Origin of the sequence: Achromobacter sp. ACM02 (assembly GCF_014851605.1) — a bacterium.
Classification (GTDB): Bacteria; Pseudomonadota; Gammaproteobacteria; order Burkholderiales; family Burkholderiaceae_B; genus Achromobacter; species Achromobacter aegrifaciens.
This window is the reverse complement of the sequence record NZ_JACUZY010000002.1, coordinates 677290-734960: the sequence shown is the minus strand read 5'-3', so window position 1 is coordinate 734960 and position 57671 is coordinate 677290. Positions and strand designations below refer to the sequence as shown.

General features: G+C 64.1%; 48 protein-coding genes and 2 pseudogenes (2 of these 50 only partly in view). 19 read left to right on the top strand and 31 right to left on the bottom strand.

Annotated features, from left to right (window positions below; all coding sequences use genetic code 11):
- The 5 genes from IB258_RS08225 to IB258_RS08205 all read right to left on the bottom strand — a co-directional run.
- Positions 1–1509, bottom strand: the 5' portion of a protein-coding gene (locus tag IB258_RS08225; RefSeq protein WP_192352416.1) for a VRR-NUC domain-containing protein. Its footprint begins 135 nt before the window's first position; 1509 of the gene's 1644 nt are visible here — the first part of the coding sequence; it begins with the start codon at positions 1507–1509; its stop codon lies beyond the left edge, outside the window.
- 69 nt (positions 1510–1578) lie between these two features.
- On the bottom strand, positions 1579–2091 hold the full coding sequence (locus tag IB258_RS08220; RefSeq protein WP_125472158.1) for an ATP-binding protein: 513 nt from the start codon (positions 2089–2091) through the stop codon (positions 1579–1581).
- A 271-nt stretch (positions 2092–2362) separates the two neighbouring features.
- Positions 2363–3676 (bottom strand): cytochrome c, encoded by a 1314-nt coding sequence (locus IB258_RS08215; RefSeq protein WP_175181305.1) that lies wholly within the window; start codon positions 3674–3676, stop codon positions 2363–2365.
- A gap of 12 nt (positions 3677–3688) precedes the next feature.
- Positions 3689–5464, bottom strand: a complete 1776-nt coding sequence (locus tag IB258_RS08210) for a GMC family oxidoreductase (RefSeq protein ID WP_054456372.1) — start codon at positions 5462–5464, stop codon at positions 3689–3691.
- Between the two features lie 3 nt (positions 5465–5467).
- On the bottom strand, positions 5468–6181 hold the full coding sequence (locus tag IB258_RS08205) for a gluconate 2-dehydrogenase subunit 3 family protein (protein WP_054456371.1): 714 nt from the start codon (positions 6179–6181) through the stop codon (positions 5468–5470).
- Between the two features lie 279 nt (positions 6182–6460).
- Between IB258_RS08205 and IB258_RS08200 the strand changes: the two genes are divergently transcribed.
- The 4 genes from IB258_RS08200 to IB258_RS08185 all read left to right on the top strand — a co-directional run bounded on the left by IB258_RS08200 (position 6461) and on the right by IB258_RS08185 (position 8934).
- On the top strand, positions 6461–7027 hold the full coding sequence (locus tag IB258_RS08200) for a hypothetical protein (protein WP_192352415.1): 567 nt from the start codon (positions 6461–6463) through the stop codon (positions 7025–7027).
- Positions 7028–7196: 169 nt separating this feature from the next.
- Positions 7197–7793, top strand: a complete 597-nt coding sequence (locus IB258_RS08195; protein ID WP_192352414.1) for a hypothetical protein — start codon at positions 7197–7199, stop codon at positions 7791–7793.
- A complete protein-coding gene (locus IB258_RS08190; RefSeq protein ID WP_175181309.1) occupies positions 7790–8371 on the top strand; it encodes a hypothetical protein in 582 nt (193 codons plus the stop codon). The genes IB258_RS08195 and IB258_RS08190 overlap by 4 nt, the downstream gene beginning before the upstream one ends.
- Complete coding sequence (locus tag IB258_RS08185; protein ID WP_192328245.1) at positions 8368–8934, top strand: hypothetical protein; 567 nt, start codon at positions 8368–8370, stop codon at positions 8932–8934. The genes IB258_RS08190 and IB258_RS08185 overlap by 4 nt, the downstream gene beginning before the upstream one ends.
- 1 nt (position 8935) lies before the next feature.
- Here the strand turns inward: IB258_RS08185 and IB258_RS08180 are convergent, their stop codons facing one another.
- Positions 8936–10210, bottom strand: coding sequence for a hypothetical protein (locus tag IB258_RS08180; protein WP_192352413.1), 1275 nt, complete (start codon positions 10208–10210; stop codon positions 8936–8938).
- Between the two features lie 107 nt (positions 10211–10317).
- Here IB258_RS08180 and IB258_RS08175 point away from each other — a divergent pair, with 107 nt between their 5' ends.
- Entirely contained in the window at positions 10318–10773 is a 456-nt protein-coding gene (locus IB258_RS08175; RefSeq protein WP_175161441.1) for a GNAT family N-acetyltransferase, read from the top strand.
- Here IB258_RS08175 and IB258_RS08170 read toward each other — a convergent pair.
- Both IB258_RS08170 and IB258_RS08165 read right to left on the bottom strand, forming a co-directional pair.
- A complete protein-coding gene (locus IB258_RS08170) occupies positions 10766–12379 on the bottom strand; it encodes an ATP-binding cassette domain-containing protein (protein ID WP_192352412.1) in 1614 nt (537 codons plus the stop codon). The genes IB258_RS08175 and IB258_RS08170 overlap by 8 nt on opposite strands.
- Before the next feature lie 137 nt (positions 12380–12516).
- A complete protein-coding gene (locus IB258_RS08165; RefSeq protein WP_054456360.1) occupies positions 12517–13407 on the bottom strand; it encodes a LysR family transcriptional regulator in 891 nt (296 codons plus the stop codon).
- Between the two features lie 184 nt (positions 13408–13591).
- Here IB258_RS08165 and IB258_RS08160 point away from each other — a divergent pair, with 184 nt between their 5' ends.
- The 7 genes from IB258_RS08160 to IB258_RS08130 are packed head-to-tail and all read left to right on the top strand — an operon-like array spanning position 13592 to position 22017.
- Complete coding sequence (locus IB258_RS08160) at positions 13592–14536, top strand: ABC transporter permease (RefSeq protein WP_054456359.1); 945 nt, start codon at positions 13592–13594, stop codon at positions 14534–14536.
- Positions 14537–14542: 6 nt separating this feature from the next.
- Positions 14543–15400, top strand: a complete 858-nt coding sequence (locus IB258_RS08155) for an ABC transporter permease (RefSeq protein WP_054456358.1) — start codon at positions 14543–14545, stop codon at positions 15398–15400.
- 1 nt (position 15401) lies between these two features.
- Positions 15402–17057, top strand: a complete 1656-nt coding sequence (locus tag IB258_RS08150) for an ABC transporter ATP-binding protein (RefSeq protein ID WP_054456357.1) — start codon at positions 15402–15404, stop codon at positions 17055–17057.
- Between the two features lie 31 nt (positions 17058–17088).
- Positions 17089–18219: a C45 family peptidase gene (locus IB258_RS08145; RefSeq protein WP_119451374.1), complete on the top strand. Its 1131-nt coding sequence runs from the start codon at positions 17089–17091 to the stop codon at positions 18217–18219.
- 40 nt (positions 18220–18259) lie between these two features.
- Positions 18260–19813, top strand: coding sequence for an ABC transporter substrate-binding protein (locus IB258_RS08140; protein WP_192352411.1), 1554 nt, complete (start codon positions 18260–18262; stop codon positions 19811–19813).
- A gap of 10 nt (positions 19814–19823) precedes the next feature.
- Positions 19824–20864 (top strand): CapA family protein, encoded by a 1041-nt coding sequence (locus IB258_RS08135; protein ID WP_192352410.1) that lies wholly within the window; start codon positions 19824–19826, stop codon positions 20862–20864.
- Between the two features lie 28 nt (positions 20865–20892).
- Complete coding sequence (locus IB258_RS08130) at positions 20893–22017, top strand: C45 family peptidase (protein ID WP_192352409.1); 1125 nt, start codon at positions 20893–20895, stop codon at positions 22015–22017.
- A 134-nt stretch (positions 22018–22151) separates the two neighbouring features.
- Here IB258_RS08130 and IB258_RS08125 read toward each other — a convergent pair whose 3' ends face one another.
- The 5 genes from IB258_RS08125 to IB258_RS08110 form a co-directional block, all read right to left on the bottom strand.
- The gene (locus IB258_RS08125) at positions 22152–22676 is read right to left on the bottom strand and encodes an AlpA family transcriptional regulator (protein ID WP_175161449.1); all 525 of its coding nucleotides are present in this window, start codon (positions 22674–22676) and stop codon (positions 22152–22154) included.
- A 4-nt stretch (positions 22677–22680) separates the two neighbouring features.
- Positions 22681–22956 (bottom strand): hypothetical protein, encoded by a 276-nt coding sequence (locus IB258_RS30350; protein ID WP_082401177.1) that lies wholly within the window; start codon positions 22954–22956, stop codon positions 22681–22683.
- A gap of 255 nt (positions 22957–23211) precedes the next feature.
- Entirely contained in the window at positions 23212–23625 is a 414-nt protein-coding gene (locus IB258_RS08120) for a PaaI family thioesterase (RefSeq protein ID WP_054456351.1), read from the bottom strand.
- Positions 23626–23667: 42 nt separating this feature from the next.
- A complete protein-coding gene (locus tag IB258_RS08115; RefSeq protein ID WP_192352408.1) occupies positions 23668–24882 on the bottom strand; it encodes a multidrug effflux MFS transporter in 1215 nt (404 codons plus the stop codon).
- Positions 24883–24885: 3 nt separating this feature from the next.
- Positions 24886–25686: an SDR family oxidoreductase gene (locus IB258_RS08110; protein ID WP_175213555.1), complete on the bottom strand. Its 801-nt coding sequence runs from the start codon at positions 25684–25686 to the stop codon at positions 24886–24888.
- A gap of 136 nt (positions 25687–25822) precedes the next feature.
- Here IB258_RS08110 and IB258_RS08105 point away from each other — a divergent pair, with 136 nt between their 5' ends.
- Together IB258_RS08105 and IB258_RS08100 are read left to right on the top strand one after the other, a co-directional pair.
- Complete coding sequence (locus IB258_RS08105; protein WP_054456348.1) at positions 25823–26776, top strand: GlxA family transcriptional regulator; 954 nt, start codon at positions 25823–25825, stop codon at positions 26774–26776.
- 90 nt (positions 26777–26866) lie between these two features.
- Positions 26867–28480, top strand: coding sequence for an NAD(P)/FAD-dependent oxidoreductase (locus tag IB258_RS08100; RefSeq protein WP_192352407.1), 1614 nt, complete (start codon positions 26867–26869; stop codon positions 28478–28480).
- Positions 28481–28543: 63 nt separating this feature from the next.
- On the opposite strand, the gene IB258_RS08095 is transcribed toward IB258_RS08100, so the two are convergent.
- The 5 genes and pseudogenes from IB258_RS08095 to IB258_RS08080 form a co-directional block, all read right to left on the bottom strand.
- Positions 28544–28891, bottom strand: coding sequence for a hypothetical protein (locus tag IB258_RS08095; RefSeq protein WP_054456346.1), 348 nt, complete (start codon positions 28889–28891; stop codon positions 28544–28546).
- 84 nt (positions 28892–28975) lie between these two features.
- Positions 28976–29080 (bottom strand): annotated as a pseudogene (locus tag IB258_RS30345) (VOC family protein); the annotation flags it as partial.
- A gap of 17 nt (positions 29081–29097) precedes the next feature.
- A complete protein-coding gene (locus IB258_RS08090; RefSeq protein ID WP_192352406.1) occupies positions 29098–30306 on the bottom strand; it encodes a hypothetical protein in 1209 nt (402 codons plus the stop codon).
- A gap of 59 nt (positions 30307–30365) precedes the next feature.
- Positions 30366–31373, bottom strand: coding sequence for a hypothetical protein (locus tag IB258_RS08085; protein WP_192352405.1), 1008 nt, complete (start codon positions 31371–31373; stop codon positions 30366–30368).
- Between the two features lie 23 nt (positions 31374–31396).
- Complete coding sequence (locus tag IB258_RS08080) at positions 31397–32002, bottom strand: hypothetical protein (protein ID WP_192352404.1); 606 nt, start codon at positions 32000–32002, stop codon at positions 31397–31399.
- Positions 32003–32138: 136 nt separating this feature from the next.
- On the opposite strand from IB258_RS08080, the gene IB258_RS08075 reads away from it, so the two are divergent.
- The gene (locus tag IB258_RS08075; RefSeq protein WP_192352403.1) at positions 32139–32936 is read left to right on the top strand and encodes an aminoglycoside adenylyltransferase family protein; all 798 of its coding nucleotides are present in this window, start codon (positions 32139–32141) and stop codon (positions 32934–32936) included.
- Between the two features lie 60 nt (positions 32937–32996).
- On the opposite strand, the gene IB258_RS08070 is transcribed toward IB258_RS08075, so the two are convergent.
- Genes IB258_RS08070 through IB258_RS08050 form a run of 5 tightly spaced genes read right to left on the bottom strand, consistent with a single transcriptional unit; the run spans position 32997 to position 38064 of the window.
- A complete protein-coding gene (locus IB258_RS08070) occupies positions 32997–33716 on the bottom strand; it encodes a GntR family transcriptional regulator (protein WP_054456341.1) in 720 nt (239 codons plus the stop codon).
- Positions 33713–35380 carry a GMC family oxidoreductase gene (locus IB258_RS08065; protein WP_192352402.1) on the bottom strand — a complete coding sequence of 556 codons (1668 nt, stop codon included), beginning with the start codon at positions 35378–35380 and terminating at the stop codon, positions 33713–33715. The genes IB258_RS08070 and IB258_RS08065 overlap by 4 nt, the downstream gene beginning before the upstream one ends.
- Positions 35377–36375 (bottom strand): ABC transporter substrate-binding protein, encoded by a 999-nt coding sequence (locus IB258_RS08060; protein WP_054456339.1) that lies wholly within the window; start codon positions 36373–36375, stop codon positions 35377–35379. Before IB258_RS08060 ends, IB258_RS08065 begins: the two co-directional genes overlap by 4 nt.
- A gap of 34 nt (positions 36376–36409) precedes the next feature.
- On the bottom strand, positions 36410–37267 hold the full coding sequence (locus IB258_RS08055; protein ID WP_125472951.1) for an ABC transporter ATP-binding protein: 858 nt from the start codon (positions 37265–37267) through the stop codon (positions 36410–36412).
- Positions 37268–37296: 29 nt separating this feature from the next.
- Positions 37297–38064: an ABC transporter permease gene (locus IB258_RS08050; protein WP_054456338.1), complete on the bottom strand. Its 768-nt coding sequence runs from the start codon at positions 38062–38064 to the stop codon at positions 37297–37299.
- Positions 38065–38145: 81 nt separating this feature from the next.
- Between IB258_RS08050 and IB258_RS08045 the strand changes: the two genes are divergently transcribed.
- A complete protein-coding gene (locus IB258_RS08045; RefSeq protein ID WP_192352401.1) occupies positions 38146–39312 on the top strand; it encodes a mandelate racemase/muconate lactonizing enzyme family protein in 1167 nt (388 codons plus the stop codon).
- Positions 39313–39369: 57 nt separating this feature from the next.
- On the opposite strand, the gene IB258_RS08040 is transcribed toward IB258_RS08045, so the two are convergent.
- Entirely contained in the window at positions 39370–40284 is a 915-nt protein-coding gene (locus IB258_RS08040) for a LysR family transcriptional regulator (RefSeq protein ID WP_192328285.1), read from the bottom strand.
- Between the two features lie 226 nt (positions 40285–40510).
- Between IB258_RS08040 and IB258_RS08035 the strand changes: the two genes are divergently transcribed.
- Positions 40511–41722: an MFS transporter gene (locus IB258_RS08035; protein WP_192352400.1), complete on the top strand. Its 1212-nt coding sequence runs from the start codon at positions 40511–40513 to the stop codon at positions 41720–41722.
- Between the two features lie 303 nt (positions 41723–42025).
- Here the strand turns inward: IB258_RS08035 and IB258_RS08030 are convergent, their stop codons facing one another.
- From IB258_RS08030 to guaB, 7 genes and pseudogenes are all read right to left on the bottom strand, one after another.
- On the bottom strand, positions 42026–43804 hold the full coding sequence (locus IB258_RS08030; protein WP_192352399.1) for a hypothetical protein: 1779 nt from the start codon (positions 43802–43804) through the stop codon (positions 42026–42028).
- Between the two features lie 121 nt (positions 43805–43925).
- Positions 43926–47048, bottom strand: a complete 3123-nt coding sequence (locus tag IB258_RS08025; RefSeq protein ID WP_192352398.1) for a hypothetical protein — start codon at positions 47046–47048, stop codon at positions 43926–43928.
- A 9-nt stretch (positions 47049–47057) separates the two neighbouring features.
- Entirely contained in the window at positions 47058–50066 is a 3009-nt protein-coding gene (locus tag IB258_RS08020) for a DEAD/DEAH box helicase (protein ID WP_192352397.1), read from the bottom strand.
- An 88-nt stretch (positions 50067–50154) separates the two neighbouring features.
- Positions 50155–50316, bottom strand: a pseudogene (locus IB258_RS30595) (PIN domain-containing protein); the annotation flags it as partial.
- Positions 50316–51608 carry a tyrosine-type recombinase/integrase gene (locus tag IB258_RS08015; protein ID WP_192352396.1) on the bottom strand — a complete coding sequence of 431 codons (1293 nt, stop codon included), beginning with the start codon at positions 51606–51608 and terminating at the stop codon, positions 50316–50318. The pseudogene IB258_RS30595 and the gene IB258_RS08015, both read right to left, overlap by 1 nt.
- A 326-nt stretch (positions 51609–51934) precedes the next feature.
- Entirely contained in the window at positions 51935–53527 is a 1593-nt protein-coding gene (guaA, locus tag IB258_RS08010) for a glutamine-hydrolyzing GMP synthase (protein ID WP_119451346.1), read from the bottom strand.
- A gap of 118 nt (positions 53528–53645) precedes the next feature.
- Positions 53646–55106, bottom strand: coding sequence for an IMP dehydrogenase (guaB, locus tag IB258_RS08005; RefSeq protein ID WP_054456333.1), 1461 nt, complete (start codon positions 55104–55106; stop codon positions 53646–53648).
- A 378-nt stretch (positions 55107–55484) separates the two neighbouring features.
- On the opposite strand from guaB, the gene IB258_RS08000 reads away from it, so the two are divergent.
- Both IB258_RS08000 and IB258_RS07995 read left to right on the top strand, forming a co-directional pair.
- A complete protein-coding gene (locus IB258_RS08000; RefSeq protein ID WP_054456332.1) occupies positions 55485–56654 on the top strand; it encodes an acyltransferase in 1170 nt (389 codons plus the stop codon).
- Between the two features lie 462 nt (positions 56655–57116).
- Positions 57117–57671, top strand: the beginning of a protein-coding gene (locus IB258_RS07995) for an acyltransferase family protein (protein WP_054456331.1). Its footprint extends 1413 nt past the window's final position; the window shows 555 of its 1968 coding nt (coding positions 1–555); it begins with the start codon at positions 57117–57119; its stop codon lies off the right edge, out of view.

Genomic DNA, 57671 nt, shown 5'->3' with positions numbered 1-57671 from the left:
GCGCTCGGCCGGCCAGAAGCGGATCAGGTCCGGCAAGCCGGAGCGGTTGGTCTTGACGTCGCGCAGCAGGCGTTCGAAGTACAGCTTCAAGTGGGCGGCAGGCAGGCAGTCCAGCGCCTGCGTCAGCAGGTCCTCGGACAGGGAGCCCCAGAAAACAAAGGGCGATTGCAGTCCGGATTTTTCGGCGTAGCGTTGCAGGATCAGGTCGCGGTAGCCCGGCGTGTCCAGCTGCGCCAGGCATTGCGCAAAGAGCGCCGCGCGGCGCTCATGGAAATCCGGCGCGTCCAGGTCCGCCGGACCGCGCTGGAACGGATGGAAGAAAGCGCCCGGCAAGGGCGCGAACACCGCGGGCCAGCACAGCAGTCCGAACAGCGAATTGATCAGCGCGTTTTCCACGTAGTGCACGGGTGCGTCGTCCCGATGCAGGTGATCGCGGGTGACGAATTCCACCGAAGTTCGCTCTGCCGGGCGCGCCAGCGTCAGATCGGTGCGCAGCAAGGCGGGAGCCGAATCGCGCGCCGGAGCGCCCTGCCCCGCGCCGCGATACAGCCGCGGAAGCATGCGCGCCAGGCGCTGGCTTTCCTCTTCGCTTTCAGGTTGGGCCTGCGCCTGCAGAGCCAGGGCCAACGCGTCGCCGTGCCGCGCCATGCGTTCATACACGCGGATGCGGCGATGGCGCGCGCCAGGATATGCGCAGGCCTCGTACACGCGCTGCGCGGTGTCCCAGTCCTGCGACCGCTCGCAGGACTGCCCGATGCGCAACAGCACTTTGGCGCGACGCTTTTCGAGCCAGGGGTTGGCGCTGGCGCAGGCCTGCACGGCCTGCATCAGCGCATCGGCATCCGCCCCCTCATCCAGCGCGACGCGGCAGGCGTGCAGCGCCAGATAGCAGTCCACGTCGTCGCGCGTCTGGAAGGCGCGCGACGAGGCATCGAACGGCACGGTCTCGTACTGGAATACGCCCAGGTCGGCCAGCACGAACTCCGACCAGTCCTGGTGCAGATTGCCGAAGAACATCAGGCGGAATCGCTCACAGACATCCGATACGGCCACGCGCCAGACTGGCTCGTCCGCTGCAGGATTCCAGTCCGCATAGGGCCGCGCATCCGCGCACGCGACGCGCACGGCCTCCAGCAGATCGCCCTTGCGCGGGGCGGACTTGGCCGGCACCTGCGCAAACATGCGATTCAGCTCCGGCTTGGTATGCAGGCCGAAGAGTTCATCCAGCGTCATCGGCGCCTGCGCGTCCAGCCAGCCCAATTGCAGCAGCGGCCCGGCGGCGGCCTCGGCCGCGCCGATCTCCTCGTAGGTCAGCCGGCTGGCGCGGAACCATGGCCCGCGCCGCATCAGCATGCGCACCATCAGGGCCTGGGATGCCTGCGGCAAGGCCGGAAATTCCGCCATGAAGCGGCGCTCGGCGTCGTCCAGCAGGTCGGCGTAGCGGTCGCCCACCCACGTCAGCGCGCGCTGGAAGTTGTGCAGATAGTAGTAACGGTAGGCGGGGAACATCGGCCGGGCCGGAAGACTGGATATTTATCCAGCAATCATAGCAGGCGCGCCCGGCCGGCGTCCCTCTCTTCAGGCTTGCCCGTGGCGCACCAGATTGAACCCTTCGTCTTCGTCCGGCTCGACGAAGTACGCCGTGATCATGTCGAACTGTTCGTCCGTGGTGGTGTAAGGGTGCGTGCCCGAGGCATTGCGCGCGCGCAGCCTGGCCTTGCAGACCTCATCGGGCAGATCCAGAAAATGCAGCTGATGGGCGCAGCCGGCCTCTTGCGCCACTTGGCGCAGCCATTCACGGCTGCGCCGCGTGTTGGCCGGGAAGTCCAGCACCACCGACAAGCCCGCCCGGACCAGCGCCGCCACGTGGCTGCCCATGGCATTGCGCAGGCGGCTGGCGCAGCGGGCGTAGTCGGTCAGGTCCACGATTTCTCCGGGATACAGCGCCGCCAGCCAGCTGTCCTCGCTGAGCAGGATGGTGCCGGGCCGCGCGGCCAAGGCTTGCGCCAGCGTGGATTTGCCGGCGCCGATCTTGCCGCACAGAAAGTGCAGCATGGGCGTGGCGGCGGCGGAAGGTTCTGTGGACATCATGAAGTGCTCTCCTGGAAAAAACTGCGGCAGGAGGCGGGCCAACAAAAAACCCGCCTCTGGCGGGTTTATGTAGCGATGTACCGACGCGCGCTAACCCACCATGACCTTGATGGTGGTAATAATCAAAGCGAACGGGGTCAGGGATCGGCGCATGTGGTGAAGCTTGCGCCCGGCATCGGCTCTTGTCAAATTCCGCGGAAAAAACAGCGCCGGCAAGCCCTGCAGCTTGCCGGCGCCGTGTTGCATCACGCTGCGCGATGCCGCGGGGACCTCAACGCGCGGGCTGCGGCGCCGCCCCCACGTCCTTGCGCACCTTGGCCACGTCGGCGGCGGTGACGGCCGCCCCCTGGTTGCCCCAGCTGGACCGCACGAACGTCACCACATCGGCGACTTCCTTGTCGGTCATGCGCCAGTCGAAGCCCGGCATCGCGTAGGCAGTGGGCGCCGCCGCGGTGGCCGGCATCTGCGCGCCCTTGAGCACGATGTGGATCAGGGACGCGGGGTCCGCCGAATTCACCGTCGAGCTCAACGCCAGCTGCGGGAAGGTTTCCGCATAGCCCTTGCCGGTACTGCGGTGGCAGGCCGCGCAATTGTTGAGGAAGGCCATGGCGCCGTCGCCCTTGTCCTTGCCCGTGCGCAGCGCCTGCGCCACGGACTCGTTGTAGGCCAGCGGCTTGGTGGCGTCCTTGTTCACCGGCGGCAGGCTCTTCAGATAGGCCGCGATGGCGTTCAGGTCGGCATCGGACAGGTGCTGCGTGCTGTCGCCCACCACCTGCGCCATGCCGCCAAAAGCCGCGGAATGGCCGTTGCGACCGGACTTCAGGAAGGCCACGATGTCCGCCTGGCTCCAACTGCCCAGGCCGTCGGTCGTGTCGCCGCGCAGGTTCTTGGCCAGCCAGCCTTCGACCACGCCGCCGGACAGGAAGGCCGAGCCGTCCGCCTCGGTCAGCGCCTTCTCCTGCAAGGCGACGCCGCGCGGCGTGTGGCAGGTGCTGCAATGGCCCAGGCCTTCGACCAGGTACTGGCCGCGCAGGAGCGCGGCGCGGTCGGCGCCCTGGGTATCGGCGGTCACGGGGGCCGTGGCCACGTCGGGCGCAAACATCCAGCGCCACACGCCCAGCGGCCAGCGCATCGACAAGGGCCAGATGATGTCCGTGTCCTTGTTCTCCTGCCTGACCGGCTCCACGCCATGCATGAAGTAGGCGTACAAGGCCTTCACGTCCTCGGGCGTGACCTTGGCGTAGGCGGTGTACGGCATCGCCGGATACAGCGAGTGCCCGTCCTTGGCCACGCCATGGCGCACGGCCCGGTCGAAGTCCTCGTAGGAATAGCCGCCGATGCCGGTGTCCTTGTCGGGCGTGATGTTGGTGGAATAGATCATGCCCAGCGGCGAATCGATGCCCAGGCCGCCTGCAAACGGCTTGCCGTCCTTGGCCGTGTGGCAGGCGATGCAGTCGCCGGCGCGCGACAGGTACTCGCCCTGCTTGATCATCTGGGCGTCGGCGGCGGCCGGCGTGCCGTCCGCGGCGAACGCGGCGCTGGCCACCAGGGCGGAGATGGCCGCAACAATGGTCTGCTTAATCATTGTGCCGTCTCCTTAAGCCTGGACCAGCGGGCCGGGGTTCTTCAGATACAGGTCGCGGATCGCTTGCGCCGACCAATAGGCCAGCGCCCCGACCAGGCCGGTGGGGTTGTAGCCCATGTTCTGCGGGAACACGCAGGCGCCCATCACGAACAGGTTGGGCACGTCCCAGCTCTGCAGGTACTTGTTGACCACGCTTTCCTTGGGGTTGGTGCCCATGATGGCGCCGCCCGTGTTGTGCGTGCTCTGGTAGACCCGCGTGTCGTAGCGCGCGCCCTTCTTGCGCACTCCCACGGCGTACTTTTCGGGCTTCATGGCCTTGGCCACTTCTTCCATGCGCTTGCCCATGTAGCCCAGCATGTCGAACTCGTTGTCGTGCCAATCGAAGGTCATGCGTAGCAGCGGCTGGCCAAAGCTGTCCTTGTAGGTCGGGTCCAGCGACAGATAGGCGTCGCGGTACGACATCACCGAACCGGAAATGCCTATGGACATGTGGCGCTGGTAGGCGTCCTGTACGCCGGCCTTCCAGCCCGTGCCCCAGCTGGGCGTGCCCGGCATGGTGGGCGTCTGCTTGATGGGACGGCCGCCGTAGCGCACGTGGCGGATGCTGGCGCCGCCCAGGAAGCCCAGCGGGCCGTGGTCGAACTGGTCGCCGTTCAGGTCGTCCATGCCCACGCCGCCCGCGCCCGTGCCCACGAAGGGATTGAGCTGGGTGCCCTTGGGCAGCAGCACGCTGACCGCGCCGTTCATCTGGTACGCGTAGTTCTTGCCGACCACGCCTTCATTGGTCTTGGGATCGTAGGGCTTGCCGATGCCGGACAGCAGCAGCAGGCGCACGTTGTGCATCTGGTAGGCCGACAGGATCACCAGGTCCGCCGGCTGCTCCACTTCGCGGCCTTGCGCATCGATGTAGGTCACGCCCACGGCCTTCTTGCCGCTCGAGTCCAGGTTGACCTTGATCACGTGCGAGTGCGTGCGCAGCTCGAAGTTGGGCTTCTTCAGCAGCACCGGCAGGATGGTGGTCTGCGGCGAAGCTTTCGAGTACATGTAGCAGCCGTAGTTCTCGCAGAAACCGCAGAAATTACAGGGGCCGAGACGCACGCCATAAGGGTTGGTGTACGGACCCGAAGCATTGGCCGCGGGCGCCGGATAGGGGTGGAAACCGACCTCGCGCGCCGCCTTGTCGAACAACTGGGCGCCGTAGGTGGTGGTCAGGGGCGGCAGCGGAAATTCCTTGCTGCGCTTGCCTTCCAGCGGATTGCCGCCTTCGACGATCTGGCCGTTCAGGTTGCCGGCCTTGCCGGAGGTGCCGCATACGTACTCGAACTTCGTGAAGTACGGCTCCAGCTCGTCGTAGGTCACGCCGAAATCCTGGATGGTCATGCCTTCAGGGATGAAGTTCTTGCCGTAGCGCGTTTCATACCGGGTGCGCAGCTCCAGTTCTTCGGGCAGCACACGGTAGTGCATGCCATTCCAGTGGAAGCCCGCGCCGCCCACGCCCGTGCCCAGCAGGAACGAGCCGTTCTGGCGGTACGGCACGGCCACGTCGTCCACGCCATGGCGGATGGTCACGGTTTCCTTGGACAGGTCCTGGAACAGCTTGCCGCGCACGGAGTACGCCAGCTCATCCGCAACCTTGGGATACTCGGCGTCCTTGGGCGTGTCCTGCATCGCGCCGCGCTCCAGCGCCAGTACATGCAAGCCGGCCTCGGTCAGCTCCTGGCCGAGGATCGCCCCGGTCCAGCCGAACCCGACCAGCACCGCATCGACTTTGTCTTTCTTGATCGCCATGGCTTAACCCTTCTCCCCAGAGATCGACACGGGGCCGTAGGGATACTTCGCGTTGGGCTGGTCGGCCCAGTCCATGAAGTCCGCGCGCGCGCCCGGGAAACCCACCATCTTCCAACCCACCATGTTCTTGTTGCCGCCATACATCGGATCGGCGAAGAAGCCTTCCTTGGTGTTGGAAAGCAGGAAGCTGAAGAACGTCGTGGCAGGCACGGTTTCGAACTTGATCTTGCCGCCCTGCAGGTCCTTCAGGATCTGCTCCTGCAGCGGCTTGTCCAGTTCGGCGTAGGCCTTGCCGTGCGTCTTCACGCACCAGGCGTCACAGGCCTCGATGCCGTGGCGGTAGACCTCGCGGGGATTCTGGTTCAGCTGGTAGCCCAGTTCCGGCACCTGGTCGGTGTGGAACGGACCTTGCATGTACCAGAGCTTGCCGTGGCCGAACGGGGTTTCCATCTGGCGGTCGATGAACTCCGGCACGCCGGCCTCGATGGCGCCGGGACCGTACTGGTCTGCGGGAATCAGATGATCCACCGCGGCCACGATGAAGGCCCATTCGGCCTTGGTGAAATAGGTGGGTTCGTAGGGCTTGGCCGCGCGCGCTGCGGCGCTATCCGGCTCGTTGGTACAGCCGGTGGTCATTGCGCCCACCGCCAGCGTCGACGCCGGCACAATGGCCAACGCCTGCAGGAACCGCCTGCGCGGCTTTGCGTCTTCTGTCATAGACATCTCCGTGAATACTCCAAGTTGTCCTAGCTACCGAACATGAACCTGGGAACACGAACCGCCGAGCTAGTGACAACACGCTCTTCGCTTGCAGAAAATCGACCCGATCCCCACGACATGGAGCTTGGGAAAGGGTGCGCACATTATGCGCTTTTTAGGCCATCTGATACGCTCAGATGACCATATCAGATCGATTTTCTTGACATGAAAATAAGTTTTGCATTAAGGACAAAGTAAGTGCCTTTGCACTAGACCCGCATGACAACGGACCCACGCATGAACGAAAAAACCAAGACCTGGCGCAGCACCACGACGACGCGCAGCTGGAGCGCCGCGAAGGACCTCACGCCTGAACAGCGCGCCAACATCGAAGAGTTGCTGGACGGCGGAATGGACGGCGCCACGGTCAACGAGACCTGGAGCTATGCCGGCATCGAAAACGGCGAGTCCTTCAAGGTCGAGATCAAGAATGGCGCGGTCACGGTCAATGGCCGCAAATACGACAGCCTGGACGAAGTGCCGCGCGCCGAACGCGAACGCATCGAGGCATTGCGCGCCGGCCAGGGCGATGGCGGCCTGTGGGACATGCTGCGCAATGCCGGCGTGGACGTGGAAAATCTCGCGCCGGGATTGAAGCCGCAGGGCGCGAAGCCGGAGTTCGTGATCGAGACCGATGAGCCGACGCCGACCCGCGCCCCGACGGCAACGGTCCAATCGGACCCGAACGCGGGCCTCCCTCCGGGCGCCGTGCCGGCCAAGGGCGGCGGCCTGCGCAGGACGCTGCTGATCGGCGTCGCGATCGGCCTGGGCTGGTGGGTGGCGCGGGCGCTGAACCTGTTCTGAAGCGCCCGGGACTGCGCAACGCGCCCGGCGAATTGTTTCAAAACTTGGCCGGCGCACGCAGCATTGCCGCCCCCGACATGCATGGAAACATAAGGACAAAACCCGCCAGGAGCGACACGCCTACGATCTGGGATTCCCGATGCGCGCGGCCTGCGCGCCTGGAGTCCGGATGCGCGTACTGCACTCGCTCAGAGCCCGTGTCGCAGCCAGCCTAGCAGGCATAGGCTCTCTGGTCGCTGCGGCCAGCGTGGCGATTTACGGCGCCTACGGCAAGCTCAACCGCGTGTCCGAACCCGTGTATGGCGCCGATATCTCGATCCAGACCGGCCAGTGGCAGGTGGTGCCGCGCCGGGCCTGGACCGCCTCCACGCCCAAGGTCTACGGCGTGCCGCTCAAGCCCGGCGCCACGGCGCTGGTGGTCGAGGCCGACCTCACCAACCGCACCGCCGAATCGAGCGCCGACTATCTCGGACTGCTGCGCTGGAATGCGCCGTTGGGTTCGGCTGCCGGCAAGCCCATGGTGGTCGGCCTGCGCGACTCCCAGCAAATGCCTTATCTGCAGCCCGGCCTGCCCGAGCGCATGGCCTTCGTCTGGATGCTGCCCCCCGCGGCCGCGGTTCCCATGCGCACCGCGCTCGCGGTGCAGAGCAAGATCTACAAGCCCGTCGACAACCTGTATGGCGCGCCGGGCTGGTTCAATCCCGCGAACGTGGGCCGGATCGAGTTGCCGATAGCCCCGGGCGGCGCGCCGGAGTCGGCCCCATGAGCGCGCGGCTGGGCACCCTGCTGCTGGTGCTGGCCGCCGCGCTGGCCCTGTACGCCATGCAGCGCACCACGCCCCGCTACATGGCGCTGACCGGCCCCATCACGGCAAGCGGCGCCATGGGACAGACGGTGAGCGCCAGGCTGTTCGACGTCACTGTGGAGCGCGTGCAGTTCGCGCAGCAGCTGAACTACAAGAGCCTGAGCGCCACGCAGACGCGCACGACGGGCGGCGTCTGGGCCATCGTCTGGCTGCGCCTGGCGGCACGGGACACGTCGGCCACGGTCGGCGAAGCCGCCTGGCTCGGACCCGGCGGCCTGGCCTACCGCCATACGGACCGCCTTGCCCTCGCGCGCAACCAGCCGCCCCACGCCTTGGAACCGGGCCTGCCGCGCACCGTGCGGCTGGTGTTCGAGATCCGGCCGGATCAGGCGCGCGGCGCCACGCTGCTGCTGTCCGCGCGCTATGACCCGCGCCTGGATTCGCAGGTGCGCATTACGCTGGACGACGTCCCGCTGGACGCCTCCGGCCGGCCCATCGCCGCCGCCAACCATGATCTGGAACAGGAGGCCGCCCCATGAACGATGCGGCCGCAAGCGAACGCCGCTGGCGCCGCCGCAGCCTGTGGCTGCTTCCTGTGCTGCTCGCGCTGACGCTGTACTGGAGCGGTCGCGACAGCGTGGCCCGCTGGCTCGCAGGCCGTGAATTGCAGCCGCGCGAAATCGCGGCGGGCGCGCAGGCGCCGCTGGGCGGCGCGCAATGGCAGCTGCGGCAATTCGCGGTACTGGAACCACCTGCCGGCAGGGGTTGGCAGCCCGGCTCGCGCGCCGCGCTGGCTGCTTTCTCCGTGCAGGTGCAATCTGCCGATCTGCCCACGCGCTGGCGCGGCTGCCGTATTGCGCTGCACGACGCGCAGGGACGCACCTGGCTGCCCGCCATCGCCCCGGCGCTGCGCCTGCCGCGCGGCACCGCACGCGGTTGCGTGGCCGCGGCCCACAGCGGCGCCGCACCCGGCGCCAGCGTCGAAATCATGGAAGCCTTCATGGTGCCCGCCGACGCAGCCGCGCCCTGGTCTATCACCGTCTCCATGGACGCCGAACGGCCTGCCTACCTGCGCTTCGCGCCGCCGGAGCCTGCCGGCTGACTCACGCTGCTGGCGCGGGCGCCGCGCTGCGCATCTTCCAGGGTGCGTAAGCGCATTCCAGCACGGCCGCAAGAAAGCAGATGCGCACGGGTTCGATCAGCAGGCCGGTGGAAGAATCGCGGAAGGGGCTGCCGAACAGCAGCGAAACGCCATGCGCCAGCACCTGCCAGGTATCCAGGTCGTGCGGACCGATCAGGCGCGCCGCGCCGTACCACAGCCACGCGGCGCCCCAGTCGATCAGGCGGTAGCCCACGATGAGCGTAACCAGCAGCAGCGCGCTGCTGTGAAAGGCCAGCCGCACGCCGCTGGCCAGCGGCAGATAGCGCTTGCGGTAGCCGGCCACGAAATGCTCGACGAAATCGCGCAGAAAACGCGGCACGGCGCGGTAGCGATCGCCCAGCCGTTGCAGCCGTTCATAGCGCCTGAGATCGGCATCGTCGCGCACGTCATAGCCATAGACCAGTGCGGCCATCACCAGCCATATCACCGGCAACAAGGCATAGAAGAACAGGCTGAGCAGCGCGGCGCCCAGGCCGCGCCCCTGCGCCTCCACGGGTGTCATGCCCGCCGCCCAGGCATTCGTGACGGGCGTCAGCATGTTCATCAGGGACTGCAACAACGCCTCCAGGCCACGCCGGTCGGCCAGCCACTGCCACGCCTGGTCCTTCCAGCGGCTGATGACGTACAAGCCGATCAGCACCCAGTTGGTTTCGCACAGCACCACCAGCCATTGCCAGCGCCCCTTGCCCGTGCGGTCGCGCGCCGTCACCGCCGCCTTGCGCACCAGCCAGGAAATCGCCACCGACACCAGCAGCCAGCGGGAATCCAGCGCGTCCAGCACATTGCCGTGCTCGCCCAGCGGATCCAGCCCATAAGCAAGGCGCGAGTATTGCCGCACGATGTCGCCCAGGAAACCCCAGGCGGCGTAGTAGGCGAAGAACGGCAACAAGGCCACGGTCAGCGCCCGCCCCAGACGTCCGTTGCTGCCGCCGGCCTCCGCCTGTCCGGCGCGCGCCGCTTCCTGTGCGCTTCGCAAGGCTGGCAGACCCGGTAACAGCACCAGGAACATGGCGACAGTGGTGACCAGCTGCGCCAGGGCCACCAGCGTAAGCACGGCCAGGCCGGCCAGATGGTTGGCGAAGCCGGTCTGCGCGGCCACCCACAGCAGCACATCGCGGGCCAGCGTGCCTGCCAGCACCAGCGCCATCAATTGCGGCCAGAACCGCAGCCACAGCCGGCCGGTGAGCGCCCATGGCGCGAGTACGGACTCGAGCATGCCTACACCCTGCAGTGCGCGGATTGAAGCGGACGATGTTAATGCCGCCCGGACGCGCGGAGTGTTACCGCTCGCCACGATTGCGCACAGGGTGTCAATATACGGATATGAGCACATTGACATTCCGCCCCGCCACCGCCGACGACGTCCCCGCCTGCCTGACGATCCGCGGCCAGACGAGAGAGAACGCATTTTCCGTGGAGGAACTGCACGCATTGGGCATCACCGAGGACAGCTGGGCCGCTGGCGTGCGCTCGGGTGACCTGCCCGGCTTCGTCGCCTGCGCGCACGGCCGGGTGACAGGCTACTGCTTCGGCGACCGCGAGACCGGCGAAATCGTGGTGCTGGCGCTGCTGCCCGAAAGCGAGAACCAAGGCGCGGGCAAGACGCTGCTGCAACTGGTGGTCCGCCATCTGGCCAGCCTGGGACACGAACGCCTGTTCCTGGCATGCGCCAGCGATCCCGCCGTGCGCTCCCATGGCTTCTACCGCCACTTGGGGTGGACGCCCACCGGGGAGCGCGACGAGGCCGGCGACGACATCCTGGAACTGTCGATCAGATAGTTTCCAGGCGCCAGCCTTCCCTGCCCGCAACCAGCCGGTGCGTCAGGTCCAGACGCTCCATGAACGCGTCGTCATGGGACACCACGACCAAGGCGCCCCGGTAGGCGCGCAGCATCGCCTCCAATGCCTGCATCGAATGCAGATCCAGGTGATTGCTGGGTTCATCCAGCAACAGCAATTGCGCGGGCGGGTCGGCGTACAGCGCGCAGGCCAGCGCGGCCTTCAGGCGCTCTCCCCCGCTGAGCTCGCCGCTGGGCGCCGCGATCTTGCGCGCGTCCAGCCCCAGTTGGGCCAGGCGCGTGCGCAAGTCGGCTTGCGTCGCGCTGCGATTGGCCGCCTGCAACTGCTCCAGCACCGGCCGCTGCGGCGCCAGCATGGCCAATCCCTGGTCCAGATACACGGCCTTTGCCGCGACCCGGCAGGTTCCGCCCGGTGCCTGCAGCTGTCCCGCCAGCACCTTGAGCAAGGTCGACTTGCCGCAACCATTCGGACCGACCACGCCCACCCGTTGCTGCCCGCCCAGCGCAAGGTCGATGCGGCGCGTGGCGGCCGGAACAAACGGCAGCTCCACTGCATCCAGTTCGGCGACGCGCCGCTGCGCCGGCATCGCGGCGGGCGGCGCATGCAGCACGATGGCGTCCTGGTCGTCGACCTGCGCGGCCGCCTCGCGCACGCGCAAGGCAAGCCGCTCGCTGGCCGCCGCATGCTGGTGGCGCAGCTTGCCCGCGGAAGTTTCACTGCGCGCCTTCTGCCGGCCCAGCAGGATCTTGGCCTGATTGGCGTCGCGTGCCTGACGGTTGCCGCGCGCCTGGCGGCGTTCCTGGCGTTCGTGCTGTTCGCGCAGGGCCTGTTCCTCGCGTTGGCGCTCATGCTTGCGCTGCTCCAGCAGCGACAGCGCATTGCTCCGTTCCTCTTCCTTGCGCTGCGCGTAAAAGCTGTAGCCGCCCCCGTACCCGCGCAGTCCTAGCGTCGACAATTCCACGATGCGCTGCATCGCCTCCAGCAATTGCCGGTCGTGGCTGATCACCAGCAAACCGCGCGGCCAGCGTTGCAGCTGCTCGGCCAGGGCCTGCCGGTTCGGCCTGTCCAGATGGTTGGTGGGTTCGTCCAGGATCAGGAAGTCGGCGTCCGACAGCAACGCGCCGATCAAGGCGACACGCATGGCCTCGCCGCCGCTGAGCGCGGCGGCCGGCGTCGCCGCATCCAGATGGCCCAGGCCGCAGCGTTCCAGCTCCTGCTGCAACGCGAGGCGCGCCCCCCAGCGCTCGCCCACGATGTCGAAGTCCTCGGCGGCGGCGCTGCCCGCTTCGATGCGCTCCAGCGCAGCCAGCGTGGCCTGCATGCCCGCCAGGCCGCCCACGGTTTCCGCCACGTCGGGCGCCGCCTGCTGGGCCAGGTAATGCACGCTGCCCGAGCGCAGGCAGCGGCCGCGGGCCGGCGGCAGCTGCCCGGCAAGAATGCGGGCCAGCACGCTCTTGCCCACGCCATTGCGGCCTACCAGCCCGGTAGGCCGCAGGTCGAACTGTTCGTCGAGACCGGAGAATAGCGTTCTGCCGTCCGGCAGAACATAAGACACGCCTTCCAGCGCGATATAGGGATTCGTCATGTGCAATTCCAAGGATGCCAAGAACTCCCCCTGCTCTTTGGGGGTGGGTGGAGACTGGCCGTCGCGTAGACGGCGGCATCAGTGGCGCATGGCGAATGACTCCTGGTGAGGTGATGAATACCGCATTGTAATGGGGATCACCGCCTGACCTGGGCATCCTGCTCGATCGTGGCGAGCAGAACGCGCCTGAGGGCGCTGGTCAGGTGGCTGCGCGCCTCGTTCTCGAACAGCCCGACGGTGCGCTGCGCGGAGGGATCATCGAAGTAAGCCACGCGCAGCCGCGGATCCTCCTCCCAATGCGCCGCGCGCGTCAGCGGAACAATGGTCACGCCGACATCCTGGTGCACCAGTTCAACCATGGTCCGCAGCGAATTGATTTCCAGGTACTCGCCAAACTTCAGGTGATTCCTGCGGACGAAGGCATCGATCAGCGCCCCCGTGTGCGTGTCGCGCGAAGGCCGCAGGAAGAGCCGCCGCGCCATCAGGCTGGCCACGTCCGCCTTGCCCGCCGCCTGACGGTTGGCGATGAACACAAAGGGTTCTGTGTAGAGCGGCGTCCATTGCGTGCCCGAAGGCAGCTTGTGGGCATTTTTGACCGCCAGCGCCGCGTCCAGCTCCCCTGCCCGCACGCGCAGCGACAGGTCGCCGGAAAAACTGATCACCGGCTGCACGTTCAGCTTGGGATGCGAGTCCCGCAGGGTCAGTACGGCGCGCGCAAGGAACGCCATGGACGTGCCCACCGACCCCACATCGATGGAACCCACCAGCTCGTCGCCGGCCGGGCCGTCGCGCAGGTCGTCGTACACCGCCAGCAGTTGCTCCGCGCGCGGCAACAGCCGGTGTCCGCCTTCGCTCAGCGACACGATCTTGCCGCTGCGGTCGAACAGGGTGACGCCCAAGTCGTCTTCCAGCGCGCGCATCTGCAGGCTGACCGCGGCCGGCGTCAGCGACACCCGTTCCGACGCCGCGGCGAAAGACCCGCTGCGCGCCACGGCGACGAAGGTGCGGAAGAAGCGGATCGAGCTCATCGGGTGGGCGCCATATCGGTAAGAAGAACTTTATATATCACAAAGTAATTTTAGTTTTACTTCTTTATGACAGGACGTCAAAGTTACGTCGTCCCGCAGCCGAGCTGGCATAGCGGCCCCGTCAACCGTATCGTCACCATCGCGCTGCCGCGGCAGGCGCCGGGACGTGAGCTACGAGCCCCCTATGCTTCGCTTCGCACTCTCGCGCATCGGAATGGCCATACCGACACTGCTGATCGTGTCCGTCGCCGTTTTCGTGCTGATCCGCATGATCCCGGGCGATCCGGCCCAACTGCTGCTGGGCGACCTTGCCGACCCCGCCAGCCTGGAAGAACTGCGCCAGCGCATGGGCCTGGACCTATCCTGGCCCGCGCAATTCGCCTTGTGGTTCGGCGACCTGCTGCAGGGCGACCTGGGGAAATCCATTACCACCGGCCAGGCCGTGCTGTCCCTGGTCTGGGACCGCTTCCTGGTCAGCGCCCCCATCGTGCTGGCCGCCGTGGCGGCCGCCGCCCTGGTCGCGGTGCCGGCCGGCATCATCGCCGCCTGGCGCCAGAATCGTGCCACCGATATCGCGCTGGTCGGCATGGCCACGCTGCTGGTTTCCATCCCCACCTTCTGGCTGGGCCTGCTGCTGTTGCTGCTGCTGGGACTGAAGCTGGAATGGCTGCCGGTCGTGGGCTACGTGTCGGTGTCGGAGGACGCGGTCGCCGGCCTGCTGTACCTGGCCATGCCCATCCTGACGCTGTTCCTGCACGAGATCGGCGTGCTGATGCGCATGGCGCGCGCCAGCGCCCTGGAGGTCCTGCGCCTGGATTACGTAACCCATGCCCGCGCCAAGGGCCTGAGCGAGCGCGCGGTACTGACCCATCACGTATTCAAGAATTCCTTCGGCCCCACCTGGACCCTGATCGGCCTGGTGCTCGGCAATCTGCTGGGCGGCATCGCGGTGGTCGAGACCGTGTTCACCATACCCGGCCTGGGCCGCCTGCTGGTCGATTCCATCTTCGCCCGCGACTACCCGGTGATCCAGGGTTGCCTGCTGTTCGTCGCGGTCATCTACGTGCTGGTCAACCTGTTCGTCGACCTGCTCTATCCCGCCTTCGATCCCCGCGTTGGAGCGGAGTAAACCGCCATGCAACTGACTACAGCCATCAATCCCGTGAAACCGCGGCGCCGCCGCCTGCCCGCCAATGCGGCCATCGGCGGGGTCATCATCGCCATCGTCGTGGGCGCCGCCCTCATCGGCGCCGTCTGGACCCCGCGCGACCCGCTGGGCATCAGCTTCGCGTCCCGGCTCAAGCCGCCAGGCGCCCAGTTCTGGCTGGGCACCGATGAATTCGGCCGCGACGTGCTCAGCCGCCTGATGGTGGGCGCCTCGACCAGCGTCTGGATCAGCCTCTTGACCGTTTCGTTCTCCATCGTGCTGGGCACCGCCATCGGCGTGCTGACCGGCTTCGTGCGCGGCTGGACCGACCGCATCATCATGGCCTTCAACAACGCCCTGCTGGCCTTTCCCGGCCTGCTGCTGGCGCTGGGCCTGCTGGCGGTGGTAGGCGCCAACAAGTACGGCATCATCCTGGCGCTGGGGCTGGCCTATACGCCTTCGGTGACGCGGATCGTGCGCGGCACGGTGCTGTCGCTACGCGAGAAGGAGTTCATCGAATCCTCGCGCGTGCTGGGCAATTCCGAGCTCTACACAATGTTCCGCCACGTGCTGCCCAACTGCGTCGCGCCGCTGACGGTTCTGGCGACTTCCATGTTCGGCTGGGTCATCCTGGCCGAAAGCGCCCTGTCCTTCCTGGGACTGGGCGTGCCGCCTCCCGCGCCGACCTGGGGCAACATGCTGGCCTCGGCCCGTCCGTTCATGGCGCAGGCGACGTATCTCAGCATCTTCCCCGGCATCTGCATTTCGCTCACGCTGCTGGGCATCAACCTGCTGGGCGACGCCGTGCGCGACCGCCTGGATCCGCGCATGCGTACGGGTGAATGACATGACGACCAAGCATATGGACGCCGGCGCGACGCTGGCAGAGGTGAACGGCCTGACGCTGACCGTGGGCGCGGGCGGCCGGGAAATCGTCAAGCGGGTCAGCTTCTCCATCAAGCCCGGGGAACTGGTCGGCATCGTCGGCGAATCGGGCAGCGGCAAGACCCAGGCGGCGCGCGCCTTGCTGGGCCTGACGCCGCCGCCGCTGGTGCGCGCGGCGGGCTCGATAACATTCGAAGGCAAGTCGCTGACCGACGCCCGCCCCGCCACCCTGCGCAAGCTGCGCGGAGCGCGCATCGGCATGGTCTTCCAGGAGCCGATGACCTCGCTCAATCCTTCCATGAAGATCGGCCGCCAGCTCGATGAAGGTCTGGCGCTGCACCGCAAGGACCTGTCCGCCGCCGCCCGCAAGCAGCGGATACTGGAGATGCTGGCGCGCGTCGGCCTGCGCGACCCCGCGGCTGCGCTGGACGCCTGGCCCCATGAATTCTCCGGCGGCATGCGCCAGCGCATGATGCTGGCCGCCGTCATGCTGCTGGAACCCGCCTTGCTGGTGGCCGACGAACCCACCACGGCATTGGACGCCGTGGTGCAGCGCGACGTGCTGGAACTGATGCTGGAGCTGACCCGCGCCCGCAATACGGCCGTGCTGATGATCAGCCACGACCTGCCCATGGTCGCCAAGTACACCGAGCGCATGATCGTGATGCGCCACGGCGAGATCGTGGAAACAGGCACCACCCAGCAGATCCTGGACCGTCCCGCGCATCCGTACACGCGGCAATTGCTGGCGGCCATGCCCATGCGCGGCCCCGCCCGTCCCATTCCGACCGAGGCGCCCATCGTCGACGTGCGCCAGCTGCTGGTGGACTACGCCGGCCGCCAGCGGCTGTTCGGCCGCACCCAGGCCAAGCGCGCCCTGCACGGCATCGACCTGCAGATCCGGCCGCGCGAGGTGGTGGCGGTGGTGGGCGGATCGGGTTCCGGCAAGACCACGCTGGGCCGGGCCATCGCGGGGCTGCTGGCCCCCACGGACGGCGGCATCTACTTCCGCGGCAAGCCCATTGCGCAGACGGGCGCCGCCTGGAACGACTACCGCCTGAACTGCCAGATGGTGTTCCAGGATCCCTATTCCTCCTTGAATCCGCGCATGACGGTCGGCGAGCTCACGGCCGAAGGCTTGCGCCAGGTGGACGGCATGACGGCGGCGCAGAAGGCCGAACGCGTCCAGACCGTGCTGACCGAGGTCGGGCTGGGCCCGGAGTACGCCAGGCGCTACCCGCATGAATTGTCCGGCGGCCAGCGCCAGCGCGTGGCGATAGCCCGCGCCATCGTACGGCGCCCCGCCTTCGTGATCGCGGACGAGCCGGTTTCGGCACTGGACGTGACCGTGCGTGCGCAGGTGCTCAAGCTGTTTGCCGAATTGCAGCAACGCCACGGCTTTTCCTGTCTGTTCATCAGCCACGACCTGGGCGTGGTCGAGCAGGTGGCAGACCGCGTGGTCGTGATGCAGGACGGCCAGATCGTCGAACAGGGCCTGCGCGACCAGATCTTCGACGCGCCCCAGCATCCCTACACGCGCAAACTGCTGTCGGCCATTCCGGCCCTGGAGGCCAACGACAGCGGCGGCGTACGCCTGAAATGGCGGTTCGACCAATGACGCCCGCAGCCCCCCAGGCATAGGAACAGACATGGAAGCGCAAGCCTACTTTCCGCTGGTCGAGGTGGCCGGCACGCCTTACCAGCGCGGACTGCAGCACGGACGCCTGGCCGCCGCGCGCGTGCGGCGCAGCGCCGGGATCTACGCCCGTGCGCTGCAAGAGCTGCGGTACTCGCCCGCGGACCTGCGCCGGCTCATCGCGAACTTCTCGCGCGCCGTCGAGGATTTCGAGCCTGCCTACCTGGACGAGATGCGCGGCATCGCCGAGGGCGCCGGCGTTTCCTTCGAAGACGTGCTGATGATCAACGCCCGCACCGAGATCGTGGCCCAGGCCCGGCGCGCGCAGCTTGCCGGTTCTGCCGCGGTGGCAAGCGACGAATGCACCGGCGCTGCCATCCTGCCTGCCCGCAGCGCCAACGGCAGCTTCCTGCAAGGCCAGAACTGGGACAACCGCCAGGACTGCGCCGACACCATCATCATCCTGCGCGTGCTGCGCGACGACGGCCCCGACGTGCTTACCTTCGTTGAAGCCGGCGGCCTGGCGCGCTATGGCATGAACTCGGCCGGGTTGACCCTGAACGGCAACGGCATGTCCTCCAGCCGCGACTACCAGCAGGACGGCGTACCCCTGCCGCTGGTGCGCCGCAAGGCCCTGGAACAAGAGCACTACGCGCTGGCCCTGCAGATCGTCACCGGCACGCCTAAAGCGTGTTCGTGCAACCTGATCCTGGGCACGCAACTGGGCCTGGCGCTGAGCCTGGAATGCGCGCCCGACGAGACCTTCCTGGTCTATCCCGAGGACGGCCTGCTGGTCCACGCCAACCATTGGACCAGCCCCGTGGCGCTGGGCAAGCTGAAAGAGACGGGCATCGCCAGCTCGCCGGAAAGCCTCTACCGCGACCAGCGCGTGCGCCAGCGCCTGTCCGCCGCGGGCAACAAGCTCGGCGTGCAGGACCTGAAGGCCGCCTTCGCCGATACCCACGCCACTCCCTTTTCCGTCTGCCGGCCGGGGCGCGTCAGCGCCCAGGGCTATGCATCCTGCACCACCGCGACGCTGATCATGGAACCCGCGGCTGGCGTGCTGGAGGTCGCGCGCATGCCCTGGCAGGGCGCCACCTACGCCCGCTATACGGTGGAACGCGGATCCTCCCCTTCCTTCTGAACGTCTTCCGGCTGCAAACCGCTCACAACAAGGACCCATCATGAAACGACCTCTGTATGCGTACACCGCCCTGGCCGCCCTCCTGACGGCCGCCGCGCCCGCAATCGGCGCCACCGTGCTGCGCGCCCACCAGGACGCGGACATCCGCAGCAGCGATCCGGGCGTCAACCGCGACGCCAATACCGATGGGGTGATCCTGCACGTGGTTGAAGGACTGGTCGGCTACAACGCGAAGGGCCAGCCCGCCCCCTTGCTGGCCGAGAAGATCGACGTATCCGAAGACGGCAAGACCTACACCTTCCACCTGCGCCAGGGCGTGACCTTCCACAACGGCGCGCCCCTGACCGCGGACGATGTGGTCTGGAGCTGGAATCGCTACATGGATCCCAAGACGGGCTGGCGCTGCCTGACCGACTTCGATGGCCGCATCGGCCTGAAGGTGGAAAGCGCCGCCGCCACCGATCCCGCCACCGTCGTGTTCAAGCTGGACCGGGCCGCGCCGCTGTTTCTCGATTCGCTGGCGCGCAGCGATTGCGGCATGACGGCCATCACCCATCGCGACTCCGTCAAGCCCGATGGCACCTGGGACAAGCCCATCGGCACCGGCCCGTTCCGCTTCGCGGAGTGGCGCCGCCGCGAATACGTGAGCCTGACGCGCTTCGAGAACTACGCCAACCGGCCGGGCAAGCCCGACGGCTATGTGGGTTCCAAGCGCCCGCTGGTCGACGAAGTGCGCTTTGTCGTGATCTCCGACCCGGCGACGGCCAAGACCGCCCTGGCCAGCGGGGCTATCGACGTGATGTCCAAGGTGCCGTATTCAGAGGTCGCTGAATTGGCGCAGAACAAGGCCATCAGCACCAATGTCTCGCCCCAGTTGGCGCCTTCCACGCTGACGATCCAGACGCGCGACAAGCTGCTGTCCAATCCCTATCTGCGCCAGGCCATCGCCGCGGCGCTGAACTACAAGGAACTGGTGGCCGGCGTGACCTACGGCCTGACCGAGCCCAACAACTCGCTCGTCCCCGTAGCTTCGCCCTACTATGGCGAAGCCGAAAAGCAGGGGTTCGTCTACGACCTGGCGCGCGCCAAGGCGCTGCTCGCCAAGGCCGGCTACAAGGGCGAGAAAATCGTCATTTCGACCAACAAGCGCAATCTGCCGAACTACGACGCGGCCGTGATCACACAGGCAATGCTGCAGCAGGCCGGAATCAACGCCGACATCGAGGTGCTGGAATGGGGCGCCCAGCAGGACAAGTGGCAGAAAGGCAATTACCAGATGATGTCGTTCTCGTACTCCAGCCGCATGGACCCCGCCCTGAACTTCGAGGCCGTCACCGGCGACAAGAGTTCCCAGCCGCGCAAGCTGTGGGACGACCCCGCTGCCCGCGCGCTGCTGGAAAAGGCCACCAACGCCACGGCGCCCGCCGAACGGCAGGCCTTGCTGGATCAACTGCACCGGCTGATGCTGGAGCAGGTCCCCATCATTCCCCTGTTCAATACCTTGAGCACGGGCGCATACCGCAAGAACGTCCAGGGCTTCGAATCGTCGATCTTCGGCGCGCCGCTGCTCTGGGAAGTCTCGAAGGCCGACTAGGAACGCCACCATGAATCAAACCCTGTATCTGCTGGGCGACATCAACCTCAAGGGTGTGGATGACGCCAGCGGCCTGTTCGACCGCGTCAGCCAGCCGCTGCGGCAAGCGGACCTGGTGTTCGCCAACCTGGAATGCTGCCTGTACGACCTGCCCGAGCACGCCCAGGAGCGGCGCGGCTTCTATACCTCCCCCCGCCACGCGCAGGTCCTGCGCGACGCCGGCCTGCAGGCGGTGGGCAACGCCAACAATGTCAACATCGGCCATGAAGCGGTGCTGTCCTCGCTGGCGGCCTTGCGGAACGCTTCCCTGTCCAGCGTGGGCGCCGGTGCGAACGCCAGTGCCGCCCGCGCTCCGCTGATCGAGGTACGCGACGGCGTGCGCTACGGCTTCCTGCAGCGCACCGCCGTGTACTGGCCGGACAACCATGAAGCCACCGCGCACCATGCCGGCGTCGCCATCATCCGCGGCCATACCGCCTACCGGCCGCGGCTGGAAATGCAGGCGGCGCGCACGCGCCCCGGCGTGCCGCCCGAAGTGCTGACCTGTGCCGATCCGGAGTCGCTCGCGCAATTCCGGGCCGACGTGGCGGCGCTGCGGGAACAGGCGGACGTCGTGATCGCCTCGCTGCACTGGGGCTACCGGCGCGAGGTGCTGCAGTACCAGCGCGAGTACGCGCATGCGGCCGTCGAGGCCGGCGCCGACATCGTGCTGGGACATGGCCCCCACATGATCCTGCCGATCGAACTGCATCGCGGCAGGCCCATTCTTTATGGCAGCGGCAATTTCTCCTTCCAGGTCGCCCACCAGGCGGACGCGCATACGGAGTGGACCGGCATGACGGTTCGCGTCGACATCCGCGACAAGCGCCCCGCCGCCATGCAGTTCCGTTTCGTGCAGCGCAACGACGCCAACCAGACCGTATTCCTGCCCGCGTCCGACGTGGCCCAAGAACGCGACCTGCTGATCCGCGCATCCGCCGCGCTGGGCGCGGACCTGCACGCCGACGGCGATGCCCTGCTGCTGGACCTGACCGGCCACACCGCCTCCTGAACATCCGTCTCCCCCATTTGATGCTCCCATGAAATACGCCCCGTTTCCCCTAGTCTCGATCTCCGGCGCCCCCTTTGAACGCGGCGTGCAGTACGGCCGCGCCGTGCCCGAACGCATTGCCCGCAGCGCGCGGCACTATCGCGGCGAACTCGACAAGATCGGCACTTCCATGGCCGCCCAGGCTGCCCTGATCAAGGAGTTCGCAGACCAGATCCAGAAGTTCGACCCCGCGCATACCGAAGAAATGCGCGGCATCGCGCAAGGCGCGGGCTGCGCCTTCGACGACGTAGCCCTGATCAACGCCCGCACCGAAGTCATCGCCAAAGCGCGGCTGCTGGCCAAGATGGGCAACCTGGACCCCGCCGAGGGCGAATGCACCGCCGCCCTGGTCATGCCCGGGCGCAGCGCGACAGGCACGCTGATCCATGCGCACAACTGGGACTGGGAACCCGACGCCTGCGACAGCACCATCGTGCTGCGCGCCACCCTGGAAAGCGGCATCACCTTCCTGACGCTGGTGGAGGCCGGCGGCCTGGCGCGGCACGGCTTCAACTCGGCCGGCATCGGCCTGACCGGCAACTATCTCAGCAGCGACCGCGACTACACGCAGTCCGGCGTGCCGCTGAGCAGCGTGCGGCGCGCGGTGCTCTGCCAGCAGCACGTCGCCATCGCCATGCAGCTGATCGCCGCCACGCCCAAGGCCTGCTCCAGCAACATGATCGTCAGCCAGAACGGCTGGGTGATCGACTTCGAATGCGCGCCCGACGAGAGCTTCACCTTGCTGCCGCAGGACGGCCTCTTGACCCATTCCAACCATTTCATGAGCGAAGTCGCGCTGGGCAAGCTGCGCGAAGCGGGCCTGAAGAATGCCGTGGACACCTATTACCGGGCCTGGCGCGTGCGCCAGTTGCTGGACGCCTGCGGCCCCCGGATCACGGTGCCAGACGTGCGGCGCGCCCTGGCGGACGACTGGGCCACGCCCTATTCCGTCTGCCGCCCGCCGCGCGGCACGCTGACTGGAGGCCGCTCGGCCACCGTCGCCACCCTGGTGCTGGACACCGCAGGACTCACAATGGATATCGCCGCCATGCCGTCGTTCGGGCAGTTCTTCACCCGCTATGGCCTGGAGGGCGAGGCCTATCCGATCGACTGAACGGGTTGGGCCATGAGCGCATGTTTTTCATGCGCATCGCCGGCGCGAAGGAATATTGCCGGGGCCCGCCTTGCAAATCCTGGACGAGATCGGGACGCTGGCGCGGGCAAGCGCTCTCAAAATGCGCAGGACCGTCATCCCACCAGCGCTTCCAGTTCCTTGGAGGCAGAACGCGAAACGCGCTGCCCTTCCTTTGCCGCGTTGACCTGCAAGGCCACGCGCGCCACGTCCATGACTTGTTCGACCTGCGGATAGCCGCCCTTGGCCTGCAACCAGGCCAGCACGTCCGCCAGGTGCCAGATCGAGGTACTGCCCTCATGGACCGGCAGCGGAAAGCTGTCTGGATACGCCAGCATCAGTTTGCGCATGTTCTGGCGCGAGACGCCGACGATCTCGGCCACATCAGTCAGGCCCACCAGATCGGGTGCGGCCTCGATCAGCTTGGCGGTTGGAACCGCGCGCCTGACGTCTGCCAGCGCCGAGCGCATGGCGGATTCCGCGCTTTCAGCCTCGCGGGTGAACTCCAGCGCGATGCGTCCCGGCAGCCCGGTGCCGACCAGGGCATCGTCGCAACCGGCCGCACCCAGGCGTTCGACCAACGCATCCATGTCATGGTCGCCGTCGGCAAGCTGGTACTTCAAGGTGAAGGTGTATTCCATCGCACTACTCCCATGCGCCGCCGTCAGCCCTAGGCAAGTGGCGGTGCGCAGTACAGTTATTTACGACGCGCAGCAAGGCGCGCGCATGATTGCCGGGGTTCTTCGGGGTGCTCCAGATGCTGGTGATGCAGAATTCGCCGCAGCGGCAGTCCGCCAGATTGCTGGGGCAATAGATCCGCCCCCATGCGTGGCTACCGCCAACTTCCACACGCCAGCCGCATTCTTCGGCATGGTGCAGTGCTGCCTCGACCTCTTTTTTGGGATGGGACGGACGAGCCATCATTGGTATCCAGTATGAAGACATAAGAATAGGTTGTCAATAGACAACCAAGCCACAGCTTCAGGGGATGCCAACAGCGTCGGGCGTCGTGAACGAACGGCGTTCTTTGCGCCATGGCCGCCGGCCCTGAAAGCCGACATTGCAGCTTATCGAGGGCGCTCGCGGGAACCAAGGCGGAATCCGTCTGAGAAACGGACGAAAAGGCTGGAATGGCTTGCGGGTTCTACCATCGCGGCCCATCACCGGGCCGCGCGCTCACCAAAGGATGATCTGCGAACAACGGAACAGCGACAGCTTGCGGCCGCTTGCGTCGACCACGGTCGCCGACCAGACCTGGGTCGTGCGCCCCATGTGCTCCGCCACCGCCTCTACGGTCAGCACGCCTTCCCGGGCGGTGCCCAGGAAGTTCGATTTCAGCTCCAGCGTGGTGAAGCCCTTGGCCCCTTCGGGCAGATGCGCCAGGGTGGCGTAACCGGCGCAGGTATCGGCCAGCATCACCTGCGAGGCTGCGTGCAGATAACCGTTGGGCGCCATCATCCACGGCGCCACCGTCATTTCCATGGACATGCGCCCTTCCTCGATTGACAGCGGCCGCACGCCGAAGGTGTCAGGCAACGTGCCGCGTTGCCGTTCGAAGAGACTTTCTATGGTTTCGGGAGAGCGCAGCATTGCGTTTGTCCTTTGTACAGGTTGTCGAGAATCAGGAAAGTACTACCGCTGGCGCTTGCCCGCCATCAACGCAGCGCACGCAAGCACAGAAGCGCCAGCCAACACCCCGCCCAATATCAGCGTGGGGCTGCCGCCCGCCAGGCTGGCCAACGCCGTCATGCCACCCGCGCAAGCCATCTGCAGGCCGCCCAGCAGCGCGGACGCCAGCCCGGCCTGCCGGCTGAAGGGTCCCAGCGCCAGCGCAGTGCCCAGCGGATTGACCAGTCCCATGCCGAACAGATACAGCGCCACGGCGGCCGTGAACTGCGACAGGCCGCTATCTTCGCCGCCCGCCAGCAAGGTCAGCGCGCCCGCCAGCGCCACCGCGCAGCCAGATCGCGCCACCCTGGCCGCGCCAAAGCGGTGAGCCAGGCGCGGCGCCAGCATGCCGGCGGCGAACACCACAAACACCGTGCAGGCGAAGAACAATCCCAACTGCAGCGCGCTCAGACCGAGGCGCCCCATGAGCATGGCTGGCGTGGCTGCAAAAATGGCATACAGACCGCCGATGACCACGCTCACGGCAGACGCCGGACCGATGAACCGGACATCCCGCGCCAAGTCCGCATAGCCGCGCAGCACGGCAGCGGGCGTCGCCGCAGCGCGCCGGTCGGCCGGATGCGTCTCCCCCACCGTCGCCACATAGGCCAGCGCCAGAACAAGCCCCAGCACCGCGACCAGCGCAAAGCTCGCGCGCCAGCCCGGCCCGTACTCCATCGCGCTGCCCAGCAGAGGCGAAAAGCCCGGCGCGGCGGCCATGGCCACCATGGTCAAGGCCAGGGTGCGCGATAGCGCTTCGCCTTCGAACAGGTCGCGCGCGATGGCCCGCGACAGCACCGAGGCCGCGCATACGCCCAGCGCCTGCACCACCCTGCCCGCCACCAGCAGCGGCAAGGTCGACGCCCACACGCAGACCAGGCTGCCAGCGATGAACAGGACCAGTCCACCCACCACCGGAGCGCGCCGTCCCCAGCGGTCCGACAGCGGCCCGACGAACAATTGCCCGATGGCGAAGGCCAGGAAAAAGCTCGACAGCACCAGTCCCATATCGCGGGCGTCCACGCCCAGTTCGGTTGCCATGCTGGGAAACGCCGGCAGGATAATGTTGGTGGACAGCGCGCCCAAGGCCGCCATGCCGGCAAGCACGGCCAGCAGGCGCCCGGTCAGGCGCGCAGGCGCCGCACTGCCCGGCGCCGCAGCGGAGATGGCGGTGTCCATGGTTCAGACCGCGGCCGTGTAGCGTTGTGCAACGGCGCTGCTGGACAGATGGGGCGCCATGGCCAGGCGCGCGGCCTCGTAGGCGTCCCATTCCTCGCCAGCATGCAGCGAGGGAATGGTGACCTTCTCGCCGCGCGCGAAGCCCAGCAAGGCGGCGTCGACCAGGTCTTCGGCGCGCATCACGATGCGCTGGTCCAATGTTTCCACCGGCCGCCCGCCGATGGCCCAGAAGTCCGTGGCCGTGGCGCCGGGCAGCACAGCCTGGACCTGCACGCCAGTCCCGGCCAGCTCGTGTTGCAGCGACTGGCTGAACGCCAGCACGAATGCCTTGCTGCCGCCATAGACGCCATTAAGGACTTCGGGCGCAAGCGCCACGACGGAAGCGATATTGATGATGGCGCCCCGGCCTCGCGCGACAAAGCCCGGAACCGCCGCATAGGTCAGCCGCATCGGCGCGGTGACGTTCAGGTCGACCATGCGCGTCATCTGCTCCACGTCGCTTTGCAGCAGCGGCGTATGCGTGCCGATGCCGGCGTTGTTCACCAGCAAGGTAATGCTGGCGTCCTGGCGCAGCTGCTCTTCGACGCGGGCCAGCGACGCGCGGTCGCCCAGGTCCGCCGCCAATACCTCCACCGCGCGGCCGCTGCGGGTGCTGATGACGCTGGCCAGCGCGTTCAGGCGTTCGCGGTTGCGCGCGACCAGGATCAGGTCGTAGCCCTGCTGCGCGAGCTTTTCCGCGTACAGCGCGCCGATGCCGCTGGATGCGCCCGTAACGAGGGCAGTGCCGGGTTGGGTTTGTGCCATGGTGAGACTCCGTAGGGGTGATTGCGATGGAAGCCATATTGCGGCTTGCAGCCCATGGCGTAAATGACGTATATAGTCATAAATAAGGACATTGACGCAGGACATACGCGGGGCCATAGCCCGCAAGGACGCTCCCATGCACCGCATCGGTTACATACTTCCCGAAGGCTTCCAGATCATCGGCCTGGGCACGCAGGCCGTGTTCGAACTCGCCAATGTGGTGGCGCGCGAGCCCTTCTACGCGGTGGAGAGCTACGCCCTGGATGGCGCGGTGCGCGCCTCGGCTGGCCTGACGGTACAGGCCCGTCCGCTCACCGTCCGCAGCCAGGCCGACACCTGGCTGGTGGCCGGCGTGCTTTCGCCCCTGTCCAGGCCCGTCGCGCCCGAACTCCCCCGGCTGCTGGAAAAACTCGCGCCCCGCTCGCGCCGCGTCGCCGGCCTGTGCACCGGCGCGTTCCTGCTGGCCGACGCCGGCCTGCTGGACGACCGGCGCGCCACCACGCACTGGTACTGGGCCGACGCCTTGCAGCAGCGCCATCCGCGCGCGCGGGTCGAGGCCGACCGCATCTACATCGCCGACGGGACGGTCTGGACCTCCGCCGGCATGACCGCGGAAATGGACCTGGCCTTGGCGCTGGTGGAAAAAGACCTGGGCGCGGATATCGCGCGCGCGGTGGCGCACCGGCTGGTCATGCATCAGCGCCGCTCGGGCGGCCAGTCGCAGCACTCGGAAATGCTCAGGCTCGCGCCCAAGTCCGACCGCATCCAGCAGGCGCTGGAACATGCCCGCCGCAACCTCGCCCGCCCCTTGAGCGTGGAGGATCTGGCCCAGGCCGCCAGCCTGAGCCCGCGCCAGTTCAGCCGCGTATTCACGGCCGAGACCGGCCAGTCGCCCGCCAAGGCCATCGAGGGGCTGCGGCTGGAAGCTGCCCGGCTGATGATAGAAAGCAGCCGGCATCCGCTGGAAGTCGTGGCCAGGGAAACCGGTTTTCGCGACCGCCGCCACCTGCGCGAGGCTTTTCTGCGCGGCTTCGGCATGCCGCCCCAGGCGGTGCGGCGCGACGCGCGGACCAGCCCTCCCGGCCCCTGACCGGCGCCAGATACCCCGCGGCCCCCTGCCTGCGGTCCAGTACAATTCGCGTTTGGCGACGTTGTGCTCGCCCATTTATCTGGACCAAAGATGTTGCGACTGTCTGAAATCAAGCTGCCGTTGAATCACGCGCCCGAAGAATTGCCCGCCGCGATTCTCAAGAAACTGGGTGTAGCGGCCAGCGATCTGCGCGGCCATACCGTTGCCTCCCGCAGCTATGACGCGCGCAAGAAGCACAACATCCTGCTGATCTACACGCTGGACGTCGACGTCGAAAACGAAGCGGCGCTGCTCAAGCGCTTTCGCGACGACCGCAACGTCAAGCCCACTCCCGACACCGAATACAAGTTCGTCGCCCAGGCGCCCGCCAACCTGGCCAAGCGCCCCATTGTCATCGGCACCGGCCCCTGTGGCTTGTTTGCCGGGCTGGTCCTGGCGCAGATGGGCTTCAAACCCATCATCCTGGAGCGCGGCAAGGCCGTGCGCGAACGAACCAAGGACACCTGGGGCTTGTGGCGCAAGCGCATCCTGAACCCCGATTCCAACGTCCAGTTCGGCGAAGGCGGCGCCGGCACCTTCTCCGACGGCAAGCTGTACAGCCAGATCAAGGACCCCAAGCACTACGGCGAAAAAGTGCTCAAGGAATTCGTGCTGGCTGGCGCGCCCGAAGAAATCCTGTACGTCAGCAAGCCGCACATCGGCACGTTCCGCCTGGTCGGCATGGTGGAAGTCATGCGCGACACCATCACAAAGCTGGGCGGCGAAGTCCGCTTCTCCAGCAGGGTGGAGACGCTGCATCGGGAAAACGGCCGCGTCACCGGCGTGACCCTGGCCGGCGGCGAGCACATCGAGGCCGACCACGTCGTGCTGGCCATCGGCCACAGCGCGCGCGACACCTTCCAGATGCTGCGCGACCAGGGCGTGTTCATGGAAGCCAAGCCCTTCTCTATCGGCTTCCGCATCGAACATCCGCAGTCGCTGATCGACCGCGCGCGCTTCGGTCCCAACGCCGGCCACCCCATCCTGGGCGCGGCGGACTACAAGCTGGTGCACCATGCCAGCAACGGACGCTCGGTCTACAGCTTTTGCATGTGCCCGGGCGGCACGGTGGTGGCAGCCACCTCCGAACCCGACCGTGTCGTCACCAACGGCATGAGCCAGTACTCACGCAACGAGCGCAATGCCAACGCGGGCATCGTGGTCGGGATCTCGCCCGAGGTCGATTACCCCGAACATGTGCTGGCGGGCGTGGACTTCCAGCGCAAATGGGAATCCCAGGCCTTTGAGCTGGGCGGCCGCAACTACAGCGCGCCAGGCCAGTTGGTCGGCGACTTCATCGCCGGCAAGGCATCGACCGAATTCGGCTCCGTGCTGCCGTCATACACGCCGGGCGTGCACCTGACCGACCTGGCCACCGCGCTCCCCGAATTCGCCATCACCGCCATCCGCGAGGCGCTGCCCGTCTTCGACAAGACCATCAAGGGTTTCGGCATGCACGACGCGGTGCTGACCGGCGTCGAAACCCGCACCTCATCGCCCATCCGCATCAAGCGCGACAACGAAACCTTGCAGAGCCTCAACACCCAGGGACTGTTCCCGGCGGGTGAAGGCGCGGGCTACGCCGGCGGCATCCTGTCGGCGGGCGTGGACGGCATCAAGATCGCCGAGGCGGTGGCCTTGAGCATCATGAGCCGGCAGGCGTAAACAGTCGCACCTGCGGCGCCCGGGTTGAAGTGCCTGTGGCCGTCGCCAGGCCGGAGGTCGTTCTCAATCCAGCTTGGGATCAGGAAACGGCAGCTTATCCTGGGAAACGCTGGGCTGCGCTTTCCACTTGCCGTCCTGCTTGTAGAAATCCATCTGGTTCTCGCTGACCGCGGCCCCCAGGGTCACCGCGACCGTGCAGGCGACCTGACCCGGATACGTGGCCTCCACCGCCGGGATGCAGGTTCCGAGCTTGACCTTGGACGGCCGGGGCATGCCCGTGTCCGCCAGCATGTCGACGATCGCATCCGTCGCTTCGGGAATGGAAGGCAGGACCAGATCCTGGGCCCGGGCCATGCCGCCCATTCCCAACAATGCAACCATCGACGCCACGGAAATCAAGGGCTTGAACATGCGCCAGCTCCATCAGAATTGAGACTCGCGGAGCTTAAAGGAAGCGCCCCTTTGTCACCGTAACAGAGCGCTACGCGACTATTCCTAAGGCAGCATCCGTGGGTTGTAGACCACTTCCCACAAATGCCCGTCCGGATCCATGAAGCAGCCCGCGTAGCCGCCATAGAAGGTATCGCCTGCGGCCTTGACCACGGGTAAGCAAAGCCTCAGTAATCCCTGGCCTCGTCGAACCAGCGCTGCGTCTGCGCTTCGCTTACTCCCAGCCGTTCGACCTGGGCAAGCTGGCTGAACTGCCACACCGCCTCGCCTATGTCTTCGCGCTCGCTGGTCTCGATCCCTTTCATGCCGTTGAAGTGGCGGGTAAAGACAGAGATTGCGGCTTGGACCTCAACGGTATTGCTTGCGCTTTCCAACGCCGACCGGGCCGTGTCGTAGGCCGTATTCGCCGACTTCGCCATGCGGCTGTTCCAGCCCGAGAAAGGCCGGCCGTATTCGCTTTGCCACCACTCCCGCTTGCGCAGCTGGGAGACGGAGTTGTAACCGCCCCATGCGCGGACCTTCTCCCTTGCCTTCATCTGCGCCTTCAAGCGCTTGCCCGCGGCTTCGTCGACGTTGTAGGCGATGAACCTGTCCAGCGCGGGCCAACTGGCCAGTTCCGGCAAGCCATCCAGATCGGGCGTGAACCGGATCTCCAGACTAGTCAGGCGCGGCAGGCGGGCAAGCGCCTCCCAGCCGCTGAAGCCGCCCCAGAGCGACAGGCTCTCCAACTGCGGAAAGCGATCGATTCCCTGCAGCGAAATGGGCTGCCCCAGCGGCGCGCCATGCAGCGCCAGCGCGCGCACGCCCCGCAGCGGGCCGAGATCGGGCAAGGCGTAAGACGCCACGCCAGTCCGGCGCCCCAGCGCCGGCCGCAGCGACAACATATCGGGCAGTTCGCCCGCCACGGCAATGCGCGTCAGGTCGCCAAACAGCTCCAGATCACGGACCTGAGGCAACCTGGCTTCAAGATGCCCCGACACCTGGTCCAGCCGGATGCGCAGCGTCTGGATTCTTGCCGCGCCCGCGTCGATGGCGCGCCGGCCTGAGTATGCCGGCGCCCAGCTGAACTGCTCGATTTCGCGGCCCTGCGACCAGCCGAAAAAACCGCTGTCGTTGCCGTAATAATCGATATGCCGCGGCCACGGCGAGCCGGCAGGCGTGGAGAACGGTTCAAATGCAGCCCAGTTGATGGCCTCGTCGCCAGCCACGTGCAGATCAGCCTTCTTGCCCATGCTGGCCGGGCCGATGATCAGATTGCCGCGCCCTGCTTCGCGTGCGAAGACGTGGCTGCCCGCCGCGGTCAGGCTCACCTGATAATGCCCTGCCTCGCTCACCGAGCCCGCGGGCTCGCCGGACACGTCTATGGGTACGGACATGCAACTCTCCTTTTGCTTGGCGGGATCCACTGATGGCGGTTCCGCCGACTCATTGACGCCTACGCAGGCTCGCCGTCCACGCGGAAGAACAGCGCAGTCTGCCCCTTCAGGCCGCCATCCAGGAACTCGAACTCGACGCGCCTGCCCGGTTCAACCACGTCGCCCAGGTATTCGACCCGATACATCACGCCGCCGATGCGGTAGTTGTGGACCAGCGAGACGATCGAGGAGTTGGGGCTGCGCAATCGATAGACCACGGCCTCTTCGACCACACCCCGCACGCCATGTTTGTACAGCCCCCGCTGCAGTTTGCGGCTGCGCATGCCAAACAGCATTCCCAGGATCGCAAAGATCGCCGCGACGAACAGCAGCGGCGGCAGAAACAGCCCCCCCACCAGCGGCACAAGGGCAAAGATCAGCATGAACTTGCGCGCGTCCAACTCTTCCCTGCGCACGGCCGCACGGTCGGCATCGCTGATTTCCTCGACAGCGACCAGGGACTCCGCGCTCATGGGGTACTCCACCCGCAACAGCACGGGAGGCGAGTCTGGCTGCAAGGTCAGCAGGTGCAGGCGCACGGGCAGATTCGTCAGACCCACGGCCGTCGCGGGCCCGTGGCCGCTACGAGTGTCGCTGGCGATCTCGTTCCAGAACGGGAGGGCGGCGTCCACGCGCTGCTCGCCGAATCCGTAGCACACGCCCGGCGTCGAGGAAGCCGGACCAAATGACGTCAGCCGGCCTGAAACGATCTGCTTGGCCAGCCGCCCCTTCAGCGCCCGGTCCAGGCTGCGCCAGCCTGGCGGCATGCGCAGCAGCTTGCGTCCGAAAAACACCGCCAGCGCTCCCATCACCGCAATGCCCGCCAGCAGCACCGCGCTCACGCCGACGTCCAGCGCGCGCCACTCGGACAGACCAAGCACAACAAAGGTCAACACGGAAAGCGCCAGCAGCAGCACCACGAAGACGCCGAACACGGCCATCAACAGTCTGCCGCGGGAGCATCTGCGCAGCAGCAGGATGTCGTCCTCGGTGAGCGGGGCATCCTCAATTTGCAGGGTCTGGCTCATGCGGTGGTCGTCGCCTCCCGGGCTCAATAGGTTCCGATGGGAACCTCGATCTTCAGCGGCGCGCCGCCCTTGGCCGGACGCAGGCTGTACGTGTACAGGCCGCCATCGTCATCAGCCAGCGTCGAATCCTTGCGCTCCACCGCGTAGCGCTGTCCATCGATTTCCAGCGAGCGGGCGGCGACGGCGTCGGCATGGTCGGGGACCAGCAGACCGCCCACGCCGTCGCCAGCATCGGCGAACTCGTAGTCGCGCAACTCGCCATCCACGCGCAGCAATTGCACCCGCGGCCGGTAAGGCGCCGCGTCCAGGTTCCAGCCATTGGTCAGATCGGTGATCCAGGGGCCCGGAATGTCGTAGACGCTGCCCAGTTGCTCTTCCGACACTTCCGGCCCTTCCACCACCAGGCAGCACACCACCTTCCCCGCGCGGGAGTCGTACACCGCCCAGTTGCTGCCGATGGCCGCCACGCCGGGCAGCATCGAGAAATAGAATTGCCGGTTGAACTGGCTATCCGACACCTGGCGCCAGCCTCCAATATTGGGCGCGGCCGCAGGCGGTTGCGCCTGGCTGGCCGTTGCCATCAGGACGCCTGCGGCCAGGACGCCTGCTCGGAACAATAAACGGTTCATCTCGGTGCCTGTCGTGGGCTTGTTGGGATCAGCGGACTTGGGCCTTGCGCCGGCATAGTACCAGTGCCGGCGCGGCGATCATGGCCTGCGCGCCGCCGCCCTGCCGGCTGCGAGCAAACTTCGCTACTATCGACGCATGGCTCATCTCGTTCCCCCCTCAATCGCCCCCCAGGTCGCAGCGGCCAGCAGCCTCATCGAACGGCATCTGGGCGCTGGCCTCGTCGCCATCCATCTGTTCGGCTCCGCCGTGGACGGCGGGCTGCAGCCCCATAGCGATATCGACCTGCTCGTTACCGTGACCCAGCCGCCGGACGAAGCCGTGCTGCGCGCGCTGGCCGCGGCGCTATTGGCGATCTCCGCGCCGCCCGGCTCATCGCCCGATTTGCGCGCGCTCGAAGTCACCGTGCTGGCGCTGGAACACGTCGTGCCTTGGCGCCACCCGGCCAGACGCGAACTCCAGTTCGGCGAATGGCTGCGGACCGATCTGATGGCGGGCGTCGTGGAACCGCCCATGATGGACCACGATCTGGCCATACTGCTCACCAAGGTCCGTGGCCACAGCATTCCCATCTTGGGGCCGCAGGCCGATCAGTTGCTCCAGGCCGTCCCCCGCGAAGACCTGAGGCGGGCGCTACTGGACACTGTCGCGCAGTGGAACACGCCCGAGGACTGGGCCGGCGATGAAAAGCACATCATCCTCGCGCTGGCGCGCATCTGGTACACGGCCGTCTCCGGGGGCATCGCATCCAAGGACCAGGCGGCGGCATGGCTGCTCGAGAGGTTGGAAGCGCCCTACCGCCCCGTCCTCGCCCTGGCGCGCGCGATCTATCTGGGACAAGAGGAAGACGACCTGGCGCAACGGCACGATGCCGAAACCGCGGCGTTCATTGCCCACGCCCGCGCCGCTATTGAAGGACTGGCCGGCAGCCGATAACCCGGGGACAAGTGAACGGCCTGCTTGCCTGCGCGGATGCAGCGGGCAGCCTTTCAGCCATCACGGCTTCAGGTCGATTTCCATGCGCACGAAATCGCCGCGATACGTCACTTCGCCCAGGTAGATGACGCGGCGGTCCGGCCCGGTGAATACGCGCCGGACTTCCGCCACGGGCGCGTTCACGTTGATGCCCAAATGCCGCGCCACCTCGACGTCAGCGGTCGAAATGGTCAGCACCTGACGGGCAGAGACAATATCCACCGAGGACATCCCCATCAGAATGGGAATGACGGTCTCTTTGCGAAAGCGCGCAGGGTGCTTGGCAAAGATGGCGGCGTCCAGGTAGATGTTGATGACGCAATACGGCTGCCCGTTGCGGGCATGGATGCGCCGCATGAACACGTACTTTTCCGCGGCGACGCCGTCCGACTCGTTCAGCAACGGCGTGCGCGTGGACTCGTCGATATTGAGTATGGTCGGGTGCGTATCCCGATAGACGCTGGACAGGTTCTCGAGCGTGGTCTCGACACGGAACCAACGGTTGTCCTGGGGCGCTCCCGTCACGAAGGTGCCGCGCCCCCGCTGCGGTGAAAGCAGTCCGTCGCGGGTAAGCCTTTCGATTGCCTGGCGCACCGTGACCTTGGCCACGTGGAACTCCTCGGCCAGCGCGTCGAGCGAGGGCAATTTTTCGCCGTTCTTCCACACACCCTTCAGGATCCGCTGCCGGAACAGATCCGAAAGTTGAACGTAGAGAGGGGCTTGGGCGGTGTCGAGAATCATGGCGTCAAAGTGTCCGCGACTATATCACGCGCTTGCGGCCGGGCAGCGCCGCGCGCGTCTTCCAAGATCAGCGCGGCGCCCTTCTCGCCGATCATGATCGCGGCGGCGTTGGTGTTCGTCGACACCATGCGGGGCATGACCGAAGCGTCGACGACGCGCAAGCGCTCCACCCCGCGCACGCGCAAGCGCGCGTCGACCACCGACCCGGCGTCGCCGCCCATGCGGCAGGTGCCGGCAGGATGGAACACCGTGCCGCCCTTGTCGCGCGCGAATTGCTCCAGCGCGGCGGCTGTCGTGACATCGTTTCCCGGCAGGTACTCAACTCCGGTTACCAGGTCGCGGAACGACGGCTGGGCATAGATGTCGCGCAACATGCGCAAGCCCGCGACCAAGACCTTCGCATCGCGCGGTTCGGTCAGGTAGTTCGAGACGATGCGCGGCGATGCGAACGGATCCGTGCCCACGATCTCGACGGTGCCGCGCGAATCGGGCCTGCATTGCGTCGCCGACGCGGAAAAGCCGGAAAACCGGTGCAGCGCGTCGCCTGGCTTGTCCACGGATAGCGGCATGACATTGAAAAGTATGTCCGCACGGCCGCCCACCGCGTGCTCGGTCGCCGCCAGCCCGCCTACCTGGCCCGCGCCCACCGTGAGCGGTCCCCTGCCCTGGAACAGCCACTGCGCCCCCATGCCCGCGAGGCTGAACGGATTGCGCACCGCGTCGTTGAGCGACATGCGCCGTTTAAGCTTGACGATCACGCGCGCCTGGTAATGATCTTGCAGGTTGCGGCCGACTTCCGGCGAATGTGCGGCGACGGCGATGCCGTGCCTGGCAAGCAGCGCTGCGTCGCCCACGCCCGAAAGCTGCAGTACCTGGGGCGATTGCAGCGCACCCGCAGCAAGCGCCACCTCGACATCCGCCATCGCGCGCTTCAAATGGCCCTCTTGCACCCACTCCACGCCCAGCGCCCGGCCGCCTTCGATCAGGATGCGCGTGACATGGGCGCCGGTCTCGATCACCAGGTTCGGACGCGACCTGACCGGATACAGAAACGCGGTCGCGGCGTCGCAACGCCAACGGCTGCCCAGCGTCAGCTGGTAGGAACCCACGCCCTCCGATTCGGCGCCGTTGAAGTCGTCATTGCGCCGGCAGCCGGCCTCGACTGCCGCTTCCACCCAAGCAGCCGTGTAAGGATGTTCATTGCGCAGGTTGGAGACACGGAGTTCACCGGAAGCGCCGTGATACTCGGACTCGCCCCCGTCGTAGCGCTCGGATTTCTTGAAGTACGGCAGCACGTCCCGATAGGCCCATCCCGTTGCGCCCAGATCGGCCCAGTCGTCGTAGTCCTCATGCTGTCCACGGATGTACAACAAGCCGTTGATCACGCTTGAACCGCCCAACGCCTTGCCGCGCGGCCACAGGATGGTGCGATTGCCGGTTTCGGCCTGGGCTTCGACCGGGAACAGCCGAGCAAACCGCGGATCGTAAATGGTCTTGAAGTAGCCCACCGGCAGCTTGAGCCAGAAATTGTGCGCAGCCGCGCCTGCCTCCAGCAGCAGCACGCGCACCGCAGGATCGCGGCTGAGCCGGTTGGCCAGCACGCATCCGGCGGAGCCGCCGCCGACGACGATGTAGTCAAAGCCCGCGCCAGCCGGAATGCTCATGCCTTGATCGCCTCCAGATAGGCCGAGGGATCGAAGTAGCGCGAAGCGGGAACCGGATTCGGAATGTTCCCGGCCTGCGCGAAGAAATCGGTCACCTGCTGCAGCCAGCGTGTCACTGAGCCGTCCTCGTACTTGGTGCGCCATTCCGCCGTGGAGAAATACTTGGCCTGCTTGAACTGCGCCTTGAACTCGGCCAGCGGCACGTCCTTGTATTGCGTCTTCTGCAGCGTCTCCACCGCGGCGTCCGGCGTTTTCACGATTGCGTCATTGGCCTCGCCCCAGGCAGCGATGAGGCTGCGGATGGCCGGCTTCTGGGCCTCGTAGAAATCGTTCCTGGCCGCCCATCCGCCCATGATCGCCGCCTCCGGATAGAACGCGGAAGCGTCGATCAGCATGCGCGCATTGGACACCTTGGACCGGACGATCGTGTCGAACGGAACCCAGAGCGCAACCGCGCTGACCGCGCCGGACACGAACGAGGTAACGGCATCGGCCATGCGCTGGTTGACGATCTGCACGTCCTTGCCCGGATCGAGCTTGGCGGCGCGCAAGGCCCGGTCCAGGAACACATGGGCGGTCGTACCCGTGGTCGTGGAGATCTGCTTGCCCTTCAGATCGGCCACGGTCTTGATCGACTCGTCGCGGACCCAAAGCTGGGCAGTACCGTACTCGATGTCGTTCACAAGAAAAACCTTGCCCTGCCCGCGCGCTGGAAAGTTCGACACAACCGCGCCGGTGGCCAGCACATCCAGGCTGCCGCCTATCATGGCCTGGAAGATCTCCAGCCCTGTGGTGAAGACAATGGGCTCCAGTTCCAAACCATGCTTGGCGTAGCTGCCCATCTGCAAGCCCAGCCACAGGTGGCCGTCGACGGCGGGCGTATGCAAGTAGCCTACGCGCAGTTTCTTGCGCGCCTGGCCGATGGCAGGCGCCGCGATTGCTGCGATGGAAGCGGCCATGCCGGCCTTGAGTAGGGTTCTGCGGTCGAGTTTCATGGAGTCTCCTTGTGGTGGGGCTGCTGACGCTGGCTCAATCCGTCGGGCGCACGGATTGGCGGGCCTGGGCTTCGTACTCGAACATGACCAGCTCCCGTATCTCGCGGCTCAACTCGACGAAGCGAGGGTCCTCGTGTACCCGCTCCGAACGGGGGTAGCCGAAAGGCACCTCTATCACCTTCCGGACCTTTGAAGGCCGGGCGGTGACCACGACGATCTTTGACGACAGGTAGACGGCTTCCTCCACCGAGTGGGTGATCAGCATCACCGTCTTGCCTTCGGTCTGCAACACTTCGAGCAGCAGGTCCTGCATGGCGGTCCGGGTCTGCGCATCCAGCGCGCCGAAGGGCTCGTCCATCAACAGGAACTGGGGCTTGACGGCGTAGGCGCGCGCGATCGCCAGCCGCTGCCGCATGCCGCCGGACAAATGCTTCGGAAAGTGATCGGCGAAGTCGCTCAGGCCCATCAGCTTCATGTAGCGCTGGCAGATCTCGGCGCGCTCCCGCGGGCTCGTCTTGTTGGCCGCGAGCTTCATGCCGAATTCGATGTTGCCGCGCACCGTCAGCCACGGGAACACGCCGTATTCCTGGAAGATCACGCCGCGGTCGGGCCCGGGCGCCGTGACGGGCCGGCCGTCCAGCGTCACGGAGCCGGCTGTGGGCTGCACGAACCCGCCGACGATGTTCATCAAGGTCGTCTTGCCGCAGCCTGAAGGGCCGATGATGGAGACGAACTCCCCATCCCGGATGTCCAGGGTCACGCCGTCCACCACCCTCATCGGGCCTGTGGCCGTGGGAAAGTCCACGGTGACGTTATCGAACCTGATCCTGACTTCCGGTTCCTGGGAAGGCTTGGGCGTAGCGGTGTCCACGCTGCGCAGTTGAGTGCTCATGGTCATGGTCTTGTATGTCCGGAACGGTCTCAGGCGATGCGGTCTTGCCACGCGACCAGGCGCCGGCTCACGGCCCTCAGCGCCAGGTCCATCAGCATGGCGATGAGGCCGATGCAGATGATCCCCACGTAGATCACGTCCAGCTGGAAGAACGACGATGCATTCTGGATAAGCGCCCCGAGCCCCTGCTGGGCCGCAATGAGTTCGGACGCCACCAGCGTGGCCCAGGCCACGCCCAGCGCCACCCGGATGGCCGTCAGGATGTGCGGTACGGTAAGCGGCACGATGACCTTGGCGAAGATCTCCACGTCGTTGGCGCCCAACGTGCGGGCGACGCGCACGAAGATCGGGCTGATCTGCGCGATGCCTTCGTACATCACGATGACGCCGGCAAAAAACGAGGCATAGAACAGGATGACGGTCTTGGCCGATTCGCCGATGCCGAAGTAGACGATCACCAGCGGAATCAACGCGATCGGCGGGAGCGCGCGAAAGAAGTTGATGACGGGATCGATGAAGACCCGCAGCCCGCGGTACCAGCCCAGGCAAAAACCCACAGGCACTGCCACCAGGATGCCCAGTGCGACGCCCGTGAAGACGCGCCGGGCCGACATCCAGATGTCCAGCCACAGGCGGTCCTTGGAGAGCTCGATGAACTTTTCGACGACGGCGGCCGGCGAAGGCACAAGCGCGGGGCTGACGAGTCCGCTGGCGCGCACCGCCAGCCACAGCAAGAGGATGCATAGCCATGGCGCCGCGATGAGCAGCGGGCGCGAGATGAAGGACGGAAGGCGCATGGTGTGTATAGAGGGTTAGACCTGAGTTGCAATCCGTAAGTGCTAAACATACTATAGACCAGCACTTAATATCTTCATGCCATGACAAACCCTAATACGACTCAAGCCTGGTCCATCAAACCATTCACGCTGGCGCGTATCGAGGCCTACGTCCTGCGATGGCCGGTCAAGCGTCCGGTACAGACCTCGTTCGGCACCATGCATGACCGCCCCGCCCTGCTCGTGCGGGTAGAGGACACGGATGGCGCAGTGGGCTGGGGCGAGGTCTGGTGCAACTTTCCCGGCTGCGGCGCGGAACACCGCGCCCGTCTGCTTGAAACCGTTGTCGCGCCGCTGGTCGTCGGTCAGCCTTACGCCTCGGCCCAAGCCGCGTTTGCCCACATGAGCGCGCGCACCGCGGTGCTCGCCATCCAGTCAGGCGAACCCGGGCCCATCGCGCAGGTGATCGCCGGCATCGACCTGGCCTTGTGGGACATGCTGTCGCGCCGGGCGGGTGCGCCGCTATGGCAATTCCTGGGCGGCGTCTCGGACGTGATCCGCGTCTATGCAAGCGGCATCAACCCTGACCGCCCCGAAGATACGGTGCTCGCAAAACACGCGGAGGGCTATCGCGCTTTCAAGCTCAAGGTGGGCTTTGGCGAAGAGCGGGACCTCGCCAATGTCAAAACGGTGCACGCCCGGCTTCCTTCTGGCAACGAGCTCATGCTGGACGCCAATCAGGCCTGGGATCTGGCGGGTGCGCAGCGCATGGCCAGCCACTTCAGCGAGTTCGCGCCGCGCTGGCTGGAAGAGCCGCTGCGCGCGGATCGCCCGCTGTCGGAATGGGCGCAGTTGGCTGCTCAAACGGACATCCCCCTGGCAGCCGGGGAGAACCTCATCGGTTCAGATGCCTTCGAGACCATGATCAATAGCAGGACGCTTAAGGTCGTGCAGCCGGATCTGGCCAAATGGGGCGGCATATCCGGCTGCCTGCCCGTCATCGACAGGATTCACGAGGCTGGACTGCGCTACTGCCCGCATTTCCTTGGCGCGGGTGTCGGCCAGCTTGCGTCGGCGCACATTCTGGCGGCGCGAGGACGAGCCGGCGGCATGCTTGAAATCGATGCCAACGAGAACCCGCTGCGCGCGGCCCTCAGCCCGGCGTTGGGCGTCATCATCGAAGGAGAGGCCAAGCTCGGAAACGCGGCGGGCCTGGGCGTGGAGCCGGATCTCGCGCAATTGCACGAGATCTGTGTTTTGCGTTCATAACATCCCAGAAAGAAGGCCCTCAATTGCCCAGGCTGCAGGGGTCAACAGGGCTTGACGTCAGCCGGCCGCGCTTGTCGCAAGACGCATCTGGAGAAAATCGAGGAATACCTGGACCTTTTTGGAGTGCCTGCGATTCGGTAGATACGCCGCATGGACGCACACACTCTGTTCTTGAGGATTGACCTCGTAGTCCTCGAAGAACCGGCGCAGCCGCCCGGCCCGCACGTCCTCCCGGATCAGCCATTCCGCCAGCAACGCGATGCCCTGTCCATCCAGCACAGCTTCGCGCAGCATGTCCGAGTTGTTGGCGGCCAGACGCCCCTGCACCTCCACATGCTGCACTTTGTCATCGCCCCGAAGAAACGACCAGCGCTGCGGCCCGGCCTGGTGGGCGAATCGCAGACAGTCGTGCTGTGTCAATTCCTCCGGCGCAGTGGGCGTGCCGTGCCGCTCCAGGTATTCGTGGCTGGCCACCACATAGCGCCGATGCTCGGCCAATTTGCGCACGATCAATTGCGGCTGCAAGTCCGGTGTGCCAATGCGGACAGCGACATCGATCCGCTCCGCCGCCAGGTCCACATACGCATCGGATAGCACCAGATCCAGTGACACGCGCGGATTCTCGCGCAGGAAACCCGAGATATAGGGTCCCAGGCACAAGCGCGCGAAGGTCACGGGCAAGGAAACTCGCAAGGGTCCGACCGCGACCGCGCCAACGTCCGACACGCTGCCGTCGGCCTCCTCCAGATCCGACACAACCCTGGACACCTGCTCCAGGTAAGTCACTCCTGCGTCGGTCAACGTTACCCGGCGCGTCGACCGGGTCAGCAGCGCGGTACCGAGAGACGCCTCCAGGGTATCGATCAGCCGCGTGACGGAAGACGTGGCGACCCCCAGGCGCCGCGCGGTTCTGGAGAATCCTCCTGACTCGGCCACGTCCAGGAAGACGCGCAAGGCTTGCAGTTTATCCATGGTTATCTTTGCAAATAACGCAACCCTACGTTGCGATAAAGACCAATTCATTGAATTCCATGCAAAGACTAATCTGGCCTTCCCCTCAACGCAAGTAGCTACGCCGTGAAATCCCTGTGCATCGGCGCTTCACTCGTCAGCGCTGCGCAACCCCTCGCGCCGTTCCTGCAAGCCCTTCAACAGGCCGCTGCGGCGGCCGCCCACCAAGCCCCCGGAACATAGCAACATGTCTTCCACGCAAATTACCGCCACCAAGGATCAGGATCCGACCGTCTCCTCGGGGCTGCCACTACGCTTGACCTTCATGCTGGCCGGCAGCGCCGGCCTGTCGGTCGCATCCCTGTACTACAGCCAGCCCATGCTGGGCGTGCTGGCTCCGGACATCGGCGCCTCTTCCCAGTCGGTCGGACTGCTGCCGACACTGACCCAGTTGGGGTATGCCCTGGGCATCCTCTTTCTGGCGCCGCTGGGCGACCGGCACGACCGGCGCAGGATCATCCTGCTCAAGGCCGCCATCCTGTCTGCCGCGCTGCTGCTGGCGGCGCTGTCACCTACGCTGGCGACGCTGCTGGCCGCCAGCCTGGCCGTCGGCCTGTCCGCGACAATGGCGCAGGACATCGTGCCGGCAGCCGCAACGCTGGCGCCAGCCGCGCACCGCGGCAAGATCGTGGGCACGGTGATGACAGGTCTGCTACTGGGCATCCTGTTGTCCCGGGTAGTCAGCGGCTTCGTTGCCGAGAACTGGGGTTGGCGCGCCATGTTCGCGGCCGCCGCCGTCAGCATCGCACTCGTGGGCCTGGCCGCAAGCCGCCAACTCCCGCGCTTCGAGGCCAGCACGCGACTGCCCTACTTTGCGCTGCTGCGATCGCTGGCCGCGCTATGGCAGCAACATGCCGCACTACGTCGCGCCACTTGGGCCCAAGGCCTGCTGTCGATCGGCTTCAGCGCCTTCTGGTCCACCCTGGCCGTCATGCTGCATGGCGAACCCTTCAACCTGGGCGCAGCCGCCGCCGGCGCCTTCGGACTGGCCGGCGCGGCAGGGGCCATGGCCGCTCCCATCGCCGGACGCATCGCCGACCGCCACGGCGCCGCGCTAGTCACCCGCCTGGGCGCAGCTCTGGTCGTCGTGTCCTTCGCCGTGATGGGTTTGACCCCGTTCCTGGCGCCCGGCGCGCAGCTGGGATTGCTGGTCGCCAGCGCCATCGGCTTCGACCTGGGCATACAGGCAGCGCTGATCGCGCACCAAACCATCATCTACGGTATCGATGCGAACGCCCGCAGCCGGCTCAACGCGGTGCTGTTCACCGGCATGTTCATCGGAATGGCCGTCGGGTCGGCGTTGGCAGCTTTGCTGTATGCACAGTTCGGATGGATGGCGGTGACGGTGCTGTCCACTGTCACGGCGCTCGGAGCATTCTTGGTGCGATTGAGGGGATGACGGCAGCGCTTTCATCTCCCGACTCAAAAAGAAAGAGGCGCCGAAGCGCCTCTTTCATTCACCGCACGACAACAGCGGGATCACTCCCACTCGATCATCAACAGATCGCCCAAACCCGCGTAGTTAAAGGGATTGGCAGTGATCGAAATGTGCCTTTACCGTCGCATTCACCGTCACCGACAAGAGCTCACTCTGGCAAAGGAGATCGTGAGATTTGAGGGGCGACGACTCTATAGACGACATCATCGATCACATCACAAGGATACAGGAGACAGGAGACAGCGTGGTCCTGTCCCTCCTCCATTAGGACGCCTCCGTTGTCCTTAACAGCTGCTCGATAGCTGCGACCACTCCCCCCAGAGCACTGACAACGCCATCTAAGACGAAATCGAGTGCCCGTCCATAGCCAGCGTTGACGTTTGCTGTGTCGAAGCCAAGCTGCTGCAAGGTCGTCAAGCAGCGATCAATGGCCTCGTGCGCATCGGCGATCCTGAGATCGTTATTCAAGAACAAGGGAGCCATGGATTCATTGCGATCGCTCCAACCCTCGGGCTCTCTAGCGGAGGCGAAGGCATCGCTTGCCTCCTCCTCAGCATTCAGCCGTTCGAGGACATTCAAGAGTGCTTGCAAAAGCCGAAGGCTTCCCAAGTCCCTGACGGCCCCCTTCGGACATCCAGCTCGCTCCAACAATAATTTGAGGTATCCGTTTGGAATGCGCTGCCATATCTCGTGTAAGCCTTTGCAGCGAGCGAGGAACATCTGCTGAGTCATATCCAGCGGCGCAACCTGCGCCAACCGACTGAGCGCCGGATAGGACAGCCAACCATTGGCTGCCACCTCCGCACGATCAAAGCCGGTCAGCTCGACAGCCGCCTTGTTTAATCCTACGGTTGCACCCAGTGCCGCAAGCCCATCACCCAATCGTAGAAGAACCTCCAACAACCTCTGTACCTTGGCGACCACATGCTCTTCCTCTAGGTCCATGTGTGCCAAGTCGGCCGGATCAATCGCAAATGATCTGGCGTGCACAATTTCGCGATCCGGCTTTGGCTTATACAACTCACGCATCGGCACCTTGATCAAATTCCTACCGACTCGCCGACACTCGGTAAAACTCCACTGCCCCCGGTACGATGGGCTACAGGACCATTTTCCCCAGACATGAACTGGCGTCGAATCGTAGAAAACACTCTGCTCGTACTTCTCCAAGAACCGATCGTCCAGATAGACCGGATCACCTCCCAGCAAGGCATTCGCACGCGCGTGAGTCATAGGCTCAGCATCACCAGGCCACTGAATGCCTTCAGCGGCTTGCTCAGGACAGAGTTCGGGCATCACCGCTTCGACTGAAGCCCATAGCTGGAGCAGAAGTCCACCCCTATCCTCGCGAATGTCCAACTCATACCAAGCAACACCCTCGGCAGGTTTACGGACCACATGGGACTCTCCTCCCATGATTGCGCGGACTTCTGGGCCGTCTGGTAGCAAGGCGGAGTAATAGAAGACACGCACGCCTCGGGCTCCGCGCAACCAAAGGTAGCGACGGAGGTACTCATTCGACATGCGCCAGCTGACCGATCTCTTCAAGTTCCAGTGATAGTCACTGGAAACCTCCCCCTCTGCCACACCAATCTCTGGGAGACCCAAGTCGTCGTAGACCAAACGCTGCTGCTCATTCCCGACACAACGAGGCGTCAACCCAAGCGTCATCCAGACTTTCTCTGCTAGATTAAAGGTGTAGAAGGAGCCATTACCCCATGCCGCAACGATATAGTCGTACCCCGATATTGACGGAGAAAAATTGGCGGAGCAGCCGCGCTTATCACCCGCAGGTACGGAATACTCAACCACGCCACCACCGGCTTCAGAAACAACCTCGATGACTCCCTCATCCGTGCCAGGAACCACGGCCATGAGCAAATGCAAATGCTCAGCCTGCTGCCCATGTGGATCAGATTCATGCAGGGAGGCCACCTCCACGACTTGGCTTGACGACAGGCCGACAGGCTCCAACAAGCCGCGCAGCCTTGGTGGCAGGACATGAGCAGGGATAGGAAATTCTGCGAGATAGTTAAATTGCATAATTCTTCTTGAGAGGATAAATAGTGGTCAACTACTAGAAGCTTTGCTGTCGTAGTTGCTCGCCCGCTGGCAATATGACATCACATTACCGAAGCACCATCGTTACGCAATGGCACAACGCTCATTCAATCGGGTTGCTCAAGTCAATTGGCTCAAGAATTTTCGCCGCAGCTATAGATCGACGGGGAAATTCGTACCGCATTTGGCGCGCAAGCTCTCCCACGGCATCACTGCGATCGATTGCGTAGTGGATCATCAAACAAGCAACTTGCTGCGCTTGTGTCTTTGCGCCAGGCTCACGACTGCCTTCTAGACCACGAAGTGCGTTACGCCAGCCTATTTCTGCCTTTTTAGCATCGACTTGGTCCAGCACTCGAACTAATCCGCCTGGCGCTACCTGCGCAAGAAGCCGCAGGAACAGCAAGGCATCGTTGTAGAAACTCGGACTAGGTTGGGACAACGCCTCTGCCAACCCACCATAGTGCGGTTCGAGTAACGTGGAAACTAGTGTTGGTTCCGACTGAACCAGCCTCGCCAGGACTAATGCCCCCAGTTGCCAATCGACGTGCCCCCAATGGCAGAGCGCAATGCGCCTGCCCGCCGCCACATGACGTAATGCGCTGGCAGGAGCGATCGCTGCGAGATGCGTCGACATGTTGACGATACTCGGCTCATTGCGCGAAACCATCGCCTGGATTGCGAGTCTCGCCGCAGGTACTGTGTACGCAACTCCGAGCAGCATTCTTGCATCGCCGATATCGTCTGCCCAATCTAGGCCTATCGTTTGTTCGATCTCGCCCCAATCGAGTGCTAATACCGTCGCCTCGAACTGCTTTGGCGACGCCTTATGCATGAAGCTAAGAAGCCCGGCAGCCGCTTGGAAGTTTCGTTTTGTGCTGCGCGACAAACTGATTGCAAGATCCTTCGGCGACCAGCAACCGCAGATCTTTCGCCCTACCTGCCGCATTCGCCGAGAAGCTGCCAACTTGCCTACATAGATGTGAAGCGGATCGTAGAGCCGCAACGCGTTCCACACGATATCGCGCAGCTCACTGAACGCGTCTTGCGGAGCAGCACGCAGTCGATCGGCGATGGCAGGGATCAGTGCTTCGATCAGCGCGAATCCGAACTCTGGTTCGAAGTAGCAGAAATGCTCACAAAAATCGGCGACGACCGATAGGTAGGCATCCTGCGGCCACGTTGACACAATACGATGGCACGCATCGCGATCAACGTGTTCAAGATAACATGCCTTCCACACATCATCCCTGCCAGCACCCATCGTCGAAAGCAAATCGGCAATCTCACCAGCATGCAACGGGGCTGCTGCACTGATCGCCTTCGCCAATGCGCGTGGATCAGCTAGCGCGACGATGCTTTCGCCAAGTACCCTATTGGTATTGAGCACATGATTAATCACCCGGCCAATCGCATAGCATGCGCCTTCTGGCGCCGCCTGTATCCACCCCGCAAGAGTTTCCTTGTGATCGGCAATAACAGTCATCTCTTCGGGCAGATAGCCATGCAAATTATTGAGTAACCAACAGGCATGCCGAATGCCGAGTGGCTCTGTCACTAACCAGCAGCGTTCTAGAGCGGGAGTAAGCCATGCCGGCTGCACAAGCCAACGCCACGTCCCGTAGTCGCCAGCGGACGAAAGTTCGCCAAGCAGCACACTCAGGCCGCCGAGCGGCATCTCAACATCGGCCAGCACTGTTCTGAGCATAACGGCAATTTTCTGGCGATCTTCGACTGCCTGCCCGTCGAGAATGCGTGCCAGGAGAACGCTAGCGAGACGCTGGTGTGGACAGCGAAGATCATCGACACTTAGTAAAAATCGTTGAGCAACAAGCCAAGTAATCGCGGCATTGCCATCGGGGTTCGGCAACGCATCTCCAACCAACTGCAGCAGCGCTTCCCGCGAACAATGCGCATCACGTGCTGCTAACTGGCGAATTGCCGCAGCGGCAAGCACCAAGTCCGCGCCTGCTGCACGCGCGGAGCTTGCCATCGCGCTCGCTCGCCGCCACCCTCCTCCAAGGATGAAACAAAGTTGCCACGGATAGAGCGCTTGCTCCGCTGCCTGCTCAAGGCGCAGATCGAGCTGTTCATCTCCGGGACGATCGCCGATCCGATCATCGGCGCGACGAACAGCGGCAAGCGTCGCTTCCCGGGAATCTCGCAATCCATCCGCAATGACTCGTACCGCACGCTTAGCATCAAGGTGGATGGCGCCTGGAAAGCCGCCCTTGTCTTCGAAAATCGTGTACGCGCTCAACACCCATCGCGATGTGGTGGACCGCTCTTCCAACGCACTAAGCAATGCGGGACGGGTCAGATGTGCGTCATCAACTATGTAGAGGGTCGGTTTTGGATTCTCATCAAAAGGAGGCACCATTCCAATCGGGTCAGCTAATCGTAGAACCCGCCAGCCGCGACCATGCATTTGGCGTGCTACTTGAAGGATTGATATTGATTTCCCGGCTCCTGGTACACCAGCCAGTCGAGCAGATCCGGCACGCTCCAAATCAGCAATCAGCAGAGCTACCTCCGGAAGTGTGGGACAAGCCGCGACATCTGCGGGCCCGAGTGAACGCCCCATCAGTGCAGGCCCAAGATCACGTGCCGTTTCGAACTGAACCTCGGACCACACAGACGCCTCAATATTGACTGCTGCTGATCGTGGCGCGAACGCAACGAGGCTCCGCCGGATCTGATCGAGTTCGCCGGCTTCTGGGAGCGCATGCAGCGCTGCCATGATTTTTGGCAGATCTCCTGCATGCTCGGGATAGATTTCTTCGACCACTGCCTGATGAGTGGACAACAGCGCTTGAATCGTGTCCCATCCAATAGCAACTACGGGGAATTTACCTTCCTTCACGCGCTGTTCGGACACGATTCGGGCATGCTCCTGAAGTCGTGCGTCGTTGGGCGCAGTGGTAGCAAACGTCCAATGTTCAAGCGTGGGTTTGAATTTCTCCGCCTTGGCGAGTTCTGCATTGAACTCCACGATAGTCGCTTTGGCTCCGTAGCCTTCGTTCTTCCCTTTGCACTGCAAGCCAAAATTCTTGCCGGGAGTAGCCTGCGGCGTTCCATAGACATCAACACCGTGCTGTTGTTGTCCAGACCGACCGTTCTTTTGCGTGAGGGGATCCCTCCACACTGCGGCAAACAGTGCGCGAGCTAAATCTTCGAATTTCTCCCACGACTTTGGCGGAGGAATCTGTTTGTCAATAAAGTCCATTGGGCAGGCTCATGATGTCCATGCTTCTGGCCTTAACAGCGACGCGCTAGTTGGACCAATGCATGCTTCTAGCCGTTCGCTGTTCAAGTCGTTCACGGCTTCCGGCGTCAAACATCCGGCATTGAAGAGCCCGAGATATTGCCCCCTAGTCAGAGCGAGCGGCAAGTTTGTGAGCGGAAGCGCGCCTGCAGGAAGGCCGAATTCGAGCCGTTGTAAGATCTCGTCAAGCCCCGCCAAGAACGTGGGCTGATCCGGAAATAGTACTGACAGAATTTGGTGTGTTGAGCGCAGGTGAAAGCGGGTTGCGTCGGCGATTCCGATGATGTTCCCGTATCCGACAGCACCTCCGAAGGGAGTCGTCGAGAACCGTTTCTCCAACACGTCGACGGGAGTGCCCTCGATCCAGTCGTACAAGAGCGCCGCGCGCTTGCATCGGCACCAGAACTCAATCTCGCCCCGGCAGTATCGCTGCAGTGCCTGCGTCATCGCATGCCCATAACGCTGCGCCACGTCATTGGCGCGCACGCTCTCCGATCGCCCCCGTTTCATGACCGGTGTGTAGATCGCATCCATTTCGTCGAGGACCTGCACCATCGCCAGCACCTGGGTGGGCGACGTCTGTGCAGCGTTCAGTTGTTTCATCAACTCGACCAGCCGCAGGCTCGACTCAAACGACAAGGACGAAGCGCCGCAGGCGCGTCCGAGCAAGGTCAGGTGGATCAACTCGCCCTCGCGCTCGGCCAGCCCGGCCTGCAGCAGGCGCTCGACCAACGCGGTGACTTCATGCTCCACGATAGCGATCCATTGCGGGTTTGCGCGTGATGCAGAGTAGCCGCCGAACGTGTTGACCAGGAGACCAGGAATTTCGGTGGCTCGCACGCCCCGAACCTGGCTAAGCAAGCGCAATGTCCAAGTTGGCAGGTCGCGCTGCTGGAAGGATGACTTCACGTCTTCAGGCACGCCGAGCACGTACTTCTGGAACAGTTGCGCGCGTTCCATCGGCGTGTCGGCAAGGATGATAGCCTTGCCGGTCTCGTTGTATCCGAGCCGTCCTGCCCGTCCTGCCATGTTCTTGTACTCGGCGACGGTGAATGGGCGGCCGTCCTCACCGACGAACTCGTTCTCAGCCAGGATCACCGTCGATGCCGGCGTGTTGATACCGGCAGCTAGCGTTGTGGTGGCCACCAGCGCATGGATACCGCCCCCAGCGTTGCGATAACCTTTCTCGACGGCTTCGCGCTCCGCGCGCAAGAGATTGGTGTTGTGGAACGCGGTGCCCCCCGCAAGGCATTCCCGCAGATCCTGCGAGGCGCCGGTCAGATCCTGAGTCGGCAGCACGTCCAGGACGGTCGTCGCAGGACCCAGGCCCAATTCCTTGGACAAGTATTTGGCGCACCCCTGTGCCGGACCACGCATGTTGCGGAAGACTAGCAACTTCTCGCCCTGTGCTACCAGTTGCTGAACCAAAGGCACGATCACGTCTTGCGAGCTGGGCTTGTCGCGACGCTGCACGATGCGATGCGCAGGCAACAGGGCTTCGGTCTTGGTGGTGCCGTCCACATCGACGAACTGGAACGTCCCGCGCCGATCAAGCACGCCCTCGACCAGGGGCACAGGCCGCTCGCGGGACATCAATAAGGGCAGGTCGAGCCAGCGATCGAAGCTGTTGAGGTTGCCAATGACCGCCGACAAGATCACCAGTTGCGGCTCGATGCCGCGCTGACGCGCCCGCAGCAGAAGCGCGAAAATCAACTCGACCGTAATGCCTCGATTCGGGTCCGTGATGAATTGGCCCTCGTCAAGCACGACGAGGCCGAGCTGGTTGAGCAGGCGCGGCGAACCGAGCGCCAGATTGAGAAAGGTTTCGTAGGTGAAGAAACCCAGGTCATAGCGACCGCCTAACACTGGGCCAATGCCATCCGTTGCATCACCGCTGCACCGAACGACGCGCAGGCCCGCAGGTCCGTATCGCTCGCTGAACTCCTCGAACTTCTCGTTGACCAGCGCCCGATACGGCAGCAGAAACGCCGCTTTCTTGCCAGCTGTGACCGCTTGAATCGCAGCCAGTTCGCCGATCATGGTTTTACCCGAGCTGGTCGGCGCGACCACCAGCAGCGATCTGCCGGCCAGAACACCATGCTCGTTGACGGCCTTGAGTTGAAGCGCGTTGAGGCCTCGCGGGAAGTCCGTTGTCCATTGATCAACGATTTCCGGTGGAAAGCCATACGCGGAAAATTCCACAAACGACCCCGACATTTGCTGGACCGCCCTTGCCGGGAACGCCGCAGCGTAGTTGTCACCGCGTTTGAGAGCCGGAAACACCAGACCGCCCTGGACGTTGCCCAGGAATACAGGTGTCTGTGTCACGCTGATACGTTCGGCCTCGACACGCGCCAGCCGGATGATCTCGCCGGCGATTTCCGGAAAGCTGACTGAGTCGCCGACCGCCCCCGTCAATGCCTCGATCACGGCATGCGTGAGCAATCCGTGTCCAGTACCCGGTTGCTCCCAGGCGGATTCGTTGGTTGCACAGGCAGCAAGCAGAATACGTCCCTCGCCGTAGATCCCAGTCAAAGCAAATGCGCTTCGCGGGCGCGCTGCAGCCTCCAACACGCGTGCAGGCGCCTGCCCGCTGAAACAGCAGTCAAGCACGCACAAAACCGCGCGCGCCTTTGTAGCCTTAAATGCGTCGGCCAAGCCCGCCATCGACAAGCCAGTGTGGGAAAGATCAGCTGCGTTGGTATCGAACAGGACCAGGTTTCCATCAGGAGAACCATGCCCAGCGAATGTGATGACGACTACGTCGTCCCGGCCCGCGGTCGACAATGCTCCAAGGATCGCCTGCGACACCTCGGCATGTGTGGCTGCCTCATCGACAAGCAGTCGACCAGCCAAACCCTCGATGGTGTCGGTGAACAGTGCCCACAATGCAGTCGCGTCGCGGCGGGCTCCGCTTAGCTCTGGGATCGTCGCATCGAGATGTTTGTTGATACCGACGAAAATCGCTTTGATCGCCACGCCACCTCCTAGCTTCTAGCTTGGTAGACGCCTTCCGGCAGGAATGCATCGTTCGAGGGATTCTTGGTCATCCGTGCCTTTCGAAAGGTCAGAGAACGGAGCGGTAAGTCGCCAATACCTTGGTGGTTTGAACCAAATCTTGGCGCAGCAAGATATCGAGGTACCGGTTCACGTCGATCGGCGGATTTCTCAGTTGGGCTGCCTGGCGGTGTGCGGCCGACACGGCCGCAGCCGCGTCCAGGTCCAATATTACCCAAAACGCTGTCTGAGGCTACGATCTCCGACCATGCCGCCACCAACATGTATGGGAGCCGCCAAGTTTTCCGGAAGCAGTCTCGGAACGTAGGTCTGCTCGTTGATCCATGCATCCACCATGTCTGCCCACTCTTGCAACATGTGGCGCCTCTGCTCGGCGTATTCGGCCTTGTTGTAGACCGAGCGCGAGGATCGTCCGTCTTCATGCGCCAAGCACTTCTCAATCCAGTCCCGGTTAAAACCGAATTCATTCAGCAGCGTTGATCCAGTACGGCGCAAATCATGAACGGTAAACGGCTCCAGTGGCAAGCCCGCGACTTTGGCCCTCTCGACCACAAGCTGCGAGACTCGGTTCAGGGTCCCTTTGGACATGCAACTGTCAGCGCTGTAGCGCGACGGCAGGACAAAATTGGAGCCGGCAGCACAGGTATGAAACGCCACAAAAATGTCGAGCGCCTGGCGTGAGAGATAAACCACGTGCGGCCTCCGCCCCTTCATCCGTTGCTTTGGAATCGTCCAAGTAGCCTTCTCAAAATCGACCTCGTCCCAAGTCGCCTCGATCAGTTCACTCTTTCGCACCAGCGTCAGCAAAATCATGCGCAACGCTAGCCGGATCGTCGGATAGGTAGCCACACACTCCAGTTGCTTGGACATTAGGTAAATTTCCTGCGGAGACAAGGCACGATCCTTCGGCACGAAAGTCGCAATGGAAGCCGCTTCTACACTATCAGCAGGGTTTGCCACCTTCTCCCCATGCAGATTCGCGTAGCCATATATCTGCTTCACAAGGTCCCGAATATGAACGGCGGTAGCTGGTGCGCCTCGCGCTCTCACACGCATGCACAGAGCACGTAGATCCTCCCCATGGATTTCACCAAGAAGGCGTTTGTTGAACGCTGGCAAGATGTCGCGATCCAGTACGCTCTTTCGCATCGAACGGGTCGACTCGGCCATCGTGGCCCCATAAAGCCAACGGGTGGCATGATCGCTGAAGGTCTGGGTCTCCGGCCCACGTCCCTTCTCTCGTTGCTTCTGTAGCGCTGGCGAAGTGCCCTCGCCCAGCAGCCTCCTGGCGCGCCGCAGTTTTTCTCGGGCTTCGGCTAGTGAAATCCCTCCGAAGCCGTAACGGCCTATGGTCAACGTCTCTCGTCGGCCATTGATCCGATAGTCGTATCGGAAGGTAATGGTGCCTTTCGGCGAAACGATGGCGTACATGCCATCGCGATCGGCGACCTTGTAGAGGATCGCGCGGGGTTTCAAGTTCCGCAGGGAAAAGTCTGTAAGCACGGGAATAGTCTCCTGATTGAAACGGCCGATTGCCGTCACCTATCACGAGACCTACATGCCCTTGCGAGCCCGCATAAATCCTGATGTCTAAGCGGAAGAACTACCGTCGCTGACGGTAGTTCTTTCGTGGCTACGCCAATCCCAGTCCAAAGAGCTTGCGCACCCCGTCAAATTTACCGTCAGCTTCGCTGCCTGGAAGCTCTTAAAGGTAAATTACTCACACGAAATAGTCTTTAAAATCAACAGCCTAGAAGAATCACATTCTTGTTGATAATCTTTTGAGAGACCCTCTAGACTGTTGATTTATAAGGGAAAACTGCTTCCCCTCACTCCCACTCGATGGTCGCAGGCGGCTTGCTCGACACGTCGTAAACAACGCGATTAATGCCACGCACCTCATTGATGATCCGCGACGACACCCGCGCCAGCAGCGGATGCGGCAGCGGCGCCCAATCAGCAGTCATGAAGTCGAAGGTCTGCACCGCGCGCAGCGCCACCACGTATTCGTAGGTACGCCCATCACCCATCACCCCCACCGACTTCACCGGCAGGAACACGGCAAACGCTTGTGAGGTCAGCTCGTACCAGGTCAGGCCGCTGGCCTCGTCCTTGGTGTTGCGCAGCTCTTCGATGAAGATCGCGTCGGCGCGGCGCAGCAGTTCGGCGTATTCATGCTTCACTTCGCCCAGGATGCGCACGCCCAGGCCGGGGCCGGGGAACGGGTGGCGGTAGACCATCTGCGGCGGCAGGCCCAGGGCTACGCCGAGTTCGCGGACTTCGTCCTTGAACAGTTCGCGCAGCGGCTCCAGCAGTTGCAGGTTCAGCGTGTCCGGCAGGCCGCCCACGTTGTGGTGCGACTTGATGGAGGTGGCCTTGCCCGTCTTGGCGCCAGCGGATTCGATGACGTCGGGGTAGATCGTGCCCTGGGCCAGCCACTTGGCGCTCTTCTGCTTGCCCGCCTGTTCCTGGAACACTTCGACGAATTCGCGGCCGATGATCTTGCGCTTGGCTTCGGGATCCGCCACGCCGGCCAGCTTGCCCATGAATTGGGCAGTGGCGTCGACGTGGATGATCTTCACGCCCATATTTTCAGCGAAGGTCTGCATGACCTGCTTGCCTTCGTCCAGGCGCAAGAGGCCGTGGTCGACGAACACGCAAGTGAGCTGGTCGCCGATGGCCTTGTGGATCAGCGCCGCGGCGACCGAGGAGTCCACGCCGCCGGACAGGCCCAGGATGACTTCGTCCGTGCCGACCTGCTCGCGGATGCGGGCGACGGCTTCGGCCACGTAGTCGGGCATGTTCCAGTCGCCTTCGCAGCCGCAGATCTCGTTGACGAAGCGGGCCAGCATGGCCTTGCCCTGGACGGTGTGCGTGACTTCGGGGTGGAACTGGACGGCGTAGAACTTGCGGTCTTCGTCGGCCATGCCGGCGATGGGGCAGGACGGCGTGGAAGCCATCAGCTTGAAGCCCGGGGGCAGCTCGGTGACCTTGTCGCCGTGGCTCATCCAGACCTTGAGCATGCCGTGGCCTTCGGCCGTGGAAAAGTCTTCCAGGCCTTCCAGCAGCTTGGTGTGGCCGTGGGCGCGGACTTCGGCGTAGCCGAATTCGCGGTGGTCGGAATAGCTGACCACGCCGCCCAACTGCTGCGCCATGGACTGCATGCCGTAGCAGATGCCGAGCACGGGCACGCCCAGTTCGAACACCGCATGCGGCACGCGCATGGAGCCTTCTTCGTAGGCGGAAGCGTGGCTGCCGGACAGGATGATGCCCTTCAGGCCTTGCGCCATCTGGTCGCGCACGAAGGCGTCGTCGACGTCGCCGGGGTGCACTTCGGAGTAGACGCCGGCTTCGCGGACGCGGCGGGCGATCAGCTGGGTGACTTGCGAACCGTAGTCGAGAATGAGGATGCGCTGGTGCATGGAGACTCTACCGGTAAAGAATAAAACCGCAGTAAATAAAACCGCACCGGCAGAACCGCTGATTCAGGTTGCGGTTCTGCCGGTGCGCGATGCATGACATTGTAGTTGACTGTACGGATCAGTCGGCGCGGTAGTTGGGCGCTTCCTTGGTGATCTGTACGTCGTGCACGTGGGACTCGCGCACGCCCGCGGAGGTGATCTCCACGAATTCGGTCTTGGTGCGCATGTCGTCGATGGTGGCGCAGCCGCAGTAGCCCATCGAGGCGCGGATGCCGCCGACCAGTTGGTAAATGATGGCCAGCACGCTGCCCTTGTAGGGGACGCGGCCTTCGATGCCTTCGGGAACCAGCTTGTCGGCGTTGTTGGACGGATCCTGGAAGTAACGGTCGGCGGAGCCGTCCGTCATGGCGCCCAGGCTGCCCATGCCGCGGTAGGACTTGTACGAACGGCCCTGGAACAGCACGACTTCGCCAGGAGCTTCTTCGGTGCCGGCGAACATGCCGCCCATCATGCAGGCGAAGGCGCCGGCCGCCAGGGCCTTCGCAACGTCGCCCGAGTAACGGATGCCGCCGTCGGCGATCAGGGGCACGCCCGTGCCTTCCAGCGCCTTGGCGACTTCGGAGATGGCATGGATTTGCGGCACGCCGACGCCAGCCACGATGCGGGTGGTGCAGATGGAGCCCGGGCCGATACCGACCTTGACGCCGTCGGCACCGTACTCGACCAGCGCGCGCGCGGCGGCGGCGGTGGCGATGTTGCCGCCGATGACTTCAACCTTGGGGTAGTTCTGCTTGACCCAGCGCACGCCTTCCAGCACGCCCTTGGAATGGCCGTGGGCGGTGTCGACGATCAGGACGTCGACGCCAGCCGCAACCAGCTTTTCCACGCGTTCTTCGGTGCCGGCGCCCACGCCCACAGCCGCGCCCACGCGCAGCTGGCCCTGGGCGTCCTTGCTGGCCATCGGGTGTTCGGTGTTCTTGACGATGTCCTTGACGGTGGCCAGGCCACGCAGTTCAAAGCCGTCGTTGACGATCAGCACGCGCTCCAGGCGGTGCTTGTGCATCAGGGACTGCGCCTCTTCCAGCGTGGCGCCTTCCTTCATGGTGACCAGGCGTTCCTGCGGCGTCATGATGTTGCGCAGGGGCTGGTCCAGGTTTTCTTCGAAGCGCAGGTCGCGGTTGGTGACGATGCCGACCAGCTTGCGTCCTTCGACCACCGGCAGGCCCGAGATGCCATGCTGGCGCTGCAACGCGATGGCGTCGCGCACCTTCATTTGCGGGGTGACCGTGACCGGATCGATCACGATGCCGAATTCATGGCGCTTGACGCGGGCGACCTCGCGGGCCTGGGCTTCAGCCGACAGATTCTTGTGGATGATCCCGATGCCGCCCTCTTGCGCCATGGCGATGGCCAGGCGCGATTCGGTCACGGTGTCCATGGCGGCGGACACGAGCGGGATGTTCAGGGTGATGTTGCGAGTGAGGCGCGTAGCCAGGGAAGTGTCGCGAGGCAGGACTTCGGAATACGCAGGCACCAGCAACACATCGTCGAAGGTGAGCGCTTTTTGTACGAGACGCATGGGTAACTCCGGGCGCAAAGCAAGATTATACGCCGCTTGCGTGTTTTGCCTAGGTGTTGACCCTAGGATTTTTTTGTAGCTCTATACATATCAATGACTTACAGGCGGAGCCCATTGCCCATCCCCCGCCGATATGTAACAAATTGGCCACAAGCCACGTCAACGCTACGGCAGACCTGACAGGCAATCTCCATGACGAGTTGCTGGAATCGCGGCACAAGTGCGCAAGAACACTCCGTCACAGGGTCGGGTCGTGTTTGGGGGACGGATTTCCGAGCCCGAGGCCATGCGCTGCCCGACGGTATACTCCGCACACTCATTAGCCCGAATGCTGGTGATTGGCCCTTTGGCGCCCTCTTCTCGTCTTACAAAAAAATCATGGAATCGACGAAGCAGTATCCAAAAATTCTTAGCTTGGAAGGTCTGCGCGGGGTCGCCGCGTTGGCCGTCGTACTTTCTCATCTGGCACTCCAGTTCTTCCCCCACGCTGCGGTAGGAGGAAACCATCCGATCCATTCCAGCATCGACTCCTGGCTCTACAACAGCCCACTCCGGGTCTTGTACGCTGGATTCTTCGCGGTCTGTATTTTCTTCGTGATGAGCGGTTATGTGCTCTCCAGAAAGTTCCTGAGGACGCACGACAACAGGATCCTCATAGACGCGACTGCAAAGCGCTACTTCCGTCTCGCAATTCCGGTCCTCACATCATGCATCTTCATGGTAGTCACGGCCTCGCTTGTCCAATCCATGGAAGGGTTGGGTTCAAGGTTGTGGGGCGCTAGTGGAGAAGCCTTGTATGGCGCGTTCTTCTTTGGCAGCAACAGCTACAACGCCGTCATCTGGACGATGCAGGTCGAATTCTTGGGATCGATGATCCTGTTTGCCTTTTTGTTCGTGTTCGGACGCTTCGGTTATGCACCATTGGCTGCGGTGGTCTTATGTTCGGGAATGATGTACCTGAATCAACTGACAGGCTACTTCTTTGCCATGTTCATTATTGGCATCTACGTCGATAAGCTCACGTTCCTGATTCGCCATTGGACATTGAGCGTCCCCGTCTTCTTGTTTGGCCTATATTTGGGCGCTTACGATGGTCCGTCGAACGCCTATCGCCAAGTTGCCATTTTCGCGAATATCCTGCAATTTGATCACGGCATAAAGCTCAATTGGCCTGTTCTGTTCCCCGGTCTGGGAGCAATTTTGGTAGTTGCCGCAACGCTCGCAGCCGGCCCGGTGAACTCATTCTTTTCATCCCGCGTACCGGTTTGGCTTGGAAAGGTGTCCTTCTCGCTGTATCTGACCCACACCGTCGTGCTGCTGGTGCTTGCCGCACCTGTCGCAAAGCTGCTGGCCAGCCTGGGCAGCGTACAGGCAGCGCTCATTGCCTGTGCGGTAAGCGTCGTTGCCTCTCTTGGTGTATCAGTCCTTTTTTATCGAGCGGTCGACAAACCTTCGGTCACTTTCGCCAATTGGTTCGGACGGTTTGTAGTTTCGAGATTTGGCGAACGGGTTCAGTCTCCCTCCTTGATTGGGAAGGCGCCACTTTAGAACTCGGACGAGGCGCCGATCACCACCCGCACAAGACGGCAGGGCAGGTGTACCGGAAGCAAGCCAACAGCCTAGGGGCGCAGCACGATTTCGTGGGCGTCCCTGTCGATGATCAGAGGATCCCTGCAGCGGCGAACAGAGTGATGCAGTACCGCCCGATGGTTCCGTAACGGGCACCTGCCGGCGCATTCACCCCCTGCCCCACGTAGGGGCTGCTCCCGCCGGTACCGCCCTGTTTTTCAGGCGCGCCCCAAAGCAAACGGCGCTCGTTCCATATACAACCTATCGATTATCGGATCGCCACTCGTCCACGAGGGCCCCGCGCCCCGGTAGCTCGGACCTCGCATCCCCTTTTACTTCTACAATCGACCGCTTTCTTCAATTTGGGTCAGTCGAGGGACTGTTGCTCATGTCCCCACCACATCCGGAAATAGGAATTTCGCTTAGAGCGAACCGACAAACATGTCATTACCTCAGCACCAAGCAGGATACCGCCCCGACATCGACGGTCTGCGCGCGATCGCGGTACTTGCCGTTGTCGTTTTTCATCTGAACAAAAGCTGGCTTCCTGGCGGTTTTGTCGGTGTTGACGTCTTCTTTGTTATCTCCGGATTTCTGATCACTGGCATCCTCACCCGAAACATCACGGGTGGCACGTTCTCCTTTTCCGGCTTCTACCTGGCTCGTGCCCGCCGGATACTACCTGCATCGTTCTTCTGTATCTTTGTCACACTCACCATCGGCGCCATCTTCATGCTGCCCAAGGACGTCAAAGATCTGGGAGCCTCGGCTGCCGCCAGCGTGATATCCGCAGGGAACATCTACTTCTGGAAGTTCCTGGACACCAGTTATTTCGCCGCATCGTCGGAAACCGTTCCGCTGTTGCACCTGTGGTCGCTCGCCGTTGAAGAGCAGTTTTATCTGTTCTGGCCATTAATTCTGCTCGTAGCCTTCAAGTCGTCCCCCCCTTTCATTCGGCTTCTATCAGCGCTCATCGTAGGTGCGGCCAGCTTCTAT

What these genes read in the sequence shown, in the direction of transcription:
- IB258_RS08220 (WP_125472158.1), bottom strand. Translation starts at nt 2,091, where the DNA reads ATGATGTCCACAGAACCTTCCGCCGCCGCCACGCCCATGCTGCACTTT.
- IB258_RS08215 (WP_175181305.1), bottom strand. Translation starts at nt 3,676, where the DNA reads ATGATTAAGCAGACCATTGTTGCGGCCATCTCCGCCCTGGTGGCCAGC.
- IB258_RS08210 (WP_054456372.1), bottom strand. Translation starts at nt 5,464, where the DNA reads ATGGCGATCAAGAAAGACAAAGTCGATGCGGTGCTGGTCGGGTTCGGC.
- IB258_RS08205 (WP_054456371.1), bottom strand. Translation starts at nt 6,181, where the DNA reads ATGACAGAAGACGCAAAGCCGCGCAGGCGGTTCCTGCAGGCGTTGGCC.
- IB258_RS08200 (WP_192352415.1), top strand. Translation starts at nt 6,461, where the DNA reads ATGAACGAAAAAACCAAGACCTGGCGCAGCACCACGACGACGCGCAGC.
- IB258_RS08195 (WP_192352414.1), top strand. Translation starts at nt 7,197, where the DNA reads ATGCGCGTACTGCACTCGCTCAGAGCCCGTGTCGCAGCCAGCCTAGCA.
- IB258_RS08190 (WP_175181309.1), top strand. Translation starts at nt 7,790, where the DNA reads ATGAGCGCGCGGCTGGGCACCCTGCTGCTGGTGCTGGCCGCCGCGCTG.
- IB258_RS08185 (WP_192328245.1), top strand. Translation starts at nt 8,368, where the DNA reads ATGAACGATGCGGCCGCAAGCGAACGCCGCTGGCGCCGCCGCAGCCTG.
- IB258_RS08180 (WP_192352413.1), bottom strand. Translation starts at nt 10,210, where the DNA reads ATGCTCGAGTCCGTACTCGCGCCATGGGCGCTCACCGGCCGGCTGTGG.
- IB258_RS08175 (WP_175161441.1), top strand. Translation starts at nt 10,318, where the DNA reads ATGAGCACATTGACATTCCGCCCCGCCACCGCCGACGACGTCCCCGCC.
- IB258_RS08170 (WP_192352412.1), bottom strand. Translation starts at nt 12,379, where the DNA reads ATGACGAATCCCTATATCGCGCTGGAAGGCGTGTCTTATGTTCTGCCG.
- IB258_RS08165 (WP_054456360.1), bottom strand. Translation starts at nt 13,407, where the DNA reads ATGAGCTCGATCCGCTTCTTCCGCACCTTCGTCGCCGTGGCGCGCAGC.
- IB258_RS08160 (WP_054456359.1), top strand. Translation starts at nt 13,592, where the DNA reads ATGCTTCGCTTCGCACTCTCGCGCATCGGAATGGCCATACCGACACTG.
- IB258_RS08155 (WP_054456358.1), top strand. Translation starts at nt 14,543, where the DNA reads ATGCAACTGACTACAGCCATCAATCCCGTGAAACCGCGGCGCCGCCGC.
- IB258_RS08150 (WP_054456357.1), top strand. Translation starts at nt 15,402, where the DNA reads ATGACGACCAAGCATATGGACGCCGGCGCGACGCTGGCAGAGGTGAAC.
- IB258_RS08145 (WP_119451374.1), top strand. Translation starts at nt 17,089, where the DNA reads ATGGAAGCGCAAGCCTACTTTCCGCTGGTCGAGGTGGCCGGCACGCCT.
- IB258_RS08140 (WP_192352411.1), top strand. Translation starts at nt 18,260, where the DNA reads ATGAAACGACCTCTGTATGCGTACACCGCCCTGGCCGCCCTCCTGACG.
- IB258_RS08135 (WP_192352410.1), top strand. Translation starts at nt 19,824, where the DNA reads ATGAATCAAACCCTGTATCTGCTGGGCGACATCAACCTCAAGGGTGTG.
- IB258_RS08130 (WP_192352409.1), top strand. Translation starts at nt 20,893, where the DNA reads ATGAAATACGCCCCGTTTCCCCTAGTCTCGATCTCCGGCGCCCCCTTT.
- IB258_RS08125 (WP_175161449.1), bottom strand. Translation starts at nt 22,676, where the DNA reads ATGGAATACACCTTCACCTTGAAGTACCAGCTTGCCGACGGCGACCAT.
- IB258_RS30350 (WP_082401177.1), bottom strand. Translation starts at nt 22,956, where the DNA reads ATGGCTCGTCCGTCCCATCCCAAAAAAGAGGTCGAGGCAGCACTGCAC.
- IB258_RS08120 (WP_054456351.1), bottom strand. Translation starts at nt 23,625, where the DNA reads ATGCTGCGCTCTCCCGAAACCATAGAAAGTCTCTTCGAACGGCAACGC.
- IB258_RS08115 (WP_192352408.1), bottom strand. Translation starts at nt 24,882, where the DNA reads ATGGACACCGCCATCTCCGCTGCGGCGCCGGGCAGTGCGGCGCCTGCG.
- IB258_RS08110 (WP_175213555.1), bottom strand. Translation starts at nt 25,686, where the DNA reads ATGGCACAAACCCAACCCGGCACTGCCCTCGTTACGGGCGCATCCAGC.
- IB258_RS08105 (WP_054456348.1), top strand. Translation starts at nt 25,823, where the DNA reads ATGCACCGCATCGGTTACATACTTCCCGAAGGCTTCCAGATCATCGGC.
- IB258_RS08100 (WP_192352407.1), top strand. Translation starts at nt 26,867, where the DNA reads ATGTTGCGACTGTCTGAAATCAAGCTGCCGTTGAATCACGCGCCCGAA.
- IB258_RS08095 (WP_054456346.1), bottom strand. Translation starts at nt 28,891, where the DNA reads ATGTTCAAGCCCTTGATTTCCGTGGCGTCGATGGTTGCATTGTTGGGA.
- IB258_RS08090 (WP_192352406.1), bottom strand. Translation starts at nt 30,306, where the DNA reads ATGTCCGTACCCATAGACGTGTCCGGCGAGCCCGCGGGCTCGGTGAGC.
- IB258_RS08085 (WP_192352405.1), bottom strand. Translation starts at nt 31,373, where the DNA reads ATGAGCCAGACCCTGCAAATTGAGGATGCCCCGCTCACCGAGGACGAC.
- IB258_RS08080 (WP_192352404.1), bottom strand. Translation starts at nt 32,002, where the DNA reads ATGAACCGTTTATTGTTCCGAGCAGGCGTCCTGGCCGCAGGCGTCCTG.
- IB258_RS08075 (WP_192352403.1), top strand. Translation starts at nt 32,139, where the DNA reads ATGGCTCATCTCGTTCCCCCCTCAATCGCCCCCCAGGTCGCAGCGGCC.
- IB258_RS08070 (WP_054456341.1), bottom strand. Translation starts at nt 33,716, where the DNA reads ATGATTCTCGACACCGCCCAAGCCCCTCTCTACGTTCAACTTTCGGAT.
- IB258_RS08065 (WP_192352402.1), bottom strand. Translation starts at nt 35,380, where the DNA reads ATGAGCATTCCGGCTGGCGCGGGCTTTGACTACATCGTCGTCGGCGGC.
- IB258_RS08060 (WP_054456339.1), bottom strand. Translation starts at nt 36,375, where the DNA reads ATGAAACTCGACCGCAGAACCCTACTCAAGGCCGGCATGGCCGCTTCC.
- IB258_RS08055 (WP_125472951.1), bottom strand. Translation starts at nt 37,267, where the DNA reads ATGAGCACTCAACTGCGCAGCGTGGACACCGCTACGCCCAAGCCTTCC.
- IB258_RS08050 (WP_054456338.1), bottom strand. Translation starts at nt 38,064, where the DNA reads ATGCGCCTTCCGTCCTTCATCTCGCGCCCGCTGCTCATCGCGGCGCCA.
- IB258_RS08045 (WP_192352401.1), top strand. Translation starts at nt 38,146, where the DNA reads ATGACAAACCCTAATACGACTCAAGCCTGGTCCATCAAACCATTCACG.
- IB258_RS08040 (WP_192328285.1), bottom strand. Translation starts at nt 40,284, where the DNA reads ATGGATAAACTGCAAGCCTTGCGCGTCTTCCTGGACGTGGCCGAGTCA.
- IB258_RS08035 (WP_192352400.1), top strand. Translation starts at nt 40,511, where the DNA reads ATGTCTTCCACGCAAATTACCGCCACCAAGGATCAGGATCCGACCGTC.
- IB258_RS08030 (WP_192352399.1), bottom strand. Translation starts at nt 43,804, where the DNA reads ATGCAATTTAACTATCTCGCAGAATTTCCTATCCCTGCTCATGTCCTG.
- IB258_RS08025 (WP_192352398.1), bottom strand. Translation starts at nt 47,048, where the DNA reads ATGGACTTTATTGACAAACAGATTCCTCCGCCAAAGTCGTGGGAGAAA.
- guaA (WP_119451346.1), bottom strand. Translation starts at nt 53,527, where the DNA reads ATGCACCAGCGCATCCTCATTCTCGACTACGGTTCGCAAGTCACCCAG.
- guaB (WP_054456333.1), bottom strand. Translation starts at nt 55,106, where the DNA reads ATGCGTCTCGTACAAAAAGCGCTCACCTTCGACGATGTGTTGCTGGTG.
- IB258_RS08000 (WP_054456332.1), top strand. Translation starts at nt 55,485, where the DNA reads ATGGAATCGACGAAGCAGTATCCAAAAATTCTTAGCTTGGAAGGTCTG.